This window comes from Halanaerobium saccharolyticum (assembly GCF_003259895.1).
Lineage (GTDB): Bacteria > Bacillota > Halanaerobiia > Halanaerobiales > Halanaerobiaceae > Halanaerobium > Halanaerobium saccharolyticum_A.
The window spans coordinates 1-57,671 of the sequence record NZ_QLME01000010.1 but is presented as its reverse complement, the minus strand read 5'-3'; the positions used below and the strand labels follow the sequence as shown (position 1 = coordinate 57,671).

General features: G+C 36.8%; 50 protein-coding genes and 1 pseudogene (1 of these 51 running past the window's edge). 42 read left to right on the top strand and 9 right to left on the bottom strand.

Features of this window, described 5'->3' with window-relative positions:
* The 9 genes from C7958_RS08180 to C7958_RS08140 all read left to right on the top strand — a co-directional run.
* Window positions 1–1,233, top strand: the 3' portion of a protein-coding gene (locus tag C7958_RS08180) for an SEC-C metal-binding domain-containing protein (protein WP_111572188.1). It extends 669 nt beyond the left edge of the window; 1,233 of the gene's 1,902 nt are visible here — the last part of the coding sequence; its start codon lies off the left edge, out of view; the stop codon is at window positions 1,231–1,233.
* A gap of 163 nt (window positions 1,234–1,396) precedes the next feature.
* The gene (locus tag C7958_RS08175; RefSeq protein ID WP_111572187.1) at window positions 1,397–1,948 is read left to right on the top strand and encodes an ECF transporter S component; all 552 of its coding nucleotides are present in this window, start codon (window positions 1,397–1,399) and stop codon (window positions 1,946–1,948) included.
* Window positions 1,949–2,160: 212 nt separating this feature from the next.
* Window positions 2,161–2,898 carry a hypothetical protein gene (locus C7958_RS08170; RefSeq protein WP_111572186.1) on the top strand — a complete coding sequence of 246 codons (738 nt, stop codon included), beginning with the start codon at window positions 2,161–2,163 and terminating at the stop codon, window positions 2,896–2,898.
* 2 nt (window positions 2,899–2,900) lie between these two features.
* A complete protein-coding gene (locus C7958_RS08165) occupies window positions 2,901–3,479 on the top strand; it encodes a hypothetical protein (RefSeq protein WP_243834304.1) in 579 nt (192 codons plus the stop codon).
* A gap of 288 nt (window positions 3,480–3,767) precedes the next feature.
* Window positions 3,768–4,370, top strand: a complete 603-nt coding sequence (locus C7958_RS08160; protein WP_111572185.1) for an HAD family hydrolase — start codon at window positions 3,768–3,770, stop codon at window positions 4,368–4,370.
* A gap of 5 nt (window positions 4,371–4,375) precedes the next feature.
* The gene (locus C7958_RS08155) at window positions 4,376–5,032 is read left to right on the top strand and encodes a DUF47 domain-containing protein (protein WP_111572184.1); all 657 of its coding nucleotides are present in this window, start codon (window positions 4,376–4,378) and stop codon (window positions 5,030–5,032) included.
* Between the two features lie 23 nt (window positions 5,033–5,055).
* Complete coding sequence (locus tag C7958_RS08150) at window positions 5,056–6,099, top strand: inorganic phosphate transporter (protein ID WP_111572183.1); 1,044 nt, start codon at window positions 5,056–5,058, stop codon at window positions 6,097–6,099.
* A gap of 97 nt (window positions 6,100–6,196) precedes the next feature.
* Window positions 6,197–7,594, top strand: coding sequence for a mechanosensitive ion channel family protein (locus C7958_RS08145; protein WP_111572182.1), 1,398 nt, complete (start codon window positions 6,197–6,199; stop codon window positions 7,592–7,594).
* 82 nt (window positions 7,595–7,676) lie between these two features.
* Entirely contained in the window at window positions 7,677–8,225 is a 549-nt protein-coding gene (locus tag C7958_RS08140; RefSeq protein ID WP_111572181.1) for a DJ-1 family glyoxalase III, read from the top strand.
* 567 nt (window positions 8,226–8,792) lie between these two features.
* Here C7958_RS08140 and glgP read toward each other — a convergent pair.
* The 3 genes from glgP to C7958_RS08125 all read right to left on the bottom strand — a co-directional run bounded on the left by glgP (window position 8,793) and on the right by C7958_RS08125 (window position 12,982).
* Window positions 8,793–10,403: an alpha-glucan family phosphorylase gene (gene glgP / locus C7958_RS08135; protein WP_111572180.1), complete on the bottom strand. Its 1,611-nt coding sequence runs from the start codon at window positions 10,401–10,403 to the stop codon at window positions 8,793–8,795.
* 100 nt (window positions 10,404–10,503) lie between these two features.
* Window positions 10,504–11,988 (bottom strand): glycosyltransferase, encoded by a 1,485-nt coding sequence (locus tag C7958_RS08130; protein WP_111572179.1) that lies wholly within the window; start codon window positions 11,986–11,988, stop codon window positions 10,504–10,506.
* On the bottom strand, window positions 11,981–12,982 hold the full coding sequence (locus tag C7958_RS08125; protein ID WP_243834303.1) for a carbohydrate kinase family protein: 1,002 nt from the start codon (window positions 12,980–12,982) through the stop codon (window positions 11,981–11,983). Before C7958_RS08125 ends, C7958_RS08130 begins: the two co-directional genes overlap by 8 nt.
* Window positions 12,983–13,216: 234 nt before the next feature.
* Here C7958_RS08125 and pulA point away from each other — a divergent pair, with 234 nt between their 5' ends.
* The 5 genes from pulA to C7958_RS08100 all read left to right on the top strand — a co-directional run bounded on the left by pulA (window position 13,217) and on the right by C7958_RS08100 (window position 21,349).
* The gene (pulA, locus tag C7958_RS08120; RefSeq protein WP_111572177.1) at window positions 13,217–15,136 is read left to right on the top strand and encodes a type I pullulanase; all 1,920 of its coding nucleotides are present in this window, start codon (window positions 13,217–13,219) and stop codon (window positions 15,134–15,136) included.
* Window positions 15,137–15,272: 136 nt separating this feature from the next.
* Window positions 15,273–17,174 carry a DUF4914 family protein gene (locus C7958_RS08115; protein ID WP_111572176.1) on the top strand — a complete coding sequence of 634 codons (1,902 nt, stop codon included), beginning with the start codon at window positions 15,273–15,275 and terminating at the stop codon, window positions 17,172–17,174.
* Between the two features lie 231 nt (window positions 17,175–17,405).
* Complete coding sequence (gtfA, locus tag C7958_RS08110; RefSeq protein ID WP_111572175.1) at window positions 17,406–18,857, top strand: sucrose phosphorylase; 1,452 nt, start codon at window positions 17,406–17,408, stop codon at window positions 18,855–18,857.
* Between the two features lie 46 nt (window positions 18,858–18,903).
* Entirely contained in the window at window positions 18,904–19,878 is a 975-nt protein-coding gene (locus C7958_RS08105) for a LacI family DNA-binding transcriptional regulator (protein WP_111572174.1), read from the top strand.
* 103 nt (window positions 19,879–19,981) lie between these two features.
* Window positions 19,982–21,349 (top strand): alanine/glycine:cation symporter family protein, encoded by a 1,368-nt coding sequence (locus tag C7958_RS08100; protein WP_111572173.1) that lies wholly within the window; start codon window positions 19,982–19,984, stop codon window positions 21,347–21,349.
* Between the two features lie 146 nt (window positions 21,350–21,495).
* Here C7958_RS08100 and C7958_RS15930 read toward each other — a convergent pair whose 3' ends face one another.
* The 4 genes from C7958_RS15930 to glgB are packed head-to-tail and all read right to left on the bottom strand — an operon-like array spanning window position 21,496 to window position 25,865.
* On the bottom strand, window positions 21,496–21,930 hold the full coding sequence (locus C7958_RS15930) for a hypothetical protein (protein ID WP_243834302.1): 435 nt from the start codon (window positions 21,928–21,930) through the stop codon (window positions 21,496–21,498).
* A complete protein-coding gene (locus tag C7958_RS15925) occupies window positions 21,927–22,649 on the bottom strand; it encodes a sugar phosphate nucleotidyltransferase (RefSeq protein ID WP_243834301.1) in 723 nt (240 codons plus the stop codon). The genes C7958_RS15930 and C7958_RS15925 overlap by 4 nt, the downstream gene beginning before the upstream one ends.
* A gap of 1 nt (window position 22,650) precedes the next feature.
* Window positions 22,651–23,841 carry a glucose-1-phosphate adenylyltransferase gene (locus C7958_RS08090; RefSeq protein WP_111572172.1) on the bottom strand — a complete coding sequence of 397 codons (1,191 nt, stop codon included), beginning with the start codon at window positions 23,839–23,841 and terminating at the stop codon, window positions 22,651–22,653.
* A gap of 41 nt (window positions 23,842–23,882) precedes the next feature.
* Window positions 23,883–25,865 (bottom strand): 1,4-alpha-glucan branching protein GlgB, encoded by a 1,983-nt coding sequence (gene glgB, locus C7958_RS08085; protein ID WP_111572171.1) that lies wholly within the window; start codon window positions 25,863–25,865, stop codon window positions 23,883–23,885.
* 275 nt (window positions 25,866–26,140) lie between these two features.
* Here glgB and glgA point away from each other — a divergent pair, with 275 nt between their 5' ends.
* From glgA to ric, 24 genes are all read left to right on the top strand, one after another.
* The gene (gene glgA, locus C7958_RS08080; protein ID WP_111572170.1) at window positions 26,141–27,925 is read left to right on the top strand and encodes a glycogen synthase GlgA; all 1,785 of its coding nucleotides are present in this window, start codon (window positions 26,141–26,143) and stop codon (window positions 27,923–27,925) included.
* A gap of 200 nt (window positions 27,926–28,125) precedes the next feature.
* Entirely contained in the window at window positions 28,126–29,349 is a 1,224-nt protein-coding gene (locus C7958_RS08075; RefSeq protein ID WP_111572169.1) for a fucose isomerase, read from the top strand.
* Between the two features lie 115 nt (window positions 29,350–29,464).
* Window positions 29,465–30,214 carry an ABC transporter ATP-binding protein gene (locus C7958_RS08070; RefSeq protein ID WP_111572168.1) on the top strand — a complete coding sequence of 250 codons (750 nt, stop codon included), beginning with the start codon at window positions 29,465–29,467 and terminating at the stop codon, window positions 30,212–30,214.
* A complete protein-coding gene (locus C7958_RS08065) occupies window positions 30,214–31,152 on the top strand; it encodes a SufB/SufD family protein (RefSeq protein WP_111572167.1) in 939 nt (312 codons plus the stop codon). Before C7958_RS08070 ends, C7958_RS08065 begins: the two co-directional genes overlap by 1 nt.
* Window positions 31,153–31,231: 79 nt before the next feature.
* Window positions 31,232–32,182: an ABC transporter substrate-binding protein gene (locus C7958_RS08060; RefSeq protein WP_111572166.1), complete on the top strand. Its 951-nt coding sequence runs from the start codon at window positions 31,232–31,234 to the stop codon at window positions 32,180–32,182.
* A complete protein-coding gene (locus tag C7958_RS08055; protein ID WP_111572165.1) occupies window positions 32,163–32,915 on the top strand; it encodes an ABC transporter permease in 753 nt (250 codons plus the stop codon). The genes C7958_RS08060 and C7958_RS08055 overlap by 20 nt, the downstream gene beginning before the upstream one ends.
* Window positions 32,908–33,678 (top strand): ABC transporter ATP-binding protein, encoded by a 771-nt coding sequence (locus tag C7958_RS08050; RefSeq protein ID WP_111572164.1) that lies wholly within the window; start codon window positions 32,908–32,910, stop codon window positions 33,676–33,678. Before C7958_RS08055 ends, C7958_RS08050 begins: the two co-directional genes overlap by 8 nt.
* Window positions 33,679–33,733: 55 nt before the next feature.
* Window positions 33,734–34,483 (top strand): patatin-like phospholipase family protein, encoded by a 750-nt coding sequence (locus C7958_RS08045; RefSeq protein ID WP_111572163.1) that lies wholly within the window; start codon window positions 33,734–33,736, stop codon window positions 34,481–34,483.
* A 143-nt stretch (window positions 34,484–34,626) separates the two neighbouring features.
* On the top strand, window positions 34,627–35,829 hold the full coding sequence (locus C7958_RS08040; RefSeq protein ID WP_111572162.1) for an SAM-dependent methyltransferase: 1,203 nt from the start codon (window positions 34,627–34,629) through the stop codon (window positions 35,827–35,829).
* A 76-nt stretch (window positions 35,830–35,905) separates the two neighbouring features.
* The gene (gene lpdA / locus C7958_RS08035) at window positions 35,906–37,303 is read left to right on the top strand and encodes a dihydrolipoyl dehydrogenase (RefSeq protein ID WP_111572161.1); all 1,398 of its coding nucleotides are present in this window, start codon (window positions 35,906–35,908) and stop codon (window positions 37,301–37,303) included.
* 183 nt (window positions 37,304–37,486) lie between these two features.
* Window positions 37,487–37,858 carry an encapsulin-associated ferritin-like protein gene (locus C7958_RS08030; RefSeq protein WP_111572160.1) on the top strand — a complete coding sequence of 124 codons (372 nt, stop codon included), beginning with the start codon at window positions 37,487–37,489 and terminating at the stop codon, window positions 37,856–37,858.
* On the top strand, window positions 37,859–38,659 hold the full coding sequence (locus C7958_RS08025; protein WP_111572159.1) for a family 1 encapsulin nanocompartment shell protein: 801 nt from the start codon (window positions 37,859–37,861) through the stop codon (window positions 38,657–38,659).
* Window positions 38,660–39,177: 518 nt separating this feature from the next.
* The gene (locus tag C7958_RS08020; protein ID WP_111572158.1) at window positions 39,178–39,423 is read left to right on the top strand and encodes a hypothetical protein; all 246 of its coding nucleotides are present in this window, start codon (window positions 39,178–39,180) and stop codon (window positions 39,421–39,423) included.
* Complete coding sequence (locus tag C7958_RS08015) at window positions 39,410–39,781, top strand: PIN domain-containing protein (protein ID WP_111572229.1); 372 nt, start codon at window positions 39,410–39,412, stop codon at window positions 39,779–39,781. The genes C7958_RS08020 and C7958_RS08015 overlap by 14 nt, the downstream gene beginning before the upstream one ends.
* A gap of 14 nt (window positions 39,782–39,795) precedes the next feature.
* On the top strand, window positions 39,796–41,076 hold the full coding sequence (locus C7958_RS08010) for a putative DNA modification/repair radical SAM protein (RefSeq protein WP_111572157.1): 1,281 nt from the start codon (window positions 39,796–39,798) through the stop codon (window positions 41,074–41,076).
* Between the two features lie 30 nt (window positions 41,077–41,106).
* Entirely contained in the window at window positions 41,107–41,895 is a 789-nt protein-coding gene (locus C7958_RS08005) for a TIGR03915 family putative DNA repair protein (protein ID WP_111572156.1), read from the top strand.
* 181 nt (window positions 41,896–42,076) lie between these two features.
* Complete coding sequence (locus tag C7958_RS08000; RefSeq protein ID WP_111572155.1) at window positions 42,077–42,556, top strand: DUF6530 family protein; 480 nt, start codon at window positions 42,077–42,079, stop codon at window positions 42,554–42,556.
* Window positions 42,557–42,567: 11 nt separating this feature from the next.
* A complete protein-coding gene (wecB, locus tag C7958_RS07995; protein WP_111572154.1) occupies window positions 42,568–43,716 on the top strand; it encodes a non-hydrolyzing UDP-N-acetylglucosamine 2-epimerase in 1,149 nt (382 codons plus the stop codon).
* A 297-nt stretch (window positions 43,717–44,013) separates the two neighbouring features.
* A complete protein-coding gene (locus C7958_RS07990; protein ID WP_111572153.1) occupies window positions 44,014–45,690 on the top strand; it encodes a 2-oxoacid:acceptor oxidoreductase subunit alpha in 1,677 nt (558 codons plus the stop codon).
* On the top strand, window positions 45,690–46,541 hold the full coding sequence (locus C7958_RS07985) for a thiamine pyrophosphate-dependent enzyme (protein ID WP_111572152.1): 852 nt from the start codon (window positions 45,690–45,692) through the stop codon (window positions 46,539–46,541). Before C7958_RS07990 ends, C7958_RS07985 begins: the two co-directional genes overlap by 1 nt.
* Window positions 46,542–46,622: 81 nt before the next feature.
* Window positions 46,623–47,117: a ferritin family protein gene (locus tag C7958_RS07980; RefSeq protein WP_111572151.1), complete on the top strand. Its 495-nt coding sequence runs from the start codon at window positions 46,623–46,625 to the stop codon at window positions 47,115–47,117.
* 349 nt (window positions 47,118–47,466) lie between these two features.
* Complete coding sequence (hcp, locus tag C7958_RS07975) at window positions 47,467–49,131, top strand: hydroxylamine reductase (RefSeq protein ID WP_181453819.1); 1,665 nt, start codon at window positions 47,467–47,469, stop codon at window positions 49,129–49,131.
* Between the two features lie 225 nt (window positions 49,132–49,356).
* A complete protein-coding gene (locus C7958_RS07970; protein ID WP_111572149.1) occupies window positions 49,357–50,124 on the top strand; it encodes a DUF438 domain-containing protein in 768 nt (255 codons plus the stop codon).
* A 69-nt stretch (window positions 50,125–50,193) separates the two neighbouring features.
* Entirely contained in the window at window positions 50,194–50,907 is a 714-nt protein-coding gene (gene ric / locus C7958_RS07965) for an iron-sulfur cluster repair di-iron protein (protein WP_181453818.1), read from the top strand.
* A 124-nt stretch (window positions 50,908–51,031) separates the two neighbouring features.
* On the opposite strand, the gene C7958_RS07960 is transcribed toward ric, so the two are convergent.
* A complete protein-coding gene (locus C7958_RS07960; protein ID WP_111572147.1) occupies window positions 51,032–52,807 on the bottom strand; it encodes a methyl-accepting chemotaxis protein in 1,776 nt (591 codons plus the stop codon).
* A 378-nt stretch (window positions 52,808–53,185) separates the two neighbouring features.
* Between C7958_RS07960 and C7958_RS16120 the strand changes: the two are divergent.
* Window positions 53,186–53,308 (top strand): annotated as a pseudogene (locus C7958_RS16120) (inorganic diphosphatase); the annotation flags it as partial.
* A 141-nt stretch (window positions 53,309–53,449) separates the two neighbouring features.
* Here C7958_RS16120 and C7958_RS07950 read toward each other — a convergent pair.
* A complete protein-coding gene (locus tag C7958_RS07950) occupies window positions 53,450–54,118 on the bottom strand; it encodes a Crp/Fnr family transcriptional regulator (RefSeq protein ID WP_111572145.1) in 669 nt (222 codons plus the stop codon).
* A 341-nt stretch (window positions 54,119–54,459) separates the two neighbouring features.
* On the opposite strand from C7958_RS07950, the gene C7958_RS07945 reads away from it, so the two are divergent.
* Genes C7958_RS07945 through C7958_RS07935 form a run of 3 tightly spaced genes read left to right on the top strand, consistent with a single transcriptional unit; the run spans window position 54,460 to window position 57,397 of the window.
* The gene (locus C7958_RS07945) at window positions 54,460–55,668 is read left to right on the top strand and encodes an ABC transporter substrate-binding protein (RefSeq protein WP_111572144.1); all 1,209 of its coding nucleotides are present in this window, start codon (window positions 54,460–54,462) and stop codon (window positions 55,666–55,668) included.
* Window positions 55,665–56,360, top strand: a complete 696-nt coding sequence (locus C7958_RS07940) for a GTP-binding protein (protein ID WP_111572143.1) — start codon at window positions 55,665–55,667, stop codon at window positions 56,358–56,360. Before C7958_RS07945 ends, C7958_RS07940 begins: the two co-directional genes overlap by 4 nt.
* Window positions 56,360–57,397, top strand: a complete 1,038-nt coding sequence (locus tag C7958_RS07935) for an ATP-binding cassette domain-containing protein (RefSeq protein WP_111572142.1) — start codon at window positions 56,360–56,362, stop codon at window positions 57,395–57,397. The genes C7958_RS07940 and C7958_RS07935 overlap by 1 nt, the downstream gene beginning before the upstream one ends.
* The last annotated feature ends 274 nt before the right edge of the window (window positions 57,398–57,671 follow it).

Here is a 57,671-nt window from a genome sequence, read left to right as displayed (position 1 = left end):
ATGCGGGTAATTTCATTTTTAGATGAGTTTATTGAAGAAAGATTTAATCTGGCTGAAAATAAAGAGCTGAAGAAAAAAGAAGCATTATCTCAGGCTGCAGAAATATTCAATGTTTTTCAGCAGCTGGATAATCTCAAAATGAGTTCAGCTGAGAGTGAAGGTAGAGAATTATTAAATGAAATTAAAGATCTACCTCCTAAAAATTCTCAGATAGCCCTTGATATTCTGGCCCGCTATCTGGCCGCAGAATTATATGATGATTTTGCAGAATTTGCAGAAAAGCTCGAAGCCGAACATATGAAAAATCCTGATTTCTTGAGGCTCCTATTCCTGGCTGATTCGCAGCAGGGTAAGCTAAATGATGCAGAAGCAAAGATAAAAACTGCTTTTACCATTGAAAAGAGCCGCAAAGATGGTCATTTCCATAACTGGCAGGTAGCTTCTGATTATTTAAGATTTTTAGTTGAACACGGTGATGATCAGGACTTAGCTGATTTTGTAAGTGATTTTGCTGAACTTCTGGAAGAAGCGGGTAATCTGCTGGCGAGTTTAATGATGTTAATTGAAAGTGAAGAGGCCAGAAATTATCAAAAAAATCTTCTGGATAAACTGCTGAAGTTAATTGATGCAGGCCTGATTGATCAAATTCAGCCAAAAGATATCTATAATAATCGTTTATTCATCAGTCTGGCCGCCCTGGATGGAGATGAAACAATTTATGATCAGGGTCGAGAAATGACTACTCAGGAATTAAAAGAAGTTATCTCGGAAGTAGAAGCTGCAGGTGTTGATACTCCCGCCTTAAGTTATGCTAAAATAAGGCTCTTAAAGTATAAGTCGGAACTGGAACAGGAGCAAAAGGAAGAGTTGATCAAGGCAGTTAAAGATGCAAGTGTAGAAAGCTACTTTGATACAGTTGCCTATTATGAAACTATCCTTAGATTTGCTGATCCGGCTCCAATTTTAACAGAAATTCCGCATGGAAAATATTTAGATGATGAGTATCTGGATTTCTATAGACTAATTGCAGCCTTAAAACTTAACTATTATGAAATGGGAACAGAGCTCTTCCACCGGCAGCTGATGCGGGAAAGTAAAAAGAATAAAGTAATGAGTTATCTGGTTCGACTGCTGCGCTACTTTAAGGAAGATAAGCTGATTGAACATTTTAAAGCAATGGAAGTTGATCAAATAATTATCAATTATTTAAAGAAGCTGACCGAAAAAAGATAAATTAAAATATAAAATAAATAGAGTTTAAGAAAAAATTCCTAAAAACACTTGTTATTCAAGTAGATTATTATTATAATATAGCTATAACAGCAGGGGCGGAATCTTAAGTTTAAGAGCTGCACCCAGTAAAAGCTGTTAAATACAATAAGTTTAGTCCACCTGGATCAATGGACTGGGATGGGAGGAAAAGAAAATAAAACTCAAAACAAGACAGATTGTAATTGCTGGTATGTTGGGAGCTATTTCTATTATTTTAGGTGCTACAGGACTGGGGTTAATTCCCTGGCCCAGTGCAGCAGGTCATGCAACAATAATGCATCTGCCTGCTATTTTAGGCGGTATTATCGAAGGGCCGATAGTTGGACTTTTAATTGGATTAATTTTTGGGGTATTCAGTTTTATTAGAGCAACCAATCCAATTTTTGCTGATCCAGTTATTGCCATTTTGCCAAGACTCTTTATTGGAGTTGCTGCCTATTATGCCTACCGTTCGACAAAGAATTTCAATCAGAGTTCTTCTTTGATTCTGGCGGGAGCAGTTGGTACTATTGTTAATACAGTTGGAGTTTTATCTTTAGCTGTTTATCGGGGTTATCTACCTTCAAGTGCTGCTCTGGCAGTAGCATTTACAAATGGGATTCCGGAAATTATAGTAGCAGCAGTATTTTCTTTAATTATTGGTAAAGCTTTAATTAACTTTCAAAAAAATAGTTAATAATAAAAAGACTGGAGGGCTTAACTCCAGTCTTTTTTCTCAGTAGGATAATATATTAGTACCAGGTACAAAACGGTCGTTTTGTACCTGGTACTAAAGAAATAATTCACATTAATTTACTTTTTTGACTTCATTACTCCATTTAATGTATAATATAATATATAGATTATAGGAGTAAACAACTCCATTAAGGCTTGAGAGGAGGAGTTAAAATGAAAGATAAGCAAAGAATTAAAGAAGTACTGGAGAATACTGAGATATTGCTTGAGCCAGACGATTTAATTTCTACCGAACATGATACAACTCTTCACTATTATGTACTCAGCAAGCCATATTATCTGGATGAATTTCCGGAGGAAGGTCCAGAAACAAAGGTGAGAGAAGGAAAAATCACCTGGGAAAAGCCAAAGCTTTTGACTCCGGATTATATGATAAATATGAGCGGGTTTAGTGGTGAAGCCAGGGATGCTATGCAGATTATTGCCCAGGAAAACCCTGATCTGGCCGGATTGCTTTATAAGATGAATTATAAAAAACAATCAATTAGTACCTTTACTATTGCTAGAGAAATTGAAGCTTCCGAAGCAGAAATAAGAGATGATATAGATGAAGATGATAATAGTTTAACTGTTATTATTAAGGGAGTAGATGAGCTCTGGGATGTTTCATTGATGAAGTTTATTCAGACTCTAATGCTCAAAAGTGCCTATAAATCTCAGCTGCCTGATTATGAGGAAAAAGGATTTTTGAGCACAGATGATAAGGGCTACTCTGTAGTTACCAGAAATCTCGAAGGACTGCCAATCGCAGCCAGTGAAGAGATCGAAAAAATGTTTGAGATGGTTAAAGATGGTGACGAGGATCCTTCAAAATTAAAAAGGGAACTTGATCGCTGGGGAGTTTTTAATGCATATCAGGATAGATTTTTTGATCTGTTTAGGGAGGACTGATAATGATGAAAAGTGCTTATGAAATTGCAATGGAAAGAGCGGATGAAGTTTATGGTACAGATGATGAGGATGTTAATTCCTTAGAGATTAGAGAAGAACTGAAGGAAATTATGGCTCCGTTTTTTAAAGAAGAAATGGATGCTGAAGGTTTATGGCATCAGCTGGAAGATAAAGAAGAAGAATATTTAGATGAAGCTCAGCTGATGTTAATTGAATCAATTGGACTTCGTAATTCTTCTGAGCAGATAAAAAGGCGCAAAGAAGCTGTTGTTGCTGTTGAATCACTAAAAGAGGGTGGAAATACTACTTTTTTTGAAAAACAGTTTACTCAGGCTCAGAGCCTGCAGCAGCAGTATCAGACTCAGAAGAAACAGCTGGATGAGCAGGTAAAACAACATCTGGAGCAGGCTCAGGCTCAGGGACAGAATCCGATGGCTGCTGCTCAGGGGAATGATCAGGGCCAGAGTGGAATGAATGCTCAGATGAAACAGCAGCTGGCTCAGAAGGTTTCAGAATTTCAGGAAGGTTTTAATAAACGCTTCAATAAATTAATAGAAAAAATGAAATCAGAAATAGAGTAAAGTAATTAAAGCTTAATTTTGATTATTATTACTTAGATAGTGTTAATAGTATTTGCTCTCTCAAAAAAATAATGCTAAATTAACCCTGCTCTGACTTTATAATAAGTCCAGCAGGGTTTTATTTTATCTATTATCTGCTAATAAACAGGAGAACTTTAATCAAGCTAGAATATTATATATTAAGAAGATATTTAGGTACCGGGCACTTGTAAATTTTTGTCAGATTAAGCTTGATATTTTTTACAAAAATTTACAAGTGCCCGGTACCATCAAGATGGAGGCTGAATAATGATTAGAAATATTATATTCGATCTGGGTAATGTACTTCTTAATTTTGATCCGGACAGTTATTTAAAAAAATTAGGTTATAGCGGGGAAATTAAAGATAGATTAAAGGCAGAAATATTTGAAACAGAGGAGTGGCTGATGCTTGATCGGGGAACTATAACTCAGGAGCAGGCAGTTGAAAAATGGCAGCAGCGCAATCTTGAATTAGAGGAAGAGATTGCAGATGTGATGTCAGAGTGGGAAAAAATGCTTACTCTAAAAGAAGATAGTTTAGAAATTTTAAAAAATTTAGCTGCCAGAGATTTTAATTTATATATATTATCAAATTTTCATCAGCAGGCCTTTGAGCATGTCAGCAGTAAGTATGATTTTTTCAATTATTTTGATGGTCGGGTGATTTCTGCAGATATCGGGATGATCAAACCTGAGCTGGAGATCTATCAACATCTTTTAGATAAATTCAACTTAAAAGCGGAAGCAACACTTTTTATAGATGATTCTCAACCGAACATCAAAGCAGCCCTTAAAAAGGGAATTAGAGTAATTCATTTTACGGATGCAGCTAGTTTAGGAGCGGAGTTAAAATTATATCTCAGGGAGTGACAAAAATGCCTCATATTTTATTTGGTCGATCCAAAGAGCTGGAAATCGAAATCACAGAATATTTAGACCTGGTTAATCAGGGGGCTTTAACTTTTAAAAGAGATCTCAAAAGATATATCAAAAAAGATTTTGAACTTTTCGAAGAGGCCCTGATAGACATCAAGGAGATTGAAAATAATGCTGATGAGCATCAAAAAGATATTAAGTATAAGCTCTATAAATATATGCTGATACCTGATTCGAGAGCTGATGTCTTAAATATTATTGAAGAAATTGACACTATTACTGATCTGGCAAAAGAAGTGATTTATGAGATTTCTATAGAAAAACCAGTAATTCCGGCTCAACTGGAAAGTGATTTTTTAGAGCTGGTGGAAAACAGTGCCGAGGCCGTTGATATGCTGGTCAAAGCAGTCAGATCATTTTTTGAAGAAATTGCCCAGGTTAATGATTATGTAAATAAGGTCCATTTTTTTGAACATCAGGCAGATAAGAATGAGGAGAGGTTAAAAAGAAGAATTTTTTCGGAGGAATGCCAGGAAGTTGAGATAGCTTATAAGCTGCAGTTGAGATATTTTATTGAAGAGATTGCCGCCTTATCTGATCAGGCAGAAATGGTTAGTGAAGAAGTATCAGTAGCAGCTGTAAAAAGGAGAATTTAAATCAGTAAATGGTGGTGTAAAAAATGATTGAAGTTATTATTTATCTCTCCAGCGGCCTCTTTTTGGGATGGTCCCTGGGTGCCAATGATGCGGCCAATATTTTTGGAACTGCGGTTGGCAGTAAAATGGTTAAATTTTCTACCGCTGCTTTAATCATGACTATTTTTGTTATTTTAGGTTCAGTAGTCAGCGGAGCAGGGGCCTCCCATACTCTGGGAGCTTTAGGTCAGGTTGGAACTCTGCCTGCTGCCTTTGTTGTGGCCTTTGCAGCAGCAGTTGCAGTCTACTGGATGACCAAACTGGGTCTGCCTGTATCTACCTCTCATTCAATTGTAGGAGGCATTATTGGCTGGAACCTTTATTCCGGTTTTGCTACAGATTTAGGAGTCTTAAGAGAAATTGTAGGAGCCTGGATATTTTCGCCTATTTTATCTGCTGTTTTTGCAGTAGTCTTATTTTTCATTTTTAAAAAATGGTTAAATAACGCCAAAATTCATCTGCTGCATCTTGATTTTTATACAAGATGGGGATTATTAATTGTAGGAGCCTTTGGTGCTTATTCCCTGGGAGCCAATAATATTGCCAATGTAATGGGAGTCTTTACCGGGATTATGGAGATTCCTGATTATAATATTGGTCTGCTAACACTTAGTGGTGCTCAGCAGCTATTTTTACTCGGTGGGATTGCAATTTCTGTTGGAGTTGTCAGCTATTCTAAAAAGGTGATGCTTACTGTCGGCTCTAACATAATGGATATTTCTCCCATTGGGGCTTTTATAGTAGTCCTGGCAAGCTCAACAACTCTTTTTATTTTTGCTTCTGCAACTTTAAAAGATTTTTTGATAATGCTTGGACTGCCTTCTTTACCACTGGTCCCGGTTTCTAGTTCACAGGCTGTGGTCGGTGCAGTTTTAGGACTGGGTCTGGCTAAAGGAGGAAGAAATATTAACTTTAAGCTGCTGGGTAAAATTGGAGTTGGCTGGATACTAACTCCAATTACAGCGGCGGTTATTTCCTTTATTTTATTATTTTTTATGCAGAATGTTTTTATCAGATCAGTCGTTTAAAATATAATATCAGGAATAAAGCTAATAAATTTAATTTTTAAAATAGCTAACAAAAATAATAATTTAAATAAATAATAAGAATTAAAGAGGTGAGTTAATGTTTGAGAACATTCAAGTCGAAGGATACTTACAGCAGATAATGGACAAAATTCAAAACAGTCTTTTAGTCTGGTCTAATTTATTAGAATTAATTGTTTTTATTGTCCTTACTGCCTCAGCTTTTTTTCTTTCTAAATTTTTATACAGTCATGTCGAGGACTTGCTGAGTAAAATCAAGGCTTTAACAAAACGTAAAAAACTGAGAATTATTGATCAATTATTATTTCCTTTAATTTTAATGATTTTAATCGGGTTTTATTTTGTTGCGGCAGCGGCCCTTAACCTGCCGACTGTAATTATTGGTATTTTTGGCAACCTGGTTTCAGCCTGGCTGATTGTTAAAGTTATTAGTCTATTTTTTCCCCGCAACAGGATGTTTCGTTTTCTTTCTGCTTTAATCTGGATAATTGCAGCTTTAAGAATTTTAAATATTTATCAGGAAACAATTAATTTGTTAGATAGTTTAGCTTTTAACAGCGGAAACTTGCGTATTTCGTTATTATTAATAATAAAGGTAGTAATTATATTTAGTGTTTTATTCTGGCTGGCTGGAAAATTAAGCCGCCTGATAACCGGAAGGATTGATAAGAGTGAGGATCTTACGCCCTCTGTAAAAGTTTTATTAACCAAGATAGCCAAGTTTTTAATTTTCACATCTGCAATCTTATTTACTCTAAGTGCAGTTGGGATTGACTTAAGTGCCTTTGCTTTCCTCGGTGGTGCTATTGGTGTTGGCTTAGGTTTTGGACTGCAGAAAATTGTCTCTAATTTTATCAGTGGAATTATTATTCTGGCAGATAAATCAATTAAGCCAGGGGATGTGGTGGAAATTGGAGATGTCTACGGCTGGGTTAGAAAACTTGATACTCGTTTTGTATCGGTAGTAACTCGTTCCGGCAAAGAATTTTTGATTCCAAACGAAGACTTTATCACAAAAGAAGTTATTAACTGGTCCTATAGTGATGAGCTGGTCCGAGTTGAGGCCAAAGTTGGAGTTGCTTATAATAGTGATTTAAGATTAGTTCAGGAATTGATGATGCAGTCCATTACAGAAAAGGAAAGAATTTTAACAGACCCTGCTCCAAATGTGCTTTTGATGGGTTTTGGTGACAGCTCAGTTAATTTTGAGCTCCGTTTCTGGATCAGTGACCCACGAAATGGAATCCAGAATATCCGCAGTCAGGTACTGCTTTCTATCTGGGATAGTTTTAAGGAAAATAATGTTGAAATTCCATTTCCACAGCGAGATCATCATCTGAAGTCCCTACCAGATGACCTGAATAACTTTTTAAATCAAAATAGGGAGATTAAGCAAAAAGATAAGGCTAAGAATAATAATTCGGAGAATAAAGGTCAGGATAATAATGAACAGGATAAGCTGGATAAAGATGGTTAAGAATCGTAATTCTTTGTTAAAGTTTAAATAAGTTAAGAGATGTTTTAAAATAAAGACTAAAAAATTTAAGGAGGCTAAATTTATGGCTAAGATTTTAATTCCTTTAGCACCTGGTTTTGAAGAAATTGAAGCGATAACCAACATTGATGTTCTACGGCGGGCTGGATTTGATGTATTGACTGCTGGTATAGGAAGTAATGAAATTGAAGGAGACCATGGAATAAAAATTGAAACAGATACTGAGATCTCAAAAGTAGATGCAGCTGAACTTAAAGCTGTAGTTTTACCTGGTGGAATGCCGGGTGCAGCCAATCTGCGTGAGAGTGAAGAACTGCTCAAGCTTATCAAAGAAGTTTATGAGGAAGACAAACTCTGTGCAGCAGTCTGTGCAGGTCCAATAGTCCTGGAAGCTGCCGGGGTTTTAAAAGGAAAAAATGCAACCAGTTATCCAGGTTTTGATGATCAAATGCCTTCCTGTAATTACCGGGAAGAAAGAGTCGTAATTGATGAGAATATAATTACCAGTAGAGGTCCCGGAGTTGCCATGGAGTTTGCGATGACAATTGTTGAATATTTAATCGATGCTGAGAAAAGATCTGAGCTGGAAGAAGCAATGCTGGTTAAAAAATAAAAAGATAATAAGCGACTGCAGCTTCTATTTAAGTTGTTGACAAAATAAAACAAAAAAATAATTAGCAATTTAGTCGAAGCGCCTGGGGCACTCCCCATTGATACAGACCGTTACAAGCACAGTTTAAGGTTGCAGACTTAAAGTAGATAAAATTAAGAAAAGCCTGCCCCATGCTTGAGCGAAGCGAGTTAGGGCAGGCCTTAATTTTAATATCTCCAAATAAATATAAATAAAAAAAGAATTGGCACTTTAACCGGAACAGACTTGAATATAAATAATAAGCTATTGCAGTTTCCCTGTCTCACTAACTCTTCGTTTTATTACGCATGGTCGAGTTAGAATTAGGCCATCGAGGCCGTCAGAGCAGCGGAGTTAGGAACTGCAGCTTCTATTTAAGTTGTTGACAAAATAAAACAAAAAGATAATTAGCAATTTAGTCGAAACAGACTAAAAGCAAATAAAATTAAGAAAAGTCTGCCCCTTGTTTGAGTGGAACGAGTTAGGGCAGACCTTAATTTTATTTAGCTGTAGTCGTCGTGAAGACTAGGCTAATTATCTTTATTGTTTTTATTTATTATACATTTCCGCATAATATCTCTCCAGCATTCTTTTAGCGGAGAATCTTTCATAGGTAGTATCAATACTTTCCATCATCATATCTTTCCAGCGGTCTTTGTTGCCGTAGAAAGTAGGGACAACTTCGTTGAATAAGACTCGGTAGAGTGCGTAAAGATCACTTTCGTCCTGACCTTCACCTACATAGCCATCTCCAAACTGCCAGCCGTTGATTCCGTGTTCACAACCTTCAACCCACCAGCCATCAAGGATACTTAAGTTTAAGCCACCGTTCATAGCAGCTTTCATGCCAGAAGTACCACTAGCTTCCAGTGGTTTGCGGGGATTGTTTAACCAGATATCAACACCGCGGGTCATATAGCGGGCAATTTCCATATTGTAATCTTCTAAGAAAACTACACTATTTGGAAATTCCTTTGCTTTTTTAACCAGATTAGCTACAATTTCTTTTCCGTTATCATCTGTTGGATGAGCTTTGCCAGAAAATACTAACTGGACCTCGCCTGACTCTAAATAGGGATCGATAATATCAGACTTTTTAAAGATTAAATTAGGTCTCTTATAAGCAGTTGCTCTCCGGGCAAAACCAATTATTAATTTATCAGGATCTAATTGGGCACCATTTCTTTCTTTAATGAAGTCTACCAATTCCTGCTTCATTGTTTTGTGAGTATTATAAATAGCTTCTGTATCACCCATGTTTTCTACAATTCTATCATCAACCCAGGTACCTCTGTGAACACCATTGGTAATTGAGATAATAGGTGATTTACCGCTAACATTTTTCCACATTTCTCGGGAAGTCTGTCCGTGCAGTTTAGCCACACCATTAGAAATTCTTGACAATCGCAGTCCTGCTACAGTCATTCCAAAAGGACTGTCACCAATTTCTTTCATCTGTTCTCTAGTTAAGGTATTGAAAGCACTCATTTTATTGAGGCTGTCTAAACTGTGGGATTCATTACCTTCTTTGACCGGGGTGTGAGTTGTGAAGACGATATCTTCTTTAACCTCATCCCAGGCAGCATGGAAATCCATTCCAGCTTCCATTTTCTCTTTGATCAATTCAGTTCCAGCTAAAGCAGCATGGCCTTCATTAAAATGATAAATGTCAATTTTAAGGCCGAGTTTACGAATTGCTTTAACTCCACCAATACCAAGTGCAATTTCCTGAGCAATTCTTCTTTCATTAAAACCATCATAAAGACCGTCAGTAATTGTCTGATATTTTCTGTTTTCCGGAAGATTTGCATCAAGTAGATATAAGGTTGCATTATCAAACTTATCCAACTTCCAGATTTTAAGAGTTACTTCCTGATCTCTAATGGTTACAGTTACAGTTTCTCCTGTATCTTCAGCATGTTCATAAATTTCATTATTTACGGGATGCTGGTTTTCGGGTCTACCTTCTTCGTTGATTACCTGTTTTGAGTATCCTTTGCGCCATAAAAGTCCAATTCCTGTTACAGGATAAGAAAATTCTTTTGCTCCTTTAAGAATATCTCCTGCTAAAATTCCAAGCCCACCTGCATAAATACGCATATTTTCATTTAAACCGTATTCCATACAAAAATAAGCTGTGTGCGGCTTACTATTGTTCATTAATAAATCACTCCCTGTTAATTTTAATTCAAACGCTTGCACAAATTTTATAATAATATCTATTCCTAATTATTCATTATATCAAATTCTCAGCAAATGTCTATTTTCTGAAAACTTTTTCTTTGAATCTTTCTAATAATTTATGTTCATTATCACTATCCGGCAGGAAATAGTAAGCTGGTATTTCACTATGGATCACCGGGATATCAAAGCTTAAACCTTTTTCCATTGCTTTAAGATATCTTTTTGCCGTCTGTTTCCAGGTATAAGTAGATTCTACTCTTTCTTTTGCTTTTATCTGATAATCCTTCCAGACAGTATTATTACCAACTATTTTTTTGAGTCCATGAGCTATATCTTCTGGATCTTCTGGATCAATTAAAATTCCAAACTCATCATCTGCCATTATTTCGCTTTGACCACCATTTTTGGTTACTACTGCAGGGAGGCCAGCAGCCATTGCCTCTACTGGCGCCAGGCCAAAGGGTTCATAAAATGAAGTTAGCGAGAAAACTGATTCTCTTTCTGCCAGATAACCATAGCATTCAGCTAATTTCTTCTGGCTGCTCAGGGGAAACATTGAAACTTTGCCTTCCAGCCCATTATTTTTAATTATTTCCATAATTTGATCTAAGATTTCTTTTTCTTCTCCTGCAGCTGAGCTATAATCCTCGAATGGATTTTCAATTCCTCTTAAAGTAATAATTAAATTTGCTCGCTGCTGAAGTTCCTGATCACCAGCAAAGGCTTTAACTAAAGCCAGATGATTTTTTTTCTGATCCAGGCGGCTGGCACAGATAATTGCCGGTTTATCTGTTCGCTCAGCTTTTAAATCACGGTCAAGATATTGATCAATCATTTCTTGAGTTGTTTTAGAATAACCGCCGTCAAAAACATCAGTATTTACTCCAGGAGGGATAACAGAGAATTTATCATCATTATTCACATCAACTGCACCTTCGTAATATGGATGAGAATACTGCTCCATTCTTTCCTGAGAGGTGCTGACAATAATTTGATTGGTAAATTTCATTGTTAATCTTTCGGCAATTATCCGGCTGTGAAATTTGAAGCGGTCAATTAGCTGCTCAAAATTTTCCTGAGAAAAGTTAAGTTTGTCCATCTTTTGGGCGCCCAGAGAGTGACCGGTAAATGAAAATGGAGTCTCCATTTTTTCTTTAAGCAGGACTCCGGCCATTCCTCCATCTCCGTAGTGGGTGGTAAAAAAGTCAGGAAAAGCACCTTCTTCGTCATAAAATTCAGCAACTGTATCTACATACTTTTTTAAATGAGGCCATAATTTTTCTTTGGCTAAAAATTTGTCACCACCAAAGGGAAGACGGATAATTCTTAAATTATCATAGCCGGGATAACTGTCATAAAGATCACTAAATTCAGGCCATTCGGGATCATTTAACTGCCGGGTAATAATATCTACTTTAATTCCCATTTTAGCCAGGGCCATACTTACTTCCTTAACATAAACCAGCTGTCCTCCAAAATCGGGATGTTCTGTCCAGTAGCTGTCATCTTGATCAAAATTCCCCTGCGGGTTTAAAAATGCTACATGTTTAATTTCACTCATTAAAATTACCTCCTTCAATTGGCTGTATATCATAATAAGATATAATTTCCCTTAACGGTGGAACTGAAGATAGGGCACCTACTCCCTTAATTTTAAAAGCAGCTACAGCATTTCCCAGGCGTGCAGCCTCTTTGACCGGCAGACCCTTTAAAATACCGGTTAGCAATCCTGACCAGAATGAATCACCTGCACCTGTAACATCTACTACCTTCTCAGAAAAAACAGGAATATGCAGGGGTTCAGTGCTGCCGTCAGAGACAAGAACTCCATCTTTTCCTAAACTTAAAATTACAAACTTTGCTCCATCACTGTGATATTTTTTTAAATAATTTTCTGGGGGCTCCTGCCCATAGAGGTGATAAGCATCATCTAGAGAGGGTTTGATAATATCAGCTTGAGCTATTAGTTTTTTAATAATTTGGCCGCCCTTTTTGCCCTCAGACCAGAGCTTAGCTCTAAAGCTTGGATCAAAAGCAAAAAATTTATCTTTTTTTACCGCATATTCTATAGCTTTAATTGCAGTTGCCCGGGCTGGATTTTTTGAGAGGATAAAACTGCTTGTAAAAAATATTGAAGAATTATCAATTTTGTCATATATCTGTTTGCTGATCTGCAGATTAATATCTGCCCCCCGATAAGCAAGCCAGGATGGGGTTTTCTTGCTTTTATTGACAAATATGATTGGAGTGCCTTCTTCCTGATCAGACTGGAGACAGTCAAGATTAATACCTTCATTTTCTAAAATCTCTCTCAAATATTCGCCAAATTCATCTTTTCCAATCCTGCTGATTAATGCTGTTTTGTTTTCGAGACGCTGCATATTTACTAAAACATTGGCAGGAGAACCCCCAAAATAACGGGTAAAATTAGCACATTGTTTTAGCGGAGCTTCCTCCCTGGATATCAGATCCAGCAAAACCTCTCCATAAGCAGTTATATCGAAGTCATTTTCTTCGAAACTAAAACTGTCATGAATTGTCAACAATCGCCTCACCTCACATTTAGATTATAAATTGTTTGCAAAAAAATTATTCTTAAAACAGCTCTTAAATATTATTTCTACATAAATTAAAAATAACCTGTTTTTTAAATTAATTAATCTCAGCTGAGGGCAGGAATAGTAATAAAGATAAAGAATAATAAGTAATATAGACAGTTGTAATAATTGGAAGTAAATTATTTAAATTAATGCTTCCTGTGTATAAATTGTAGTAGTGGAGATGATTATATGTTTAAGCAAAATATCAAGAATAAGCCGGCAAGATTATATTATCCAGGTGATGACTTAGGTTTGACATTTTCTGAATCAGAGATAACTTATAAAATTTGGTCACCACCTGCTCAATCAGCCGCCATTGAGATTTATGCTGATGATCAGGGAACAAAGAAACTGGAGGAGTTCGAACTGCAGTCTGCTCCCAGTGATACCTGGAAAGTTAAACTGCCGCAAAAATATTATGGAAATTACTATCGCTTGCATCTGCAGCTTCCCCGCCAGGAATATAATTTTGTTGATCCCTGGACTAAAGCAGTAGGTACAAATAGTGAGTATGGACTGATTGTTGATCCTTCTCGGATATATCCTCCAACCTGGACTAAAGATCAGCGGGTTGTGTTAGAGGATCCGGTTGATGCAGTGATCTATGAGCTGCATGTTAAAGATTTTTCTATTTCTAAAGAGAGTGGAATTAGACATCGGGGAAAATATACAGCTTTTACCGAAAGACACAGTGTAAATAAAGAAGGAATGCTGACTGGAATTGCCCACCTTAAGGAACTGGGAGTGACCCATGTGCATTTGCTGCCTGTTTATGATTTTGCCACAGTTGATGATACAGATCCAGATGACTACAACTGGGGCTATGATCCTCTTTATTATATGGTGCCAGAAGGTTCTTATGCCTCTAATCCTGCCAATGAGAGTAGAATTTATGAATTTAAGAAGATGGTCAAAACACTCCATTCTTATGGGATTGGAGTGATCATGGATGTAGTCTATAATCATACCTATCATACTCAAGAGTCTCCCTTTCAGAAGATTTTTCCCAACTATTTTTATAGATTTACAGAAGACAGTAGTTTTGCCAATGCTTCTGGTTGTGGAAATGAGATTGCAAGTGAGCGGGAAATGATGCGCAAGTATATTGTCGATTCACTTTTATACTGGAGTCGGGAATATCATATTGATGGTTTTCGTTTTGATTTGATGTCCTCGATTGATCGGGAGACTATGCTCTTAGCTGAGAATAAGTTGCGTGAGGAAAACCCTTCAGTTTTAATCTATGGTGAACCATGGACAGCACTGGAGCCTCAGCTTGAGAGTTACCAGCAGATTCGCAAGGGTGATCAGCGGGGAACGGGGATTTCAGTTTTTAATGATAATTTCCGTAATGCTCTCAAGGGTGATAGTGATGGAACTGGAAAAGGTTTTATTCAGGGTAAGATTGGTCTGGAACGAGAAATTGATGAGGGAGTTATTGGAGCAATTGGTTTAGAAGAAAGACGTTTATATGGTTTTGCTTTACAGCCTGGAGAAAGTATTAATTACTTAGCTTCTCATGATAACTTAACTCTCTGGGATAAGTTAGCCAGATCCTGTCCGGGAGCTAATGAACAGCAGCGGAAAAAAATGCATAAATTAGCTCAGGTAATTTTATTTACCTCTCAGGGAGTTCCTTTTATTCCAGCGGGAACTGAGTTTTTAAGGACTAAATTTGGTGATAATAACAGTTTTGATTCTGGTATAGAAGTAAATGAACTAAAATGGGAAAGAAAAACTACTTACAGGGAACATTTTAACTATCTTAAAGGGTTAATTAATCTACGCAGCCACCATCCTGCTTTCAGGATGCGAAATCGGTCAGCAATTAAAGAAAACTTACATTTTATAGCTTCTCCTTTTGGAACTGTAGGTTATGGTATTTTTAACAATGCAAATGAAGATGCCTGGAGTAAAATTATTGTTCTCTTAAATCCTTCTCAGGAGTGGAAACAGTTTTATTTGCCTGAAAGTAGAACCTGGGCTATAGTTGTTGATGATCAGGGAGCTGGCACTGAACCAATAAGATTTTTTCATTCTAATGAAGTAATGGTGCCGCCGATTTCGGGAATGGTAATCTATGCAGCAGATCTGGTTACAGGCTATTAAAAGCTTGTAGCTTTTCTGCACTTATGATAAAATTAATATTAAGTATTTGAAAATTAGAAGGCTTTTATTTTGAAATTGTAACAATCTTCACTATTTTTTAGAATTTAAGCCAAAGAAGGGAGTAGTAGAGTAAAATATGATTAAAGATGAAAATCTAAAGAATGTTGAACTGCCGGAAGAAGTTGAGGAATTACTTGAGGCCTGTCCTAAATATACAGTGGCCCATAATGAACAGCAGCTGGTTGAACTTTCAGTTAGAGATGCCAAAAACGGCTGTCAGGAAGTTAAATATGAGATACCTGATAAGGGGCAGGTGGTGGAAGCAGTAGTCTGTAAAGTTCGTAATGGTATTTCTGCCAATTATCCTGATCCCTATATGAGGCGTCGTGATCCTAACTGTATGTTAATTGCAGATGAGAAGCCAACTGACAAAGAAAGATATGAAGAAAGATTTGGAGAGAAATTTGAAGCTAAGGTGAGAGGGGAAACCTTTGACTGGTTAAAGACGCAGGAACTTGCTTTATTCTTTTTTGAAACAGGTCCCAGGGGACTGGGAGTTAAGGCAATGGCGGTTGTACCTGCAAATGCTGCTTTTTTTGCTTTTGGTCTTTCCCTGCTGCAGGGAATAGTAGATACCAGGGAGCGGGAGGAAGTATTTAAACCCAGTTCTCATATTTATATAGCACCTCCATTCCGTCACACTCATTTTAATGGAGAACAGGTAGTAGTTCACCGCCGTATGAACAGTAAATACGAAATGTTTGCCTATAATCTTTATCCTGGCCCCAGTGCCAAAAAGGGGGTTTATGGGATGCTGATCAACCAGGGAGAAAAAGAAGAGTGGGTCACTCTGCACTGTTCGGCTGTCCAGGTAGTAACTCCTTATGGTAATACGGTCAACATATCTCATGAAGGTGCCAGTGGTGGTGGAAAAAGTGAGATGTTAGAGGATATGCACCGCGAAAGAAGTGGTCGCCTGCTCTTTGGTAAAAACTTAATGACAGAGGAAAAGTTCCATATTACTTTACCACAGGGATGTGGTTTAAGACCGATGACTGATGATATGGCGATCTGTCATAATTCGCTGCAGAAGGACAATGGCAAGCTAACTTTAATGGATGCTGAAAATTCCTGGTTTGTACGAGTTGATCATATTGATAAATATGGTACTGAACCCAACCTGGAAGCGATTACAGCTGATCCTGATAAACCTTTATTATTTTTAAATATTGATGCAGCACCAAACAGCACTGCTTTAATCTGGGAGCATATTGAAGATGAACCGGGAAAACCATGTCCTAATCCCCGGGTTACAATTCCCAGAGATATTATACCGGATGTTTTAAAAGAACCGCTCTCTATTGATGTCCGCAGTTTTGGAGTTAGAGTTCCACCCTGTACTAAAAAAAATCCTACTTATGGAATTATGGGGCTCTTCCATGTTCTGCCTCCAGCTCTTGCCTGGCTGTGGCGTCTGGTGGCACCAAGAGGTCATGGAAATCCCAGTATTATTACAGGAGAGGGAATGAGTTCAGAAGGTGTTGGTTCTTACTGGCCCTTTGCAACAGGTAAAAAGGTAGATCAGGCAAATTTATTACTGGAACAAATAATGGAGACACCAAAGGTTAAATATATTTTGATTCCTAACCAGCACATTGGAGCCTGGAAGGTAGGGTTTATGCCGGAATGGATTACCAGAGAATATTTAGCTCGCCGTGGTGGAGCCTGGTTTACTGAAGATCAGTTGAAGCCGGCGCGAATGCCTTTACTTGGATATTCACTGCAGGAGCTGCTGGTTGAGGGACAGCATATAGAAAAAGAATTCTTACAGGTCCACCGTCAGCCAGAAGTTGGCGAAAAGGCTTATGATTTAGGTGGTAAGATTCTTTCGGATTTCTTCAAAAAGTGTATTAAACAGTATTTAGAACCCGGTCTTGATCCTGTTGGTAGAAAAATTATTGAGACTGCGCTTAATGATGGTGATGTAGATGATTACTGTGATTTGATAGAAGGTGAACCGATAATCAGGCAGATTTAAAAATATAATTGCTTTGATTAGCCGAAAATGCTGAAGCTTATAATTAAAAGTACAAACTAAAAATAAAAAGAGAGTTAGCAGCTCTTCTTTTTTAAAAAATATGTTAAGCGCTTGACATATGAAATTTTTAATATTAAAATAGGGATATAATTAAAGTTGGGTTATTGTTTAATTGGATAATAGATTTGAATTATTTTAGAAATTAAAAGATATTAATTGGGAGGGGTTAAGTTGACAGTAGAGAATAAAATAATGTTAATTACATATGCCGATAGTATGGGTCAGAACTTAAAAGATTTAAAAGAAGTATTAGACACTCATTTTAAAAAAGCAGTGGGGGGAGTTCATATTCTTCCTTTTTATCCTTCTTCTGCAGATAGGGGATTTGCACCTTTAACTTACAGAGAGGTTGATCCGAAATTTGGTGACTGGGGTGATCTTGAAGCCTTAAAAGAAAATTATTATCTAATGTTTGATTTTATGGTTAATCATATTTCAAAACAATCTGAGTATTTTAAGGATTTTCAACAGCATAAGGATGATTCTAAGTACTCTGATTTTTTTATTCGCTATCAGGATTTCTGGGATGATGGTGAGCCAACAGAAGCGGAAGTCGATTTGATTTATAAGAGAAAACCAAGGGCTCCCTATATTGAGGTGGAATTTGAAGATGGTATAGCTGAGAAGATCTGGTGTACCTTTGACGAAGAACAGCTTGATTTAAATATGGAGTCTGAGGTTGTAAAAGAATTTATTAAAGAAAATCTCAAATTTTTGGCAGCTAAAGGAGCTTCAATTATTAGGCTTGATGCTTTTGCTTATGCAATTAAAAAGGCAGGCAGCAGCTGTTTCTTTATTGAACCTGATATCTGGAAATTATTAGATTACTGTAAAGAAATTTTAGCAGAAAAAGATGTAGAGATCTTAGCTGAGATTCATGAGCATTATTCAATTCAGCTTAAAATTGCCGAAAAAGGACATCCTGTTTATGATTTTTCGCTGCCGATGCTGCTGCTGCACTCCATTTACAGTTCAAATTCGAAAAGGCTGAGAGACTGGCTTAAGAAATGTCCTGATAATCAATATACCACTCTTGATACTCACGATGGAATTGGAGTTGTTGATGTCAAAGATTTAATGACAGATCAGGAAATCGAAGCAACCAGAGAAATGCTTTATAAACAGGGTTCTAATGTTAAAAAAATCTACAGCAGTGAAGCTTATGATAATCTTGATATTTATCAGATTAACTGCAGTTATTATTCAGCCTTAGGTAATGACGATGATTCTTATCTTTTAGCAAGGGCGGTTCAGTTTTTTGCTCCGGGTATTCCCCAGGTTTATTATGTAGGAATGCTGGCTGGAGAAAATGATATCGAGCTTTTAGAAGAGACAAAGGTGGGGCGCAATATTAACCGCCACTATTATTCTAAAGCAGAAATAGAGAGGGAAGTAAAGCGACCTGTGGTTCAGAAGCTGATAAAATTAATGGAGTTTCGCAATTATTATCCTGCCTTTGCTGGAGATTATACAATTCATGATTCGGAGATTGAGGAAATTTTAGAGATAAGCTGGCAGAATGGAAAAACAGAAGCTCACTTAAGTGCTGATTTTACTAATAACAGTTTTGAAATCCGTTATTTTGATCAGGAAGCAGAAGAGATGAAAACTTTAAATATATAAATAACCGCTTGTCTAAAAGATTTAAAATAATGGAGGAGAAATTAAGATGACTACCCAGAAGGATGTAGCCGAAAAAGCGGGGGTGACTGTAACTACAGTCTCCCGGGTGATTAATGATCGGGGTTATATAGCAGAAGAGACAAAAAATAAAGTTTTTCAGGTAATGGAAGAGCTGAATTATCGTCCCAATGCTGTTGCCAGATCACTAACTAAACAGAAATCGAATGTTCTGGGCGTTATTTTGCCGACAGTTAATCACCCCTTTTTTAGCAGTTTATTATCCTATTTAGAAGAATTTGCCTATCAGCAGGACTATAAGATTATGCTCTGTAATTCAAGGTTGGAGGCAGAAAAGGAAAAAGACTATTTTAATATGCTGCGGGCCCAGCAGGTAGACGGAATTTTTCTGGCCAGCCACACTTTAGATATTGCTTCAGAAATGAAGATTGACCTGCCTGTTATAACTTTTGATCGAAAAATTGAAGGTCTTCCCTATATTTGTGCTGACAACAAAAAAGGGGGGAGGCTGGCAGCAGAACATCTGCTGGCCCGGGGAGCAAAAAGGCTGGCCTATATCGGAGGTAGTCTGGAGCTGGATTTACTTTCCAATCAGCGTTATCAGATTTTTAAAGAGAAAGCGGCAGCAGCGGGGGTTAGGGTTCAAAATTATCAGTGTCAGCTGGACAGCTTTGACCGCAGAGAATATCAGCAGCTGGCAGCCCAAATTTTTTCTGAGAAGAAAGAGGTTGATGGTATATTTGCCGGCAGTGATCTGATTGCTGCTGCCGTGATTAAGGAAGCACAGAAAAACAGAATCAGGGTTCCTGAGGACTTAAAGGTGCTTGGTTATGATGATCTTGAACTGGCCTGTTTATATAATCCGGAGATTACAACAATTAGACAGCCGACAGCAGAGATAGCACGGGAAGCTGTGGAGCAGCTGCTGAAGGCAGTAAATGGAGAAGAGCATCAGCAAAAAAATATTTTAGATGTCGAATTGATTGTAAGAGAATCAACATAAATTATTTAATAATATTAATGTATACATGGATAATTGTTTTAATATTATAGATTTGTGATATAATTTTTTTATCGTTATCTATAAAACTAAAAGGAGGAGACTTATGTTAGAATGGTTTTTATCTATCAATAGTGCTGTTAATTCAATTGTCTGGGGACCACCATTTTTATTTTTACTGGTCGGAACTGGTCTTTATTTGACCATCAGACTTGATTTCTTACAATTTAAACATTTTAAACTGTCCTGGGATAAAAGTTTTGGCCGTTATTTTCGGAGAGATGTAGAGAATGAAGAAGGAGTATTATCATCTTTTCAGGCTATTAGTTCGGCAATGGCAGCCACTCTGGGTGTAGGAAATATTGCGGGAGTTAGTACTGCTTTATCGCTTGGAGGACCAGGAGCGGTTTTCTGGATGTGGATTTCTGCTCTAGTTGGAATGGCAACTAAATTTGCTGAAGCTCAGCTTGGAGTTAAGTTTAGAGAAAAAACAGGAGAAGATGAGTACAGTGGTGGTGTAATGTATTACATAGAAAAAGGAATGGGCGGCCGCTGGAAATGGCTGGCTTCTTTATATGCCTTTTTTGCAGGCATGGCAGCTTTTGGGATTGGAAATATGGTGCAGTCCAATACTCTGGCTCATGCAGCCGCAGATGGTTTTGCTGTTCCAACCTGGATTACCGGTCTGGTAGTATCATTTCTGGTTGGACTGGTTGTTCTGGGAGGGATTAAACGAATTGGAAAGGTAGCAGAAAAGTTGGTTCCTTTAATGGCTGCTTTTTACTTTATTGGTGGGGCAGTAATTATTTTTGCCAATATCTCTGCAGTACCTGGTGTTTTAGTAAATATAGTCAGCAGTGCCTTTAATCCTGCTGCAGCCTTTGGTGGATTTGCTGGTGCTTCTGTCAGGATGGCAGTTCGCTTTGGTATAGCCCGGGGAGTTTTTTCTAATGAAGCCGGTCTGGGAGCTGCTTCGATGGTCCATGCTCAGGCAAGGAACAAGCCAACCCGTCAGGGAATGTGGGGTATCTGGGAAGTTTTTATTGATACTATTGTAGTAGGTACAATTACTGCTCTGGTTGTCCTGCTGACCGGAGCTCTGGGAACTGGCGAAACAGGTGCAGTGCTGGCGGCTGAAGGTTTTACCCGCGGCTTACCGGGACCGGGTGGATATATTATTAATATCAGCATCATAATTTTTGCCTATACTACAATGCTTACCTGGAGTTTTTATGGAGAGGAAAGCTGGAAGTATTTATTTGGTAAGAAAATAGTAAAACCATATCGTTTTGTTTTTGTAATTTTACTTTTTGTAGGTGCAGTTGGTGCATTAGAACCAATCTGGCTGTTAGCAGATACTTTAAATGGTTTGATGGCAGCACCTAACCTGATTGCTCTGGTAGTTCTGGCGGGCGTAATTGTAAAAGAGAAGGATGACTATCTGCTGGAAGTAGAGCAGGATAAGTCTGCCTGATGGGAGAGCAAATAGTAGACTGTAAAATAATACCGATGTTTTCTAAATAAATTAAAATTTAATTGAAATAATAAAAAGGCAGGGGTTAGTTTCCCCTGCCTTAGTTAACTTTAAGCTGCTATTTTTTATTTATTTATTTTTTAAAATTAAACTATGGTATTTTTGGGAATAATCATTGGTAAATTAGTATCACCTTTAAGTGATTTATTAGAAGTTATCTGAACCCCTTTATCCAGAATCACATTTTCCAGATAAGCATTGGCTCCGATCTCTGATTTCTGCATAATAATTGAATTTTTAATAACTGCACCAGGGTGGACTTTAACCCCTCTAAATAAAACACTATTCTGGACTTCACCTTTGATTAAGCACCCATTTGCAGCCAGGACGTTTCTGGCGTTGACACCATTTTTATAGGCTGTTGGAGCTTCATCTTTGGGTTTAGTGAAGATCGGTCCGTTTTTCAGAAAGAGGTCCTGCCAGACATTGGGTTTTAATAGTTCCAGATTACTCTTGTAATAACCATTGATAGAATTAATTACAGCTGCATAGGAATGGAATGGATAACCATAGACTTTCAAATTATCCAGATTACCAATAATCGCATTTTTAACAAAATCCCATTCTCCTTTAGAAATGCAGTCATCAATAATATCCAGGAGCAGTTCTTTTTCATTATATATCGCTGGAGAGAAATCTTTTTGTAAAAATTATTTTTGGGGTCAACTTTCATGTCAATAATTCGATCATTATCATCAGTATTAATTACTGTATAAGTTGTATCTCGGCGGAAGACATTGAGTTCACGGTAAATTATTGTAATATCATTTTCATTTTCTACGTGATATTTAAAGGCATTCCGATAATCAATGTTGGCCACAATGTTGGGACTGCCGATAATTACATATTCCTGATTACTTCTTTTAATATAATCAATATTACTGGCGAAGTTCTGCAGATCTCCCTTGTAGGCTCTATTTGCCTGATAAATATGAGCTGGAGGCAGAATAAAGAGGCCATTGCGCTTGCGGTCTAAATCCCAGGCTTTGCCAAAACCAATGTGATCCATTAATGAGCGGTACTTAGTTTGTAAGAGCAGACCAACATTAGTTATTCCTGAGTTAACAAGGTTGGATAAAGGAAAATCAATTAGTCGGTAGCGAGCTCCAAAAGGAACAGAAGCTAAAGAGCGGTGACCGGTTAATTTATCCAGGAATGATTCATCAAGAGCATTGTTGATAATAGCCATTACATTATTCATATTTGCTCCGCCTTTTTTATAAACGGGTGTCATCATCATTTTATCCCACCACCATTCCTGCTTTAATATTTGAAGCTTCTGGGATGACTTCGTCATCGCCGATAACTGTAATTTTTAGTTCATCACTGGCTTCTTTTTCTTTTTCAATGCCAATTTTAGAATCCTTTTCTACAATTACATTTCTACCTATAATAGAGTTTTTGATTTTAGCGCCACTATTGATTCTGGTATTGGGCAGGATAACTGAGTCTTCCACAACAGCATCCTGGGCCACCTTAACTCCAAAGAAGAGAACTGAATTTTTTACTGTTCCCATAATTTGGGTTCCTTTATTGATCATCGAATTATCTACCACTGCATCTTCGGATAGATACTGGGGCGGTCGATTTGGATTAACACTGTAGATAATCCAGTTTCTGTCCTGGAGTTCCAGCTCTGGTTCTTCACCCAGAAGATCCATATGGGCCTGCCAGTAACTCTCGATTGTTCCCACATCTTTCCAGTATCCCTCAAAGGTATAGGCATAGAAGTTTAAATTATCAGCCATCATTTTTGGAATGATATTGTGACCAAAATCTCCGGCCGAATCTTCGTTTTCCTCTGCTTCTTCAATTAAATATTTTCTGAGATATTCCCAGTTAAAGATATAAATTCCCATTGAAGCAAGATTATTTTTGGCATTTTCTGGTTTTTCCTGGAACTCAATAATTTTTTGTTCCTGATTGGTGTTCATAATGCCAAAGCGGTGAGTTTCCTTCCAGGGAACTTCCAGCACTCCAATAGTGATGTCAGCATTTTTTTCTTTATGATAATTTAACATCTCTGCATAATCCATTTTATAGATGTGGTCACCTGAGAGGACAAGCACATATTCTGGATCGTGAATATCTAAAAATTCTATATTCTGGTAGATTGCATCTGCAGTTCCTTTATACCAGGAGCCTCCACCTTCTTTAACATAGGGAGGAAGTACAGTTACCCCTCCATTATGGCGGTCAAGATCCCAGGAACTGCCGCTGCCGATGTAGCTGTTTAAAACCAGAGGTTTATACTGGGTTAAAACTCCAACAGTAGTGATTCCCGAATTAGTACAGTTGCTGAGGGGGAAATCAATTAACCGATATTCTGCACCAAAGGGAACAGCTGGTTTAGCAATGTTATTAGTCAAAACTCCCAGTCTTGTTCCTTTGCCACCGGCAAGTAACATAGCTACCATTTCTTCTTTAGGCATATCTATTACCTCCTTCAAAAATAGAGATTATTATCTAATTTTTACTTTTTTTCTTTTTTGTTTTTCACTTTTTCCTTTTTCTGTTCAATTTTTTTATTTTCAGTTTCTGGCTCAGTTTTCTGTTTTTTGCTTTCTGCTTTGTATTTCAAGTAAATACCGGCCAGAGGTGGCAGGTTGATACTAATTGAGTAATCAAAACCATGAAAAGGTTTTGCTTCAGCTTTGACTCTGGCTGCTGTTTCATAATCAGAGCCTCCATAGACTTTTTGATCACTGTTTAAAAGAAGTTCGTATTCTCCAGGCCCGGGAACACCTATTCGGTAGTCATCTCTTGGGACAGGAGTAAAGTTTAAAACAATGACCAATTGTTGAGCTTCATTTTCGGAACTTCTGATAAAGCTGATCACACTCTGCTCATAGTCATCTGCTTCAATCCAGCGAAAACCGGCATGTGCATGGTCCAGTTCCCAGAGGGCTTTTTCCTTGAGATAAACCTGGTTTAATTCCTGCAGAAACTCCTGAGTTAATTGATGTTTTTCATAGTCCAGTAAAAGCCAGTCCAGACTTTGTTTAAAATCCCATTCAATAAATTGCCCGAATTCTCCTCCCATAAAGATGAGATTTTTGCCCGGGTGAGCATACATATAGGTAAAAAGAAGCCTCAGGTTGGCAAATTTTTGCCAGTAATCTCCCGGCATTTTGTCGAGTAATGACTTTTTGCCGTGAACAACTTCATCATGGGAGAGGGGAAGCATATAATTTTCACTCTGGCTGTACATACTGGAAAATGTTAATTTGTTGTGTTCCCATTTTCGATAAACTGGATCATGTTCCATATAAGCAAGAGTATCGTTCATCCACCCCATATTCCACTTGAAGTTAAAACCGAGTCCACCTTCATTAACCGGAGCTGTGACTAAAGGCCAGGCACTTGATTCCTCAGCAATCATTAAAACTCCAGGGTAACGCTCAAACATTTCACTGTTCAATTCTTTAATAAATTCTATGGCCTCTAAATTTTCAAAACCACCATATTCGTTGGCAGCCCACTGGCCATCTTCTTTTTCGTAGTTTAAATAAAGCATATTACTGACTGCATCAACTCTTAAGCCGTCAATATGAAATTTATCCAGCCAGTAGTTAGCACTGGAAATTAAAAAACTCCAGATTTCATTTTGAGCGAAATCAAAATTTAGAGTATCCCACTGGATATTTTCGGCCCGGCGGGGATCAGAACTTTCATAGAGATGGGAGCCGTCAAATAATCTTAAACCGTGATCATCTTTACAAAAATGACTTGGAACCCAGTCCATAATAACTCCGATATCATTCTGATGCAGCTGATCTACAAAATACATAAAATCTTCGGGAGTGCCATAGCGGGATGTTAAGGCAAAATAACCTGTAGTTTGATAGCCCCAGGAACCGGGAAATGGATATTCAGTTAAGGGCATTAGCTCTACATGAGTAAAACCCATTTCATTAATATAGGGTACCAGTTCAGCCGCAATTTCTCTGTAATTCATTAACTCTCCATCTTTTTGTTTCCAGGAACCCAGATGCATTTCGTAAATACTGAGAGGTTCTTTATGATGATTGGAATTTTTTCGTTTTTTGACCCATTTCTGATCGTTCCAGCTGTATGCTTCAGCTTCATAAATTTGAGAAGCTGTTTTGGGAGCTGGTTCCTGTCTTCTGGCATAGGGATCTGCTTTAACTCGAACTACTCCCCTGTAGCCTCGAATCCAGTATTTATAATACATCTTATTTTCTGCACCTTCGATAAAAGTGGTCCAGATTCCAGAATCCTTAATTTTGTGCATTGGATTTTGAAGTTTATCCCAGTCATTAAAATCACCAATCACACTAATTTCTTCTGCATTTGGTGCCCAGAGTGTAAAACGCACTCCTTTTTTACCGTTTTCTTCTGTGATATGTGCTCCTAAGAAATTATAACTTTCATAATGTCTGCCCTGATGAAAAAGGTAGCGGTCGTAATCACCAGGAAAATTATTTTTTGGCATTAAACTTCCCCCCTATAGTCTTAGTTAAGTTAAATTTATTTTAAAAGAGTAAAAATCTTCTGTTGTATTATATTTATTCTCTATTTATTTAAATTTTCCTTTAATTAATCAGAGTCTAAGCAGTCAGTCTGCTACTATTTTCTTAAAAATCGATTTAGTTGACATTAGACTTTACTTTTATTAAACTAAAGATGTAAGATATAAAAATTTAGATGAATTTGTAAATTAGAAAACAGTGAATAGAATTGAGTTGGATACTTACAGGAGGTGGCTCTATGAATAATGAAAAGAAGAAAATCTTATTTGTAGCTTCAGAGGCGGATCCATTTATTAAAACCGGAGGGCTGGCTGATGTTGCCGGTTCTTTACCGCAGGCACTGAGGGATGAAGGATACGATGTTCGACTGGTAATCCCACAGTACAGACAGATTCCACAGAAATACTACAAAGATAGAATGGAAGCAGTCTGCCATTTTAGAACAAAGCTGGGCTGGAGAGATACATATTTAGGTGTTAATAGATTAGAAGAAGACGGGGTTCCAGTTTATTTTATTGATAACAAATATTACTTTGATCGCGATTCAATTTATGAAAATGAAGATAAACATGAACAGTTTGCATTTTTCTCACAGGCGGTTTTGGATATGCTGCCTGTAATTGGTTTTAAACCAGATATTATTCATGCAAATGACTGGCAGTCTGGTCCCCTGCCTTTGCTTTTTGCGGATCGTTATCGTCAGCAGAGTTATTATCAGGACATTAAAACAGTGTTTACAATCCATAATCTCCGTTATCAGGGCCAGTTTGCAGGCCATGTAGCCGGAGATGTCTTAGGGGTAGCTCCTCACCACTGGGAAAGTGGAAATATTAGACATAATGGTCTGCTTAATTATATGAAATCAGGAATTGTTTATGCTGATCATGTAACTACAGTCAGTGAAAGTTATGCCAACGAAATTCAGACTTCCTATTTTGGTGAAGGTCTGGACTATTCATTAAGAATGAGGGGCGATGATTTAACTGGTATACTAAATGGGATCAGTTATGATAAGTTTGATCCTGAGACCAATAAGAATCTGGCAGTTCGTTTTTCAAAGGGAGAAACTGATAAAAAAATAGCCAATAAGGTTCACATTCAGCAGAAACTTGGTCTGGAAGTTAATGGAGATAAGCCTCTAATTGGGTTTATTTCGAGAATGGTTGAACAGAAAGGTCTTGATCTGATTCAGGGTGTCTTTGACGAAATAATGGCAACTGGAGCTCAGTTTTTAATTCTGGGTACAGGTCAGAGGGAGTACGAAGAGTTCCTTGAGGCTAAACAGCATCAATATCCGGATAATCTGTCGGTTAATATTAAGTATGATGCTCAGCTGGCAGATCAAATTTATGCAGGTGTTGATATGTTCTTAATGCCTTCCCGATTTGAGCCCTGTGGTTTAAGTCAGCTGATTAGTTTCCGCTATGGAACTATTCCCATAGTTAGAGAAACTGGAGGCTTAAATGATACTGTTGTTCCCTATAATGAAGAGACTGGTGAAGGTACAGGTTTTAGCTTCAGTGATTATAATGCTCACGATATGCTGCATACAATTGAGAGAGCAGTTTCTTTTTATGACCAGAAGGGTGTCTGGAACAAGTTAGTTAATCGAGTTATGAATTTAGATTACAGCTGGCATCATTCTGCTAAAGAATATTCTGAGCTCTATCAACAATTGACTGCGGAGGAAGATGAGCAGCAGGAAGTTCAGCAGGTGACACCTCCATCGGTAAAAATTAAGGTTTATCAACCTGATTCAAAAGCAGCAGGCGCTGAAGAAAAGAAGCCAGAGCAGCCAGAGACGGCAAAAAAAGTTAAAAGTAAAAAGCAAGATCTAGTAAATATCAATCAGGCTTCAGTTTCTGAACTGGCTGAACTACCCGGAATTGGAAATGCCTATGCAGAAAGAATAGCCGCCTTTAGAGAAAAAAATGGTGAGTTTAAAAAGAAATCTGAACTGATCAGAGTTAAAGGGATTGGTAAGAAAAAATATCAGAAAATATCTAATTTGTTAACTATCTAAGTGCTTTAATAATAAAATGAATCTTCAGGCCGTCTTCGCTGGCGGTCTTTTTCTTGTTAAATGTTGATAAAAATATCACAATTGAATAAAAATCTCGCTTTTGTTTGCTTATAGCTTATAGATTAAATATAATAGAGGTAGAGAAATATGAGTTTATTTTGATTAAAAACATATCTTAAATAATAGCTGGAGGTTGAACAATGAAAATAGCATTAGTATCTATTGTATCTGAGATTCATGATCAAAAAGAAATAAATGAGACTTTAGAAGCTAAGTATCAAATTTTGGAGGATAATTTTGAGCTGGAAGAGATTGCAGCTGATGAGGTTCCATATACTGATTTTACTGAATTTGATCTGACGATTAATTTTATTAAATCAGGTGGTTCGGAAAGTATTTTTGCAGAAAATGTGGAATATCTGCCTCAGCCAGTTTATCTTTTAGCAACTGAACTGCACAACTCTCTTCCTGCTGCTTTAGAAATTTTGAGTTTTTTAAATGCGGAAGGGCTGGATGGAAAAATTCTGCATGGAGAAATGGAAGAGCTGGTGGATGAAATTGAAGAACTGGTAGAATATAAAAAGGTGAGGGATAGTATTGCTGAAGCCCGACTTGGAATTATCGGTCAGCCGTCTGACTGGTTAATTGGCAGCCAGATTGATTATCAACATGCAGCCCATCACTGGGGAACTGAATTTGTGGACATTGAACTGGAAGAAGTATATCAGGCATTAGAAAAAATTGATGCTGGAAAAGCAAAGCGGATTGCAGCTGATTTTTTAGAAAATGCTGCTGAAATTGTAGAGAGCAATGAAGGAGATCTGGTAGAGGCTTCTAAAATCTATCTGGCTTTAAAGGAAGTAATTACAAACAATGATCTGGATGCTCTGACTATTCGCTGTTTTGACATTGTAATGGAGCTTAATACAACCGGCTGTCTGGCTCTGGCTCTTTTAAATAATGAAGGCCTGGTTGCAGGCTGTGAAGGTGATGTTCCAGCAGCTTTTACGATGTTTTTAGCTCATCAGCTGACTGGACAAATGCCCTTTATGGCTAATCCGGCAGCAATAGATAAAAATAAAGATGAAATATTATTTGCTCACTGCACTGTAGCTACAGATATCAGCAAAGAATATATTATTCGATCCCATTTTGAAACCGGGATTGGAGTTGGAATTCAGGGAATTATGGAAGAAGGACCGGTGACAGTCTTTAAAATTGGTGGGGCCGGACTGGAGCAGTATTTTGTGGCTGAAGGTGAGATTATAGAGAATCTGGATTCAGCCAATGCCTGCAGAACCCAGCTTAAAGTATCTTTACCCCAGAGTTCGGATTATTTCTTAAATGATGCGATTGGTAATCATCATTTGATTATCCCCGGCAGACATGCAGATCAGATTAATGAATTTTTAGGTAAGGAATAACGTGCAGCTACCGTTTATGGGACCAATTTTTACCATTGATTTAAGTTTCCAGTTAAATGAATTATAAATTGAAAAAAATGGTCTGGTAAACGGTAGGCAAAATAGGAGGAATATGATGTCAAAATTATTGGAAGTTAAAGATCTGCATTTAAAGATTGAGGATGCAGAAATTTTAAAGGGAATGGAATTTTCTCTAAAAAAAGGGGAAGTTTTTGCTTTAATTGGGCCTAATGGCTGTGGTAAATCAACTCTGGCCTATAGCCTGATGGGGATTAACAATTATCACCCGCAAAAAGGAGAAGTATTTTTTAAAGGTGAAAAAATCAATGAGCTGGCAATTAACGAAAGAGCCAAAAAAGGTATTACCTTAGCCTGGCAGGAGCCGGCCCGTTATCAGGGTGTAACTGTGCGTGATTTTTTAGCATTAGGACTTAAAAGCAAAGGGGAAGAAGTTACAGAGGAAAAATTAAGAGATGCCTTAAATAAAGTAGCAATCAATCCAAATCAGTATTTGAACCGCTTTGTTGATAAAAGTTTAAGTGGTGGCGAAAGAAAAAGGATCGAGCTTGCTTCCTTGATTTTAATGCATCCAGAACTAATTATTTTAGATGAGCCAGATTCCGGGGTTGATGTAGTTGCTTTAAATAATATAGCTGATATGCTTAATTATTTTAAGGAATCCGGCAGTGGAATCTTATTGATTACCCACTCTGAGGAAATGCTGAAATATGCAGACCGCGCAGCCCTGGTCTGTGAAGGAGAAATCATTCGTCAGGGAAATCCAGCTGATATCAGTGAATATTTTAAGTCTTTTTGTGGTCCCTGTGTTAAGGAAGAAGAATGTGAGACGGAGGTGGCCAGCTGATGAATGATTATCAGATGATGGTTGATGCTTATAAGGATGCAGGTGGAGAAGATATCTTTTCTGATAGTGATGTAGCTCATGTGGTTCTGGAAAGAGATAAAATTCTGGGAATGCATGCTGTTGATGGGCTGGAAGTTGTAGCAGATAAGGTAGAGGCTAATAAAGTGAAAGTTAAAGTTACTGTCAGAGAAGGCTATAAAATTGAAAAGCCGGTGCATATGTGTTTTGGAGTTTTACCGAAAGAAGGTAAACAGATAATAGATATGAATGTCGAAATCCAGAAAAATGCTCAGGTAGAAGTAAGAGCAGATTGTGTTTTTCCCAATGCAGTCAAAGTTGAGCATATCATGGATGCAGTGATTAATATTGGAGAAGGCGGCAGCTATATTTATAAGGAACATCACTTTCACGGTGAGAGCGGAGGAGTAGAAGTAATTGCCAAATCAGATATAAATGTTGAGGCTCACGGAAAACTGGTGACAAAATTTGACCTGCTTAAAGGTAGAGTTGGTAAAATAGATTTTGATTATGAAGCAGAAATTGCTGAACATGGAACAGTAGAAATGCTGGCCCGGATCAGCGGCCAGAAAGATGATCTGGTTAAAATCAGAGAGGCAGCTCATTTAAATGGTGAGTCAGCCCGGGGAGTTTTAGATTCCAAGATTGCTTTAAAAGATCAGGCAGAGGCTGAAATTTATAATGAGCTGACTGCAGATGCTGCAGGAGCAATGGGCCATGTTGACTGTACTGAGATTATTAAAGATCAGGCTATTGCCCGGGCAATTCCAATTGTAGATGTCCGTCATCCAGAAGCAAAGGTAACTCACGAGGCGGCAATTGGTAGTGTGGATAGTACACAGCTGCAGACTCTGATGGCTCGTGGTCTGGATGAAGAAGAGGCCTCAGAAGTAATTATTCAGGGACTATTAAATGATTAACATAATATGTACAGGTACCCGGTGCGTGTACACAAACGAACACAAACAAACACAAGTGAAAAATGAGGAGGAATAATTTATGTTAAAGAAAAAGAGATTATTAACAGCAATTATGATTTTGAGTTTTGTATTAATGGCGTCTTTACCGGCAGCAGCAATGGAAATTAAGGTGCAGACACCTAATATACCGGCAGCACTGCCGTTTTTCTGGATGCAGGAAGAGGCAGAGCTTCCAGCTGCAATTGATTTAAATGTAAATTTGTCACCTAATCATCAGCGGGGAATTTCTCTGCTCGGTCAGAATAATATTGACTTTTTAGTTACAGGGAGTAATGTAGGTGCCAATGCCTATAATCGTGGTCTAAATATTAAAATGTTGAATGTTAACACCTGGGGAATAGATTATCTGCTGACAAATGGTTTTAAAGCAGATAGCTGGCAGGATTTAGAGGGCAAAGACTTGGCCTTACCTTTACAAGGAGGACCACTTGACTTTTTGGCCCGCTATTTGGCTTCAGAAAATGGACTGGATCCAGAAGAGGATTTAAACTTAGTCTACAGAGCTTTACCCGGGAGTGCTCAGTTATTTATGGCCGGGGAATTAGATGCTATTCTTTTACCGGAACCACTGGCAACTGTCAGTCTTAATCGAGGCGAAAATTCTGAACTGTCAATGGATATTCAAAAAGAATGGGCAAAGATTCATGGAGATGAGCGGATTCCATTTGTAGCACTATTTGCAAGTGGTGATTTTACTGAAGAATATCCTCAATTTACAGATATTATTAACGGCTATTACAGACAGGGAGTTGACTGGGTAAACAATAATCCTGAGGCAGCAGCTGAGCTTGCTTCCAGACACTTTAATATGCCGGCACCGCTTTTAAAACAGTCATTTAGCCGGGTTAATTTAAACATTTATTCTGATGCAGAAACCCGGGATTTAGTAGAACTTTATTTTGGAGAAATCTTAGAAATGTATCCAGAATTAATAGGTGGAAATCTGCCCGATGAAGAATTTTATTACTAAACCATTCTGGATTTTATTAATTGTTATTTTTCTAATCTGGGAAAGGGGTGCGGCTGGACTTAACAGCCTCATCCTGCCCTCTATTGGAGAAACATATCAGGCTTTAAAAGAAATTGCTGTTTCCGGTATTTTAGGGAAAAGTTTTTTAATCACCTTAAAAAGAACTGTAATTGCCTATGGGATGGCTGTAACTGCAGGAATAATTCTGGCTTTTTTGCTGCATCGTTTTTCTCTGCTGCAGCGTACATTTCGCCCTCTAATTACAATTATTCAGTCTACACCACCAGTAGTCTGGGTTTCACTGGCAGTGGTCTGGTTTGGAGTCGCTGATGATTTAACACCAATTTTTCTGATTTTTATTGTTTCAATGCCTGTTATTTTCGTTAATATCTATCAGGGTTTAGAAGAGATAGATACTGATTTAATTGAGATGGCCAGGGCATATTCTACCCCCCGTTTTAGAATTTTAAAAGAAATTTATTTGCCTTCCCTGCTGCCTGCTTTAGTATCTGCTTTGAGTGTGGCTTTTGCTTTTGCCTGGAAATCATCGGTTTTTGCTGAGTTTATTGCTTCCTCAAGTGGAATTGGTTATCAGCTCAGCCGGGCAAATTCTATGCTGGCAACTGATCGACTTTTTGCCTGGACTATAATTTTAATTTTATTTATGTTATTTGTAGAATATTATCTTTTAGAAAAACTAAAAGAACATGTCAGCAGGTGGAAAAATGACTGAAGCAGATAAAATTTTAGAACTCAAAAATATTAGTAAATCATTTCAAAGCTTAAAAGTACTCCAGGATTTGAATCTTGAGATCAATGAGGGAGAAATCTGCTGTCTGCTGGGGCCATCAGGAAGTGGGAAAACAACACTTTTTCGGGTAGCTTCCGGTCTGGAAAAAGCAGATTCAGGGCAGATAATAAAAAATAACAATCCCCGCTTTGCTTATGTTTTTCAATCTCCCAGACTTTTACCGTGGAAAACAGCTGCTGAAAATCTTGTTTTTGTCCAAAAAAATTATGGTCTGGAAAAGAATGCTGAGCTGAGAAATTTACTTTTTGAACTATCCGGACTGGCACAATTTAAAGATGCCTATCCCCATGAGCTCTCCGGTGGGATGCAGCAGCGTTTAGAATTAATCAGGGCTTTTGCTGTAAAACCTGATCTTTTATTTTTAGATGAACCATTTAAATCACTGGATATGAAAACAAGAGTTAATTTGAGAAAATTAATCAGTGTCATTCAGGCAGAAACCGGGATTACGATTTTTTTGATTACTCATGATCCCGAAGAAGCACTGCTGCTGGCTGATAGAATTTATATTCTGGCAGCTGAAGCTGAGGGGATAAAAAGGGAAATAAAGATTAAACAGCCAAGAGATAGCCGCAAAATTGCTGATCCAGAACTTTATCAGCAGCTGGAAAACATTATGGAGATCTTCACCGACTTAGTTTCGGATATAGAATATGTGAGAGAAGATATTAAAAAGTTATTTTAACTTTGACAGTTTTTTAAATATTAATTTTTGAGATATAAATAGGAAGGATGGTTTTATGGCAGCAAAAATAGGAATTGCTTTATCCGGGGGAGGAGTTAAAGGTTTTGCTCATCTGGGAGTTTTAAAAGCTCTGGCAGAAAAAGGAATTGAAGCAGATGTTCTGGCAGGTGTAAGTGCCGGTGCAATTGTGGGTTCCTTTATTGCTGCTGGTAAACAGCCGGCAGAGGTTATGGAATTAATTAATGAAAGTGACTTTTTTGATTTTGCTAAACTGAGCATTCCAGATCGAGGAATTTTTACTCTGGACAATATGACAAAAAACTTAGAAAAATCACTGGGCGTTAAAAATTTTGCAGACTTAAAAATACCATTTTATGTGGGAGCAGCAAATATAGAAAAAGCAAGAATGGAATATTTCAGCAAGGGAGATTTGATAAAAATTATTCAGGCGTCCTCTTCAATTCCGGTGCTTTTTTCTCCGGTTGAGATTAATGGAGATCTTTATGTTGATGGTGGCTTATTTGAAAATCTGCCGGTCAATCCCCTGCTCAATAGATGTGATAAAATAATTGCGGTTAATGTAATGCCGGTAAACCTCGAAGAAAAAATCGAGAGTATTACTGATATTGCTGTTAGAACTTTCCAATTAAAAACACTTGTTAAGGCAATGGAGTTAAGAAAAAAAGCTGATATTTATATTGAGCCAACCGGGATTGCAAAATATAACATTTTAAATACTAAATACAGCCAGGAACTTTTTGATCTGGGCTATAATTATAGTAAAAATTTAGAGATTGAAATATAAAGTTTTAGAACAAAAATTTGAGTTCGCAGCCAAAAAATTATAAACTAGAGTTAGCAAAGATTATAATATTTTTAAGCTGGTAATAAAATATTTATTCCAGTTAGTAATAAGTCTAAAAACAAAAAAATCAGGAGGTTTTAATAATGCTCACAAAGAAAATTTTGGATGCTGTTTTTAAAAGAGTTGACGGTCAAAAATTTGAGATTGAATACTGGGATGGAGAAACTAAGGTTTTTAATCAGCAGCTGCAGTCGGAGCCTGCTTTTAAGATTATTTTTTCGGAGAAGTTAAGTCTTAACGAAATCCGAAAAAGTCCTCAACTCAAAATGGCTGAAGCATATATGGATGGCAAAATTAACTTTGAGGGAAGTATTAAAAAGCTGATTGAGACAGCTGGAGACAATGTTTTTGAACTTAAAGAGGAAGTTGAACAGTATAAAATTGATCAGGTTCTAGACTTTCAGACTTCTGATTCCCCGGCAGAAGAGGAAGCAGGGGTCAGAAAACATTATGATATTGGGAATGATTTCTTTAAACTCTGGCAGGATGATACAATGACTTACTCCTGTGCCTATTTTAGGAATGAAGATGATGATTTAAAGGATGCCCAGCTGCAGAAAATTGATCATGTCTTGAAAAAAGTGAACTTAAAAGAAGGAGAAAGACTGCTTGATATTGGCTGTGGCTGGGGTTCACTGGCACTGAGAGCTGCAGAAAAATATGGAGTAGACGTCATGGGAATAACTCTAAGTAAGGAACAGGAGATTGAAGCCAAAAGACGAGCGGCTGAGGCAGGTCTGGCAGATAAAATAGAAATTAGAAGACAGGATTACAGGGATTTAGCTGAGGAAAATTTACAGTTTGATAAAATAGTAAGTGTGGGTATGTTTGAACATGTGGGCAAGGATAACATTCCAATTTATTTTGGAGCAATTGATAAACTTTTAAAAAATGAAGGATTATCTCTGGTTCATTCAATAACTCATTTAAAAGAACAGCCTGCTCATCCCTGGCTTCAAAAATACATTTTTCCCTGGGGTTATATACCCTCAGCTCGAGAAATAATCTGGGAATTACCGGAAAATAATTTTCATCTTTTAGATGCTGAAGATATTGGTTATCATTATTCTCTAACTGCCGAAAGATGGCTGGATAATTATGAAAAAGTTAGTGAGCAGGTTAAAGAAAAATTTGATGAGCATTTTTATAGAATGTGGAGAACCTTTTTAATGGGTGTTGTTTTTACATTTCGTTATGCTTCAACCTCAGTTCATCAAATTCTTTTCTCAAAAGGGAAAAACACTGAGCTGCCCTTGACCAGAAATTACATTTATCAGGATCAGTAATTATTACACTTGTTTTTCTGAATTATTAAAATAAATTGCTGAAGCCAATAAATTATTTACTTTAGGAGTTGAAAAAATGGCAGATAAAAAATATAAAATTGCAATCATTGGCAGTGGTCCAGGAGGTTATGTTGCAGCTTTAAGAGCTGGCCAGCTGGGAGCAGACACTGTTTTAATTGAAAAAGAAGCACTGGGAGGGACCTGTTTAAATTGGGGTTGTATTCCCACAAAGGCTTTTGTTCGTTCAGCCGAAGTTTTTGCTGATATTCAGAATGCAAAAGATTTTGGAATAAAAGTAGAGAAGGCTGAGGTAGATTTTCCGGCAGTAGTAAAAAGAAAAGATAAAATAGTAAACCGGCTGGTGCGCGGAATTGAGCATCTGCTGACAAAAAGTAATGTTGAGCGGTTAGATGGTAAAGCTTCATTTATTGATCAGAATCGGTTGAAAATAGAAAAAGAAGCTGAGACAGTAGAAATTGAGGCGGAAAATATTATAATTGCTTCCGGCTCTCAGACGGCTTCCCTGCCCATTCCTGGAGCGGATCTTGACGGCATTTTGGACAGCAAATCGGCTCTTGATTTAGAGCAATTACCGGAATCACTGGTGATTGTGGGTGGAGGAATTATTGGCATGGAGTTTGCCTTTATCTTCCGCAACTTTGGAGTTGAGGTAACTGTCATTGAATATTTAGATCAGCTGGTGACTGGGGTTGATGCCGATATAGCTTCCGAACTTAATCGCTCTGCCAGACGCCGTCGGATTAGTGTTAAAACTTCTTCAGAAGTAAAGGAAATCAAAAAAACCGAGGCTGGTTTTGAGGTTGTTTATCAGCAGCAGGAAAAAGAAAAGTCTGCCCGGGCTGAGAAAGTGCTGATGGCAGTTGGTCGCAAACCCTATGTCGAGGGGCTAAAGCTGGAAAATGTAGGAGTAGAAGTTTCTGCAAGTAGAAAGGCAGTTCAGGTTAACAAAAAAATGCAGACCAGTACAGAAGGGATTTATGCTGTAGGTGATGTGACAGATAAAATTCTTCTGGCACATGTAGCTTCTCACCAGGGTATTACTGCAGTAGAAAATATTATGGGAAGGGATAAGGAAATGAGTTATCAGGCTGTCCCGGCTGCTATTTTCACTTCTCCAGAAATTGGAGCAGTGGGTTTAACCGAGTCTGAAGCAAAAGCGGAGGGGATCGATTATAAGATTGGGACTTTTCCTTTTGCAGCCAGCGGTAAAGTAATGGCCATGGGAGAAAGAGAAGGTCTGGTTAAAATAATTTCTGAGAAGAAGAGCGACAGAATTATTGGAGCTGCTCTGATTGGAATTGAGGCCAGTGATTTAATTGCTGAACTTACTCTGGCAGTAAATCTTGGTTTGACTGCAGAAAATTTAAGAGAAACAATTTATGCTCATCCAACAACGGCGGAAGTGATTCACGAAGCGGCTCTAGACCTTAAAGATGGTGCGATTCATGCTTGATTAGAATTGGATTAAAAGTTCAATTCAAAATATTAATCGCTGTTTTGACAGTCTTTATTAACATTTTTCGACAAAGTTAAAATTTGACTTTTGCAGGGTGAAATTGTATAATGATCTTTGAGAATGACTATCATTTTTTTAATTTTTGATTTAGGAATTTAAAATTAAAGGGAGGTCAGATTTATGGGCGAATATCATGAACCAGAAGAAAAATTAACGGAAGAAGCAATTGATTATCATCGTATTATCAAGAGTGTAATTGAGGAGTTAGAGGCGGTAGATTGGTACAATCAGCGTGCTGTAGCTACTAATGATCCGGATGTACAGGCAATTGTGGAACATAATCGTGATGAGGAGATTGAACATGCCTGTATGGGATTAGAATGGCTGCGCCGTAATAATCCTGTCTGGGATGAAATGTTAAGAACTTTCCTTTTTCAAACTGCAAAAATAACTGAAATAGAAGAAGAGGGTGAAGGTGAAGAAGGAGAAGTGAAAGAAGCTCCTGCTTCCAGTAAAACACTTGGTTTAGGTAATATGAGAGGAGGAGAATAAATGGATATTTTAAAACGCTCATTAGCACCATTTGCAGCAGAAGCCTGGGATTTTTTAGATGAAGAGGCAACTGATGTACTGGGTCAGAAGTTAAAAGCTCGTAAAGAGGTGGATTTTCTGGGCCCTAAAGGTTTAGAATTATCTTCAGTAAATACAGGTCGCTTTAGTCCTGTAGGCATTGAAGATGTTGAAGGAGTAAGTTATTCTACCAGAGAGGTTCTTCCTTTAGTAGAATTAAAGGTTCCATTTACAATGAAGCTCAGCGAAATCGATGCTCTGGCTCGAGGTGCAGAAGATGTTGATACAGATAACTTAATTGAGGCTGCTTCTAAGCTTGCAAAAGCGGAAAATAAAGCTGTATTTTACGGCCTTGATAAAGTTAACATTGAAGGTATTGTAGAAGCTTCTGAATACGAAGAAGTAAGTGTTTCAGCCGGAGAAAAAGAATTGATTTCTGGTCTCCTGAAGGCAATTACTCTATTTGAAGAAAATAGTGTTGGTGGACCCAAGCGTTTACTATTAGGATCAGAGCTTTATTCTCTACTCTATGAATTAGATGATAAAGGTTATCCACTCAAGCGTAAGGTTGAAGAAATGGTTGAGAGTGGTGCTGTTTTAGTACCTGATCTCGGCAATAGAGGTCTTTTAATTTCCGAACGCGGTGGAGACTTTGAATTAACAGTTGGTCAGGATATTTCTCTTGGTTTTGAAGAGAGAAAAGGTGATGAGGTAGAATTATTCTTCCTTGAAACATTTACCTTTAGAGTAAATGGACCGGAAGCCGCTGTAGTATTGAAGTAAAACTTGGATAAGTTAAATTATAAATCACCGTCTGCTAAATGATTTTAGTGGGCGGTATTTTTTTTAGCTGTTTTGCAAACATTTGTTTGAAATATTTGTTTTGATGTTGTATAATATAATTAAAGATATCAATAGTAATACAATCTTCATTTAACGTATAGTTTTGTTATTTTAAGGAGCTTCTCTAACTCCTTTCAGTCAGACAGTGAGAAGCTTAATACCTTAAAATAACAAAACTATACTATTTCGATTGAATCATTACTATTGATATCTTTAATTATCAGGTTATAGAGATTTAAAACATAAAAAACTAATTCCCTGCTATGGATTATTTAGAACTATTCCGATGTAATTATTTATTTGAAACTATCTAATTATCAGAGTGATGAGCTTTCCTAACTCCTTTCAGTCAGACAGGGAAAAGTTCTAAATCTTCTTAGTTTAACACTAATTATGATTTAATAACTTAAATGTAGTATAATAATAGTAGAAGAATTTAATAAAGGAGGGAGAAAATAATGGAGTATATTAGAAAAATAATTGATAGTGATATTTTGGAAAAGATAATTAATATCCCGGAGGAATTAAAACATAAAAAAGTTGAGATTATTATTCTTCCGGCCAGTAATGCTAATGATGAGGATGGCATAAAAAAGAAAAAAAGTTTGCTTGGTGTTTTTGAAGAAGATGCTAATCCCTATTTAATTGAAAAAGAAAATAAAGCATGGAGAAACGCGGTGAGTGAAAAATATGAAGATAATTGATGCAAATGTTATTTTAAGATATTTTATGAATGATTCAAAAAAAATGTCAAAAAAAGCTGCTCAAATTATTGAATCAGAGAATATTTTGCTTTTACCTGAAGTAATTGCAGAAGTTGTTTATGTTTTAGAGGGAGTGTATAATCTTGAAAAAAATAAAATATCAAAAACTATATTGGAACTAATTGATTTTGAAAATATAAACTTAAAAGAAGAAGAAGTTTTAATTAATGCCTTACAAAAATATAGCAAAGTAAATTTAGATTTTGTAGACTGTATTTTATATTCATATAATAACATTGATAAAATTGCTATATTTTCTTTTGATAAGAAGTTAAATCGAGAAATGAAACAAAATTAAGGAAAGTGAGAAAAATGGAACTTCAGAAAAAGCTTGAAATTTTAAGTGATGCAGCTAAATATGATGTTTCCTGTTCTTCAAGCGGCAGCAGTGGACGTGGTGACGGTTCCAGTCTGGGTAATACCAAAGCGGCTGGTATCTGTCACAGCTGGACTGATGATGGACGCTGTGTTTCGCTGCTTAAAATTCTTTTTACAAATTACTGTATTTATGACTGTCACTACTGTGTTAATCGGGCCAGCAATGATCGGGCTCGAGCTTCATTTACTCCAGAAGAGGTGGCAAAGCTGACTGTTGATTTTTATAAACGCAATTATATTGAAGGCTTATTTTTAAGCTCTGCAGTCAGCAGAGATCCGGACTGGACTATGGAACGGCTTTTAAAAACGGTACAGCTGCTCCGGAATAAATATAATTATCAGGGATATATTCATTTAAAAGCAATTCCTGGTGCTGACTTCAAATTGATTTACCAGGCAGGTCTGCTGGCAGATCGGATGAGTGTCAATATAGAGCTTCCCAGTGAGAGCAGCCTGGAAAAACTTGCTCCCCAGAAGAAAAAGGCAGGTATTTTAGCTCCGATGAAGGGAATTGGAGCTGGAATAGAAAACAATATTATTGAGCGGAAAAAATATAAGGTTAAGGATAAATTTGTGCCAGCTGGTCAGTCAACTCAGCTAATTGTGGGAGCCAGCCCCGAATCAGATAGACAGATTATTTCTCTTTCAGAAGGATTATATGATCATTTCAATTTAAAAAGAGTTTATTATTCTGCTTATTTACCGGTTAATAATTCTTCGCTTTTACCTACTCTCCCCGGGCCACCATTAAAAAGAGAGCACCGCTTATATCAGGCAGACTGGCTTTTGCGGTTTTATGGTTTTAAAGCAGATGAGTTATTAACTCCAGGCAGAGAAAATTTTGATTTAAAGATTGATCCCAAAGCCGATTGGGCTCTCAATAATTTAGATAAATTTCCGCTAGAGGTTAACACTGCAGATTATGAGATGCTGCTCAGGGTGCCCGGGATTGGACCACGCTCGGCAGCAAAAATAGTTAAGGCCAGAAAAGAAAAAACTTTGACTCACTATAACCTAAAAAAGATGCGGATTGTTTTAAAAAGAGCCAATTTTTTTATCACCTGTGATGGGAAATATGCAGCGGCAGTTCCTTTTGAAAGCAGTGTGATTTATGACCGACTGGCAGAGAACGAATGCCAGCAGCTTTCTTTATTTGGATCCAGTTCTGGCAGTGATGAGAGCAGTAAAAGCTGGGATTTAGAAAAGGCAGAATAAGCTATCTTAATTTAAAGAGGTACGGTAATTATGAAGAATACAGAGAATAAAAAAGTATATATTTATGATGGAAGTTATCAGGGATTATTGACTGCTTTATATCAAGCGTTTAAGCTGCGGGAAGTTCCAATTAAAATTGTGGCTCAGGCTGAATTTAAAGATGATCTTTTTTATCAGCAGGTAGAAGTGAAAACTGAGAACGAAAAAGCCCAATTTTTCAGCGATCAGATTAAAGAACATATTTCAGCTCAGACCTTAAATAATATTTTTCATGCCTATTTATCTGAAGCAGAAAAAATGGAACTCTATATTTTCCGCTATTTATTTACCGGTTTTAAGGTGGGAAAAAAAGTTGATGAGTTTTTAACAAAGGATTATGTGCGCCAGGTTCAGGATCTGGCTCATAAGGTGAGACACGAAAGCCACCGGCTTAAGGGCCTAATCCGGCTGCAGGAAGCAGCAGGAGGAAAGTATTATGCAGCAGTTGAACCAGATTATAAGACTTTAGTCTTAATGGCACCTCATTTTAAAAATAGATTTTCGACAATGGACTGGATAATCCATGATAAAAAAAGAGAAGAAGCCGTTATTTATTCAGCAGCAGAAAAAGAATGGCTTGTAATTGATTTAGAAAAAGAATTTGAGCCAGAACTGTCTAATAAAGAAAAGGATGTACAGCAGCTCTGGCAGGCTTTCTTTTCGGCAGTCAGCATCAAAAATCGCAGCAATCCCAGAACTCAGCGCCAGTTTATGCCTAAAAAATACTGGAAACATTTAATAGAGAGTCCTGGCAGCAGTCGAAAATTTAAAATCAAATAAGATTTATTAACTGCAGTCTAATGATTGCAGTTTTTTTAGCAGCCAGGAAATTATAATTAATGGTTTGTTATGAATGAAATTTTGTTCTTAAAAAAATATTGACAACAGAAAAAAATAGGATTATAATTAATTAGTAATTTAGTAATTTACTAAACTAGTAAATCAAAAAGGAGAATTTAATATGGAAATACCAACAAAATTAAAACACAAACCGGTAATCGTCTGTGAGAATTATGAAAATATTGATGGCAGGAAAGCTTATGACTCTGATGCAAAGGGGATTTCTTTAGGTTTAGCTCAGTGGAATGACCGCGGTAAAGTAGATATTTCAGCTAAGGTCTGGCGCCATACAGGCAATAAATGGTCCCGGCAATCGGAAGAATTACCGCTGCATCGGGTGCTGGACCTGGCAATTTTGGTGGCCAGAACCTCTAAACACTTTAAAGAAGCTTATCGTTTCGACAATTTATATGATCCAGAAAATCCTCAATTGGATCGCATTGGACTGCAGGGAGATGCAATGACTGTAGCAGTTGCAGAAGATAATGAGAATTTAAAAGAAGATATAAAATTATTTGATCAGGCTTTACACAGTGATGATGAGTTAATTGGAGAAAGACTGGCAGTACTGGCCCGACTTTTAAAAGATATGGGCTATTAAGGAGGGGCAAGATGCAGAAAAAAATTATGGCTGTTTTTGGTACTAGACCGGAAGCTATTAAAATGGCTCCTTTATTAAAAGCTCTGCAGAAAAATGAAAATTATCAGCTGCTTATTACAGTTACTGCTCAGCACAGAGAAATGCTGGATCAGGTTATGGATCTTTTTCAGCTGAAGGCTGATTATGACCTTGATATAATGAAAGACAGGCAGACTTTAAGTGGGCTTTCAGCCAGAATAATTACTAAACTGGATGGAATTCTGGCAGAAGAAAAGCCGGATCTTTTACTGGTCCATGGTGATACTTCTTCCACTTTCATTGGAGCTTTAACTTCTTTTTATCACCAGATAGAGATAGCTCATGTGGAGGCTGGATTGAGAACTCACAATAAATATTCACCTTTTCCCGAAGAGATGAATAGACAGCTGACAGGGGTGCTGGCTGATTTAAATTTTGCCCCCACAAAAAGAGCTAAAGAAAACCTCCTGCTGGAAAATAAAGCAGCTGAAAAAATATTTGTGACTGGTAATACAGTTATTGATGCCCTGCTTTCTGTAGTAGATCAGAATTATAAATTTGAAAATGAACTGCTCAAAAATTTAGATTTTGAGAATAAAAAAGTTATTTTACTGACCGCTCACCGCCGGGAAAATCTGGGTGAGCCGATGGAAAATATCTTCAGGGCAGTGCAGCAGCTGACAGAGAAGATGAAGGATTTAGAAGTTATTTTTCCTGTCCATTTAAATCCTGTGATCCGGGAATTGAGCAAAAAAATGTTGGCCAAAAATCAACAAATACATTTGATTGAGCCTCTTGATTATCTGCCCTTTGCAAATTTGATGGCCAGATCTGATCTGGTTTTAACTGATTCGGGCGGAATTCAGGAAGAGGCTCCATCTCTGGGAAAACCTGTGCTGGTTTTAAGAGATACAACTGAAAGACCGGAAGCTGTGGAAGCAGGTACTGTACTCAAAGTTGGAACAAGTGCAGAAGCAATTTATAGTGAAAGTTTAAAATTATTAACAGATGTTGAAGAATATCAAAGGCGGGCTGCAGCAGTTAATCCCTATGGTGATGGGAAAGCTGTGGAGAGAATAATTAAAGCGATGAATTATTACTTTGGAATCAGTAAAAAACGTCCACATGACTTTGAGCTTTAGTCTTCAATAAAGCAAATAAAATGAATAAATAAATGTTTATTGGGATAAAAAATAATATGAGAAATTTTAGAGGCCTCTCAGTTAAAATATATTTAGCTGGGAGCCTTTTTATTGCAACAGTGATAATCATTATTGCTATTAAATTAATTTAAATATTTGACGGATTAGTCCAAAAATTTCCCATTTTGAAGCAGGATTTACCAGCTGTCTCTTGAATAATATATATTAGAAAGAGAAATACTATGTTTATGCGAAAATTAAAGGAAATTTTCAAAACTGGAAAAGGAGGTAATAAGATTGGATTTTAATATTGTGATTGCTGGAGAGGCAGGACAGGGTTTAAAGACAGTCGAAGCAATGCTGACTAAAACATTTTCCCGTCATGGTTATTACTTATTCAGCACTAAAGATTATATGTCCCGGGTTAGAGGTGGACATAACTTTATGCAGATTAGAATAAGTGACCAGAAGCTTGAAGGTCCTGATGAAGGCATAGATTTATTATTGGCTTTAAATGAAGAAAGTGTGGAAATTCATCGTCCTGAAATGAGTGAGGATGGAACAATCTTATCTGAAGTTGAATCTGATAAAGATGAGATGGTATACCTTGATGCAAGCGGAATAGCTAAAGAGGTTAACCCCCGTGCAGTTAATACAGTCTTTGTTGGTGCTGCTTTCAAGATTATGGGCTTACCAACAGATCAGGCTGAAGAAGCTGTTAAAGAACATTTTGCTAAAAAAGAAGCAGTAGTTGATGATAACTTAGATTTATTAAAAAAGGGTTATGAAGCAGTAGAACAATCATATAATCTTAAGGACCTCGGTAAAAAAGAAGAAAATATGGTGATTGACGGTAATAGTGCCGTTGGCTTGGGTGCTTTGCTGGCAGGTTTAAGTTATTATACTGCCTATCCAATGTCACCTTCTACCGGGATTTTACATTATGTTGCTGGTAAACAGGAAGAACTGGGAATAGTTGTCGAACAGTCTGAAGATGAGATTGCTTCAATTAATATGGCACTTGGTGGTTCTTATGCCGGCATGAGATCGATGACTGGTACTTCAGGTGGTGGACTCGCTCTAATGGCTGAAGGAATTGGTCTGGCTGGAATTACAGAAATACCAATTGTAATCGCCGATGTACAGCGTCCAGGACCTGCAACAGGTTTACCTACCAGAACTGGACAGGGAGATTTATTATTTGCAATTAATATTGCTCAGGATGAGTTTCCACTGATGGTTTTAGCTCCTAAAGACCAGGAAGATGCTGTTTATCAGACATTTAGAGCTTTTAATCTTGCCGATAAATATCAGATTCCGGTTATTATTCTTTCAGATCAGTTTTTGGGTGATGGCTCAAAGACTATCAAAGAAATAGATACATCCGAAATGAAAATTGAAAGACATTTAGTTGATCCAGCAGAGGTAGAAGGAGAGTATAAACGCTACAAATATACTGAAGATGGAATTTCTCCCCGAGCCTATCCAGGACAGCTGAAAGATAATATTGTACTTATAGATAGTGATGAACATGACGAATATGCTCATATTGTTGAAGATGCAGAAACCAGAAATAAGATGGTTGCTAAAAGAAATAAAAAAATGGAAAAATTAAAGTCAGAAGATCTGCTGGAACCAGAATACACAGGTCCAGAAGCACCTGATTATATTTTAGTAGGCTGGGGTTCAACTGCTGGCCCGCTTAGAGAAGCTAAAGAGATTCTATCTGATGAATATGAAGTTGGACAGCTGGCGTTTAATGATGTCTGGCCGCTGCCGACTAAAACTTTAGAGGAAATAGCAGAAAAAGATGCTAAACTGGTCTTTGTAGAAAATAATGCAGGAGCTCAATTTGACAGACTTGTCAGAAGTGAAACAGGAATTAAAGCTGACTATAATATTTTAAAAGATGATGGCCGACCATTTTCTGGCCGAGAAATTTATAGAAGATTTAAAGAAGAGGTGAGTGAATAATGGTAGATAAAAATCTTTATCAAGCTGATCGAGAAACTGCCTGGTGTCCAGGCTGTGGTAACTTTCCTTTAAGAACAGCTTTAGCAGATGCTTTAGCTGAGATGGATTTAAAGCCTGAGGAAGTTACAATGTACACCGGAATTGGACAGGCAGCAAAGATGCCTCATTATATTAAGGTTAATGCTTTTAATGGACTGCATGGACGTTCATTTCCACCTGCAATTGGAATGCGGGTTGCCAATCCTGAAATGACAGTAATTGTTGAATCTGGAGATGGCTGTAGTTATGGTGAAGGTGGAAACCATATTCTGCATAATATGAGACGTAATCCGGATATTATTCATCTGGTTCACGATAATCAGATTTATGGTTTGACCAAAGGACAGGCTTCCCCGACCAGTGTGGAAGAGCTCAGAACTCCGGTTCAGACTCATGGAGTAAATGCTGAACCACTTAATCCTGTGCGCTTTGCAGTTGGGATGAAGGCCAGTTTTGTGGCCCGGAGTACTGTTGGAGATCGGGATCACCTTAAAGAAATGATTAGAGAAGCTAAAAAACATAAGGGTTATGCTTTAATTGATATCTTTCAGCCCTGTGTGTCTTTTAATAAAATTAACACCTATCAGTGGTACAGTAAGCGGGTCTATAAATTAGAAGACCATGATCCAACTGACCATGCAGCAGCAATGAAGGTGGCCCAGGAATTTGGAGATGAAATTCCAATTGGAATCATTTATCGGGAAGAAAAACCTACCTTTAGAGATAGAATCCCCTATTTAAAAGATAAGGCTTTAGTTGATCGTGATGTACAGGTTGATGACTTAAAACATTTAATAGATGAGTTTAAGTAAAATTGACTATTAAATTAGAAAATAGCAAATTGTTAGAACTAAAAAAATAAAGTGAAGTATAATTTTAAGGAGGCTGTTATAATGAATATTTATGAATTTGCCATCAATTTTGAGGTGGAAAATCGCAAGTTTTATGAAGAATGTGCGGAAGAATCGGATAATGAAAATCTTAGAGGTGTATTTCTGGAGCTGGCAGAAGAAGAAAAAAAGCATGAAAATATAGTAAGACAGCTGATGGAAGAAAAGAAGGTTGACGAAGTTGAGTCCGGTATTCTTCCCAAAGCTAAAGATGCTTTTGAGTCAATCTCTAAAGATGTGACTGGTGCAGAAGATAGTATTTTTACCCAGCAGCAGGTTGATGTTTATACAAAGGCAAAGCAGATGGAAGTTGACAGCTTTAAATTTTATACAGAAAAGGCAGCAGAAACAGATCTGCCTGCAGTAGAAAAGACATTTAAACGTCTGGCAGAAGAAGAAAAAAAGCATGAGCGAATCATAGATAATATTATCGAAATGGTTAATCGTCCTAACACCTGGCTTGAAGACGCCGAGTGGTATCACCTGGAGGATTACTAAAAACTGTAAACTTAAATTAATTTAATATATTCCAACAACACCTGTAGTCGGGGTTTATAATAGATTTTGCATGATAAAGTTATGTTTTGCTGAATTACTTGTTTCTTTCAATGGAGACGGTTAGGTTTTTAATTTCAGTTAGATATATATTTGTAAGTGTAAGCTAAAGCAATTCTGACTGCAGGTGTTTTTTGATTTCTTATGTGATATAAATCATAGAAGAAAAGTTAGATTGTTATATAATAATACTTGAGTGAAGAACTTATACTTTAAATTTAATTTAAACTGCAGCAAAAATCAGATAAATCTGCAGTAGCAACTTATTTCAAAAGGAGGAATAATTATGTCCATGTTTTGTTATCAGTGTCAGGAAACAGCAAAAAATGAAGGCTGTACAGTTAGAGGTGTCTGTGGAAAAGATGAAGATGTTGCCAACTTACAGGATTTATTAGTATTTGTACTTAAAGGAATTTCTGTTTATGCAGAAAAAGCTGAAGAAGAAGGACTTAATCTTTCTGATAAAACAGCTCCATTTATTATGGAAGGTTTATTTGCTACAATTACTAATGCTAATTTTGATTCTGAGAGATTTGAAGATTTAATTGAAGAAGCTTTTGAACTTAGAGATGAAGTTCAGGCTAAATTTGAAAAAGTTTATAAAGAAAATCACGGTGAAGAATTCAGTGGAGATTTACCTGAACATGCAACCTGGTATAGTGATGATGTAAGCGATTATTATGATAAAGGTACAGATGTTGGAGTTCTCGAAACTGAAAATGTTGATGTAAGATCTTTACGTGAGCTTGCTACATACGGACTTAAAGGTATTGCAGCTTACGGTGATCATGCAAGAGTATTAGGAAAGCAGAAAGATGAAATTGATAGATTTGCTCAAAAATGTCTGGCTGCAACTACAGATGACAGCCTGAGTGTTGATGATTTAGTAGGATTAGTTATGGAAACTGGTGAGATGGCTGTAGAAACAATGGCTCTTCTAGATGAGGCTAATACTTCTGCATATGGACATCCGGAGCCAACTAATGTAAATATTGGTGTAAATGATAATCCTGGTATTTTAATCAGTGGACATGATCTAAAAGATATGGAAGAGTTACTTGAGCAGACAGAAGGTACTGGAGTAGATGTTTATACTCACAGTGAAATGTTACCTGCTAACTCTTATCCAGCTTTTAAAAAGTATGATCATTTTGTTGGTAACTATGGTAACTCATGGTGGAAGCAGGACAAGGAATTTGAAACATTTAATGGTCCTATCCTGATGACAACTAACTGTATTACTCCGGTTAAAGATTCTTATAAAGATCGTATCTTTACAACTGGTATGGCAGGATATCCAGAAGTTACTCATATTCCTGATCGTAAAGAAGGAGAAAGCAAAGACTTCTCCGAAATTATTGAATTAGCTAAAACCTGTGATTCTCCAGTTCAGATAGAAGAAGGAACAATCCCTGGTGGTTATGCTCGTAATACTGTGATGAGTGTTGCTGACAAGGTAATCGAAGCTGTAGAAAATGGAGATATCGGACGCTTTGTAGTAATGGGTGGTTGTGACGGCCGCTTTAAGTCCAGAGATTACTTTACAGATGTAGCTAAAGAATTACCAGAAGACGCAGTAATTCTAACAGCTGGTTGTGCTAAGTACCGCTACAACAAGCTTGATCTGGGAGATATTGGTGGAATTCCAAGAGTCTTAGATGCGGGTCAGTGCAATGACTCTTACTCCTTAGCTTATATTGCTCTACAGTTAAAAGAGGCTATGGGTGTAGATGATATTAATGATCTACCAATTTCTTACGATATTGCCTGGTATGAGCAGAAAGCTGTCTGTGTATTACTTGCACTTCTAGCTTTAGGAGTAAAAGGAATTCGTCTTGGACCCACACTGCCAGCATTTGTTTCCGAAAATGTGCTTAATGTATTAGTAGATAAGTTTGATATCAAGCCAACGGGTGAGGTTAAAGAAGACGTTACAGCTATCATGGCTGGTGAGTAAAAATTTCCAGGTACCCGGTACCTGGATTAAAATGTAAAATAACAGCTGTAATGCTGTTGATAATATATTGAAAAAGATCTGCCTTCATTATGCGGGCAGGTCTTTTTTTATTTAAAAGTCTAACTTATGTGATATATGTCATAGAGCTGCCTAAAAATAAATGTCATAATTAAAACATAGTAAATTACTCAAGTTTAAATATAATTTATATAAGGAGGCAGTAAAATGACTGCAGCAGCAAGAAAAGAAGAATTAAAAGATCTTTTAGAAAGATTGAATAGTGGTCAGGCAGCAGAGGAAGTCAAAAAAGAAGCTCAGGAATTAATTGAAAGTATTAGTGCCAAAGAACTTTCGGAAGCTGAACAGGAATTAATTAATGAAGGTTTAGATGAGACAGAACTGAGACATCTATGTACTGCACATATTGAAGCAATGGCAGAGGAGTTAAAAGAACTGAAAACTAATGTACCGGTAGGTCATCCTTTGAGTACTTTAATAGCTGAGCATGAAGAAATATTAAAAATACTGGATCGATTAGATCAAGTTAATTCAGAAATTCAGACTTTAGAAAGTTATGATGCTGAAAACCCTGTTTTTGAGGAATTAAAAGAGCTGGGCGCAAAATTATTAGATACCGAAAAACACCACACCAGAGAAGAGGAGACTCTTTTTCCGGAAGTAGATAAAAGTGGAGTCACCGGGCCAACCAGAATTATGCGGATGGAGCACGATGATCTCTGGCCTCATAAAGAAAAGATTAATGAACTGGCTGAGAAAGCGGGAGCAATGGATTTTGATAAGTTTAAAAAGGAGCTCAAAGAGCATACAGAATATGTAGTTGTGACTTTAAGAGACCATATCTTTAAGGAAAATAATATTTTATATCCGACAGCTAAAGATGTAATTGAAGAGAGCAAGTGGGAAGAAATTAAGGCTCAAAGTGATCAGATTGGTTACTGCGGTTTTACTCCCGAAGCAGAGATTAATAATTAGCTCAGGGTGAATGAAATCTGAGAAAACAGTGAACAAATCATAATATTAAATTAGAATGAGGTGCAGAAAATGTTTAAATTAAATGATACAGTTGGAAATATTGTGACAGAATTTCCTGGAGCGGCAGAGATTTTTAAGGAAAATAAAATTGATTTTTGCTGTGGAGGGGACAGAAAGTTAGAAGAAGCAGTAAAGGAAGATTTAGAGGAAAGTGTAAAAGCAGAATCAATACTCAAAGAAATAAATGAAAATTATTCTGAGAAAAAGGACTATTATGCAGAGATTGAGGATCCTAAAAACCTTTCACAGTCGCAGTTAATTGAATATATTGTAGATAATCACCATGCTTTTTTACAGCAGACACTGCCCCAGCTTTCAGAACTTACAACTAAGGTTTTACGGGCCCATCGCCAAAAACACGGAGAAGTTTTAAAGAAGGTGCATCGACTCTTTAATATTTTAAAGATGGAACTGGAAGAACACTTAATCAAAGAGGAAGAAGAAATATTTCCTTTAATTAAAGAATATTCTCAGGCAAAAGAAAATGCTGATCGGCAGGAAACTCTAAATGGAATTTTGGAACTGGAAGCTGAACATGATACAGCTGGGGATATAATCAAAGAGCTGAGAGAAATTACTGCTGATTATCGCCTGCCTGAAGATGCCTGTAATTCTTATAAGTTAACTTATCAATTACTTCAGAACTTAGAATCAGATTTATTCCAGCATATTCATTTAGAAAATAATATTCTTTTTGCCAGGCTGGAAAATAATAATATATAATTACCTGTTCAGAAAGTGCATAATCTAAAAATCCCCCGGTAAATTTGCTCGGGGGATTTTAGGTTATTCAGATTTTTAAAGTAATATTTTAACCAGGTTGAATAAATCAGATACAATGATTAATTTACTCGACCTTGAATTTAGAAATCATGTTTTTAAGATTATCTGACATCTCTGACAATCTGTGAGCCGCAGATACAATTTCTTCAGTTGAAGCAATCTGTTCTTCACTGGAGGCTGCAACTTCTTCAGCATTGCTGGCAGCTTCATCACTAACAGCGGCAACATTATTGATCATATTATCAACATTCTCACTTATATCTGCCATCTGCATAGTTTCGTTATCTATTTCTTTGATTAAACTGCTCAGTTGAGTAACTGCACCTTCAATGTTTTTAAATACTTCACCGGTGTCTTCAATAACTTCAACACTGCTGTTTACAGCAGATTCTGTACCATCCATCTTTTGAACTGCATTATTAACACCAGCCTGTATTTTATCAATTAGTTTAGAAATATTATCAGTAGCAGCCGCCGATTCTTCAGCCAGCTGTCTGATCTCATCAGCAACAACTGAAAATCCTCGTCCAGCTTCACCTGCTCTTGCAGCTTCGATAGCAGCATTTAGAGCCAGTAAGTTTGTCTGTTGTGAGATATTGTTGATTAATTGAACGATATCTCCAATTTCTTCTGATAAGTCTCCCAGATTATTAATGGTAATTCCAATTTCTGCAGAATTATCTTTTACCTTGTTAACCTGCTTAATTGAGCTTTCTATTGATTCAGTTCCTGTTTTAACATTTTCAATAACCTGAGTTGAAGATTGATCCATATCTTTAGATTTTTTACGAGTTGTTTCAATCTGGTTAATTAACTGACTGACATTTTTACTTGTTTCAGAAATCTGGGCTGACTGTTCTTCGGCTCCGGAAGCAACATTTTCAATTGCTCCTCCAACCTGTTCGGCAGCTCTTTCCACTTCCTGACCGGAGGCTGCGAGTTCCTCACTTTGAGCACTTAATTCACTAACTTCCATCTGAATCTCAGCAACCATATTTTTCTGTGATTCAGCAGTTTTATTATATGCCTGAGCCAGTTTTCCTATTTCGTCATTACTATTTATATCCATTCTGTAAGTTAAATCTCCATTAGCCATTTTGTTCATTCCGGCTAAAACCTGATTGATATTTTTTGAAATATATCGAGAAATGAAGAAGAGGATTACAGCAAAGATTAAAGCAGTGATAATTAAGAAAACAAGTAAAGAAGTAGAAATTTCGCTGATCAAAGATTCCAGTTCTCCCCGAACTGAGTTCACCTCAGCATTAATTATTCCATCATATGTACCTGCTCCGATAAAATAATCTGTACCAGAAATTGGTGCTACATAACTAATTTTATTTTCCTCTACCCCTGTATCTGGATTTGCATAAATATAGTCTACAAAGGCACCTCCAGCTTCAGCTCCTTCTGCCAGAGAGCGCAAAATATATTTTCCGTTTTCATCCTGCAGATTCCAGCGATTTGTCCCTTCGATTTCTGGAGTTGGTGGTAAAGAGATTGTAGTACCATCAAGACCATAAATGAAAAAGTAACCTACTTCTCCAAATTCCAGATCCTGATTGTAATCTCTAATTAAAGCTGTTATTTCTTCTGAGTTGAGCTCATCAGATCTCTCAGCAACCAGCTCTCCCAAAAACTGAGAAGCTGTTTCGGTTGCATTTTTAATTCGTTCTTTTTCTGCATCTAGCAGATATCTACTAACTGTTTCGGTATTGTTTTTACTTAAGGAATTAAATTGATAGTTCAAAAAATACCCCATAATCAATACTAAAACTAAAAAACTCAGCCCAATTACTAAAAATATTTTCTTGGCAATATTTAAATTTTTAAATCCCATTAAATTTCCTCCCTGTTTTGATTAATAATGTGTAATAAAATAATGCGAAAATTGTTGAAAAAAGTAAATCTAGGCTTAATTGTATCACATACTTTTTTTATTAAAAGTAAAATATATAACCTTTATAAATACGAAATGCTTTTTTTGATCAGATTTACAAAAAAAGTTAAAGCTTATCTTTGTTTTTGACTAATCTGGTTCAAAAAAGCAGGAGTAAGGATGTTGTTCTAAAAATAATTATTAGTGTAAAGTAGTCAAAACCAAAATACTGGGTTTGAATGCGGAAATAGAAGCAGCAAGGTCTGATGTTAATGTAAATATATTTAATAAAATTGGAGGCAAGAAAATGAGTGATAATCTAATTGATGTTTTTGTGAGATACCAAAGGGAAGCAATAACAAATATGAGTATGATAAGGAAAAAGGCAAGTTTCGACTTGATAGAGTTATGTATTCACCGGTTTATTATCCTGCTGATTATGGATATTTGGAAGAACATCTGCTTAAAGAATACGAGCATTTCTTTTCTGTATATAAGAATTTAGAAGAAAAAGAAGTCCCGGGAAATTATGTCCCGGGACTTTTTAAGTGCTTAAAACAATTAATATTCTAGTTATTTTTTGAAACATATAATTCAGCTTAACTAGGTATATGATTTAATTTTATCAGGTTGATAAATGTTGATTTTTTTGCGGGAAGTTTTAATTAAGCCTTCATTTTCAAATTTCCCTAAAATCCTGGAAACAGTTTCTCTACTGCTGCCAATCATGCTGGCCAATTCCTGCTGAGTTAAAGAAATATCTAAAACTACTTTATTCTTTTTCTTTTTCCCATATTTTTCAGCCAGAAAGATTAATAATCCAGCCACTCGAGCAGAACTATCTTTTAAAGCCAGATCTCGAACATTTTGCTGGGCCCGACGTAAGCGGCCGCTCATTTCCCGAAGTAATTTAACTCCAATAGTCGGATGTTTTAAAATTAAATTTTCCAATTCTGACTGATCAAAAACAATTACTTCAGTATCAGTCATAGTAACTGCCGAAGCCGGATAATTGCCCTTATCAAAAGCGACGATTTCTGCAATAATATCATTGTTACTAAAAATGTTTAAAATCTGTTCATCTCCGTTTTTTATCATTTTAGTCAGTTTTACCTGACCGTCTTTGATAATGAAAAATTTATCACCCGATTCACCTTCAAAAAAGATATATTCTCCTTTTTTAAATTCTTTTTCAGCGGCAATCTCATCAATTAAATTTAATTCTTCTTCTGTCAGCAAACTAAAAAAAGGTATTTCTTTAACTACACTCATCTATTTCCACCTCAAATTTATTTTCTATTTCTATAATAAGTAATAATTATAAAAAAAGCAAGTAAAATACTCAACCTTAAAGATTTATTGATAAAATATAGTGTTTTTGTGATATAACGCGCAGAGTCAGAAGGAAATTGGTGATATACTTATTTTGTTGATTCAAATTTATATTATCAAAAATAAAAAATTAAAAAAAGTTTTGTTTGAGTGAGTTATGTCACAGAATAAACTTGAGTAAAATGCTAAACTTTAAATAGTTAATAAAAAGCAAAAAAGCAGGTACCGGGTACTTGGAAATTATTTCCAAGTACCCGGTACCAAATAAGGAGTGTTGGAGAATGGAAAGAAAAATTGATATTAATAATAATTTATTTGAGATAACTGAAGAATATCCGGAAGTTATTTCGGTACTGGTTAATAAAGGTTTTAATCAACTTGATGATGAAGCGAAAAGAAAAAGTTTTGGTAAACAGATAACACTAAAGCAGGCGGCAGGTCTTAAAAATCTGGATTTAGAAAAACTTGTAGATCTCATGGAAACAGAGATTGCAAAGAAATCCACCAAGAATGTCAGTGGAGACAAAATTAAAGTATCAGGTTCTTTACCCTGTCCGGTAAAAATTCCAATGACTGAAGAATTGGAGAAAATAACAGCAGAACTTGATTATGAGGTAGAGCTTGATCTTAAATCTGCTTCTCAGGGTCTGGAGTGGCTGCAGGATGGATTCGAAGAAATAAAGTCAGCTGATGAGTTATCTGATATTTTTATTTCCGCCGGTTTTGATCTGTTTTTTGATAAAGACTTAATGGATCGCTTCCGCCGCCAGGATGTTTTTAAAGATGCTACTGGAATTAAAGAACTCAACCAAGATTTTACTGAAGCAGGTGTTGATTTATTGGATCCTGAAGGTGACTATTCTGTTTTAAGTATAGTACCAGCAGTATTTCTGGTCAATAAAGAAGAATTAGACGGAAGAGAAATTCCAAGAAGCTGGGAAGAAATTTTAAGTGAAGAATTTGCCAACAGTGTCAGTTTGCCTGTTAGTGATTTTGATCTATTTAATGCAATTTTATTAAACATTTATAAAGCTTATGGCAGAGAAGGAGTGCAGAATCTGGGCCGTTCAATGAAAAAAGCACTGCATCCTTCACAGATGGTTAAAGAAGGCGGCCGTAAAGCTGATGATCAACCGGCAATTACAATCATGCCCTATTTCTTTACCAGAATGGCAAAGCGTTTTCCGCATATGGAATTTGTCTGGCCTGAAGATGGAGCAATTGTTTCGCCAATCTTTATGTTAACTAAAAAAGAGAAGATAGAACAGATGCAGCCTTTAATTGATTTAATGGCTTCCGAAAAAATGGGTAAAATTCTGGCTGAACAGGGATTATTCCCGAGCGTACTGCCTGAAGTTGATAATGGACTGCCCGAAAATGCAGATTTTATGTGGCCTGGCTGGGATTTCCTGAGAGGGGAAAATCCAGGCGAACTTTTAAGAGACTTAGATGCAGAATTTAATAAGGCTGTGGAGGTGGCTGCAGTATGAATTTAGTGACTTTTTCTGGACCACCTTCTTCCGGTAAAACTGCTGTAATTTTAAAAACAATAGAGGCTATTCAGCAGCGTGGATTAAAAGTGGGAGTAGTTAAATTTGACTGTTTATATACAGATGATGATGAGCTTTATGCAAAAGCAGGGGTTCCAGTTAAAAAAGGTTTATCAGGTTCTCTCTGTCCGGATCACTATTTTGTCAGCAATATAGAAGAAGTTGTACAGTGGGGTAAAGAAAGAGATTTGGATCTTTTAATTACAGAAAGTGCGGGATTATGTAACCGCTGTTCCCCTTATATCAAAGATATCAAGGCAATCTGTGTGATTGATAATTTAAGTGGAATTAATACTCCTAAAAAAATTGGTCCGATGTTAAAAACAGCAGATATTGTAGTAATTACCAAGGGAGATATTGTTTCTCAGGCAGAAAGAGAAGTTTTTTCCTCCCGGGTCAGTACAGTTAATCCTGATGCTATGGTAATGAATGTTAATGGACTTACCGGTCAGGGTGCTTTTGAGTTTTCAACTCTACTCTATGATGAAGAAGATCATATAGAGACTGTAACCGGTAAAAAGTTGAGATTTTCTATGCCTTCTGCGATGTGTTCTTACTGTCTTGGCGAAACAAGAATCGGAAAAGAACACCAATTAGGAAATGTTAGAAAAATAGAACTGGGTGATGAGTAATGATCAGTAAAGATAAATTAAAAAATTTAAGTGTTAATGAAATTATAGAGGAATATCCTTATACAGAAGGCCTTTTTGAAGATCAAAAGTTGGCTGTTGATGATCAGGATAAAAGTTTAAAAGAAATCTTTTCCGAATTAACTAGGGAAGAGATGGAAGATGTAGTTTTTGATCTGGATCAGTTTGCAGATAGTCTTGCTTCTCATATTAGAAATATGCAGGAATTTCTGGGAGAAAATGATTCGATTGTAGGTACACTTTCCATTCTGGCTGGAAATGATAAAGATGGAAACAAAGAAGGCTATGATAAATTAGATATTAAGAGTGGAGAAATTATTTCTATAGTTGGTCCTACTGGTTCAGGTAAAAGTCGTCTGCTGGCAGATATTGAGTGGACTGCTCAGGGAGATACTCCGACTGAAAGACAGATTTTAATTAACGATGAGGTTCCTGATAAAAAATGGCGTTTTACCGGTGGGAAAAAGCTGGTGGCCCAGTTATCACAGAATATGAATTTTGTGATGGATCTTTCTGTGATGGAGTTTTTAAATCTGCATGCAGAAAGCCGTTTGATCGATAATCAGGAAGAGGTTGTGGAAAGAATTTTTAATGAAGCAAATCAGCTGGCCGGAGAACAGTTTGGCCGGGGGACTCAAATTACGAGTTTAAGTGGTGGCCAGTCTCGAGCCTTGATGATAGCAGATACTGCAATTTTAAGTTCTTCCCCTATTATTTTGATTGATGAGATTGAGAATGCAGGTATTAACCGCGAAAAAGCTCTTGAACTGCTGGTAGGAGAAGAGAAAATTGTTCTAATGGCTACCCATGATCCAATACTGGCTCTAATGGGAGATAAGCGGATTATCATTAATAATGGTGGAATTAAAGATATCATTGAGACTACTGTTGAAGAAAAAGAATTAATGCAGGAATTAAAAGTGTTAGATAAGGTAATGACTGATTTAAGGGATGATTTGCGTTATGGTAATAATTTATCCCGAATCAGCGATGAACTTGCTGAAATAAAAACTGCATAATTATTAATTAGTTAGTACCAGGTACAAACGTTTGTACCTGGTACTAGATATTAATTTCACATAGTTTTTAAATATTTGACCAATTTAGCGGAGATTATCCTCTGGCGGTAGACAGATTAATTGAATTCTGTTTACTAATCAGAGGATTTTTTTGATTTTACTTATTTTTTAAAATTAACTCACTAGCATTGCATAAAAATATTTAAGCATTGTCAAATTTGAGTTATTGGTAAAGTATACTATCTACAGAATATTCAGTCACTACCCTATCCTT

Coding starts and splice junctions, on each gene's coding strand:
- C7958_RS08170 (WP_111572186.1), top strand. CDS start 2,161: ATGAAAGATAAGCAAAGAATTAAAGAAGTACTGGAGAATACTGAGATA.
- C7958_RS08165 (WP_243834304.1), top strand. CDS start 2,901: ATGATGAAAAGTGCTTATGAAATTGCAATGGAAAGAGCGGATGAAGTT.
- C7958_RS08160 (WP_111572185.1), top strand. CDS start 3,768: ATGATTAGAAATATTATATTCGATCTGGGTAATGTACTTCTTAATTTT.
- C7958_RS08155 (WP_111572184.1), top strand. CDS start 4,376: ATGCCTCATATTTTATTTGGTCGATCCAAAGAGCTGGAAATCGAAATC.
- C7958_RS08150 (WP_111572183.1), top strand. CDS start 5,056: ATGATTGAAGTTATTATTTATCTCTCCAGCGGCCTCTTTTTGGGATGG.
- C7958_RS08145 (WP_111572182.1), top strand. CDS start 6,197: ATGTTTGAGAACATTCAAGTCGAAGGATACTTACAGCAGATAATGGAC.
- C7958_RS08140 (WP_111572181.1), top strand. CDS start 7,677: ATGGCTAAGATTTTAATTCCTTTAGCACCTGGTTTTGAAGAAATTGAA.
- glgP (WP_111572180.1), bottom strand. CDS start 10,403: ATGAACAATAGTAAGCCGCACACAGCTTATTTTTGTATGGAATACGGT.
- C7958_RS08130 (WP_111572179.1), bottom strand. CDS start 11,988: ATGAGTGAAATTAAACATGTAGCATTTTTAAACCCGCAGGGGAATTTT.
- pulA (WP_111572177.1), top strand. CDS start 13,217: ATGTTTAAGCAAAATATCAAGAATAAGCCGGCAAGATTATATTATCCA.
- C7958_RS08115 (WP_111572176.1), top strand. CDS start 15,273: ATGATTAAAGATGAAAATCTAAAGAATGTTGAACTGCCGGAAGAAGTT.
- C7958_RS08105 (WP_111572174.1), top strand. CDS start 18,904: ATGACTACCCAGAAGGATGTAGCCGAAAAAGCGGGGGTGACTGTAACT.
- C7958_RS08100 (WP_111572173.1), top strand. CDS start 19,982: ATGTTAGAATGGTTTTTATCTATCAATAGTGCTGTTAATTCAATTGTC.
- C7958_RS15925 (WP_243834301.1), bottom strand. CDS start 22,649: ATGATGATGACACCCGTTTATAAAAAAGGCGGAGCAAATATGAATAAT.
- C7958_RS08090 (WP_111572172.1), bottom strand. CDS start 23,841: ATGCCTAAAGAAGAAATGGTAGCTATGTTACTTGCCGGTGGCAAAGGA.
- glgB (WP_111572171.1), bottom strand. CDS start 25,865: ATGCCAAAAAATAATTTTCCTGGTGATTACGACCGCTACCTTTTTCAT.
- glgA (WP_111572170.1), top strand. CDS start 26,141: ATGAATAATGAAAAGAAGAAAATCTTATTTGTAGCTTCAGAGGCGGAT.
- C7958_RS08075 (WP_111572169.1), top strand. CDS start 28,126: ATGAAAATAGCATTAGTATCTATTGTATCTGAGATTCATGATCAAAAA.
- C7958_RS08070 (WP_111572168.1), top strand. CDS start 29,465: ATGTCAAAATTATTGGAAGTTAAAGATCTGCATTTAAAGATTGAGGAT.
- C7958_RS08065 (WP_111572167.1), top strand. CDS start 30,214: ATGAATGATTATCAGATGATGGTTGATGCTTATAAGGATGCAGGTGGA.
- C7958_RS08060 (WP_111572166.1), top strand. CDS start 31,232: ATGTTAAAGAAAAAGAGATTATTAACAGCAATTATGATTTTGAGTTTT.
- C7958_RS08055 (WP_111572165.1), top strand. CDS start 32,163: ATGAAGAATTTTATTACTAAACCATTCTGGATTTTATTAATTGTTATT.
- C7958_RS08050 (WP_111572164.1), top strand. CDS start 32,908: ATGACTGAAGCAGATAAAATTTTAGAACTCAAAAATATTAGTAAATCA.
- C7958_RS08045 (WP_111572163.1), top strand. CDS start 33,734: ATGGCAGCAAAAATAGGAATTGCTTTATCCGGGGGAGGAGTTAAAGGT.
- C7958_RS08040 (WP_111572162.1), top strand. CDS start 34,627: ATGCTCACAAAGAAAATTTTGGATGCTGTTTTTAAAAGAGTTGACGGT.
- lpdA (WP_111572161.1), top strand. CDS start 35,906: ATGGCAGATAAAAAATATAAAATTGCAATCATTGGCAGTGGTCCAGGA.
- C7958_RS08030 (WP_111572160.1), top strand. CDS start 37,487: ATGGGCGAATATCATGAACCAGAAGAAAAATTAACGGAAGAAGCAATT.
- C7958_RS08025 (WP_111572159.1), top strand. CDS start 37,859: ATGGATATTTTAAAACGCTCATTAGCACCATTTGCAGCAGAAGCCTGG.
- C7958_RS08020 (WP_111572158.1), top strand. CDS start 39,178: ATGGAGTATATTAGAAAAATAATTGATAGTGATATTTTGGAAAAGATA.
- C7958_RS08015 (WP_111572229.1), top strand. CDS start 39,410: ATGAAGATAATTGATGCAAATGTTATTTTAAGATATTTTATGAATGAT.
- C7958_RS08010 (WP_111572157.1), top strand. CDS start 39,796: ATGGAACTTCAGAAAAAGCTTGAAATTTTAAGTGATGCAGCTAAATAT.
- C7958_RS08005 (WP_111572156.1), top strand. CDS start 41,107: ATGAAGAATACAGAGAATAAAAAAGTATATATTTATGATGGAAGTTAT.
- C7958_RS08000 (WP_111572155.1), top strand. CDS start 42,077: ATGGAAATACCAACAAAATTAAAACACAAACCGGTAATCGTCTGTGAG.
- wecB (WP_111572154.1), top strand. CDS start 42,568: ATGCAGAAAAAAATTATGGCTGTTTTTGGTACTAGACCGGAAGCTATT.
- C7958_RS07985 (WP_111572152.1), top strand. CDS start 45,690: ATGGTAGATAAAAATCTTTATCAAGCTGATCGAGAAACTGCCTGGTGT.
- C7958_RS07980 (WP_111572151.1), top strand. CDS start 46,623: ATGAATATTTATGAATTTGCCATCAATTTTGAGGTGGAAAATCGCAAG.
- hcp (WP_181453819.1), top strand. CDS start 47,467: ATGTTTTGTTATCAGTGTCAGGAAACAGCAAAAAATGAAGGCTGTACA.
- C7958_RS07970 (WP_111572149.1), top strand. CDS start 49,357: ATGACTGCAGCAGCAAGAAAAGAAGAATTAAAAGATCTTTTAGAAAGA.
- ric (WP_181453818.1), top strand. CDS start 50,194: ATGTTTAAATTAAATGATACAGTTGGAAATATTGTGACAGAATTTCCT.
- C7958_RS07960 (WP_111572147.1), bottom strand. CDS start 52,807: ATGGGATTTAAAAATTTAAATATTGCCAAGAAAATATTTTTAGTAATT.
- C7958_RS07950 (WP_111572145.1), bottom strand. CDS start 54,118: ATGAGTGTAGTTAAAGAAATACCTTTTTTTAGTTTGCTGACAGAAGAA.
- C7958_RS07945 (WP_111572144.1), top strand. CDS start 54,460: ATGGAAAGAAAAATTGATATTAATAATAATTTATTTGAGATAACTGAA.
- C7958_RS07940 (WP_111572143.1), top strand. CDS start 55,665: ATGAATTTAGTGACTTTTTCTGGACCACCTTCTTCCGGTAAAACTGCT.
- C7958_RS07935 (WP_111572142.1), top strand. CDS start 56,360: ATGATCAGTAAAGATAAATTAAAAAATTTAAGTGTTAATGAAATTATA.